The organism is Agrobacterium larrymoorei (assembly GCF_013322225.1).
Lineage (GTDB): Bacteria > Pseudomonadota > Alphaproteobacteria > Rhizobiales > Rhizobiaceae > Agrobacterium > Agrobacterium larrymoorei_A.
In genome coordinates, this window is the sequence record NZ_JAAMFB010000002.1 from 1 (window position 1) to 57,671 (window position 57,671).

Annotated in this window: 48 protein-coding genes, 1 other RNA gene and 1 pseudogene (1 of these 50 running past the window's edge); 18 read left to right on the plus strand and 32 right to left on the minus strand. The window is 57.3% G+C overall.

Annotated elements, in window-relative coordinates:
* From G6L28_RS00070 to rimP, 10 genes and pseudogenes are all read right to left on the minus strand, one after another.
* Positions 1-131: pseudogene (locus tag G6L28_RS00070) on the minus strand (IS481 family transposase); the annotation flags it as partial.
* 73 nt (positions 132-204) lie between these two features.
* On the minus strand, positions 205-1,224 hold the full coding sequence (locus tag G6L28_RS00075) for a class I SAM-dependent methyltransferase (protein ID WP_174061749.1): 1,020 nt from the start codon (positions 1,222-1,224) through the stop codon (positions 205-207).
* A gap of 126 nt (positions 1,225-1,350) precedes the next feature.
* Complete coding sequence (pnp, locus tag G6L28_RS00080; RefSeq protein ID WP_174061750.1) at positions 1,351-3,495, minus strand: polyribonucleotide nucleotidyltransferase; 2,145 nt, start codon at positions 3,493-3,495, stop codon at positions 1,351-1,353.
* A gap of 304 nt (positions 3,496-3,799) precedes the next feature.
* Entirely contained in the window at positions 3,800-4,069 is a 270-nt protein-coding gene (gene rpsO / locus G6L28_RS00085) for a 30S ribosomal protein S15 (RefSeq protein WP_113087282.1), read from the minus strand.
* Positions 4,070-4,228: 159 nt separating this feature from the next.
* Entirely contained in the window at positions 4,229-5,176 is a 948-nt protein-coding gene (truB, locus tag G6L28_RS00090; protein WP_174061751.1) for a tRNA pseudouridine(55) synthase TruB, read from the minus strand.
* A 3-nt stretch (positions 5,177-5,179) separates the two neighbouring features.
* Positions 5,180-5,596: a 30S ribosome-binding factor RbfA gene (gene rbfA / locus G6L28_RS00095; RefSeq protein ID WP_174061752.1), complete on the minus strand. Its 417-nt coding sequence runs from the start codon at positions 5,594-5,596 to the stop codon at positions 5,180-5,182.
* A gap of 73 nt (positions 5,597-5,669) precedes the next feature.
* Positions 5,670-8,399, minus strand: coding sequence for a translation initiation factor IF-2 (gene infB / locus G6L28_RS00100; RefSeq protein ID WP_174061753.1), 2,730 nt, complete (start codon positions 8,397-8,399; stop codon positions 5,670-5,672).
* 101 nt (positions 8,400-8,500) lie between these two features.
* Positions 8,501-9,196, minus strand: a complete 696-nt coding sequence (locus G6L28_RS00105) for an RNA-binding protein (protein WP_174061754.1) — start codon at positions 9,194-9,196, stop codon at positions 8,501-8,503.
* Positions 9,193-10,812: a transcription termination factor NusA gene (gene nusA / locus G6L28_RS00110; RefSeq protein WP_174061755.1), complete on the minus strand. Its 1,620-nt coding sequence runs from the start codon at positions 10,810-10,812 to the stop codon at positions 9,193-9,195. The genes G6L28_RS00105 and nusA overlap by 4 nt, the downstream gene beginning before the upstream one ends.
* Before the next feature lie 64 nt (positions 10,813-10,876).
* Positions 10,877-11,461 (minus strand): ribosome maturation factor RimP, encoded by a 585-nt coding sequence (rimP, locus tag G6L28_RS00115; RefSeq protein ID WP_174061756.1) that lies wholly within the window; start codon positions 11,459-11,461, stop codon positions 10,877-10,879.
* Between the two features lie 286 nt (positions 11,462-11,747).
* On the opposite strand from rimP, the gene G6L28_RS00120 reads away from it, so the two are divergent.
* Complete coding sequence (locus G6L28_RS00120) at positions 11,748-13,376, plus strand: MFS transporter (RefSeq protein ID WP_174061757.1); 1,629 nt, start codon at positions 11,748-11,750, stop codon at positions 13,374-13,376.
* A 9-nt stretch (positions 13,377-13,385) separates the two neighbouring features.
* Here the strand turns inward: G6L28_RS00120 and G6L28_RS00125 are convergent, their stop codons facing one another.
* Together G6L28_RS00125 and recR are read right to left on the minus strand one after the other, a co-directional pair.
* Positions 13,386-14,651, minus strand: coding sequence for a lytic murein transglycosylase (locus G6L28_RS00125; protein ID WP_174061758.1), 1,266 nt, complete (start codon positions 14,649-14,651; stop codon positions 13,386-13,388).
* An 81-nt stretch (positions 14,652-14,732) separates the two neighbouring features.
* On the minus strand, positions 14,733-15,338 hold the full coding sequence (recR, locus tag G6L28_RS00130; RefSeq protein WP_027674546.1) for a recombination mediator RecR: 606 nt from the start codon (positions 15,336-15,338) through the stop codon (positions 14,733-14,735).
* 57 nt (positions 15,339-15,395) lie between these two features.
* Between recR and G6L28_RS00135 the strand changes: the two genes are divergently transcribed.
* Positions 15,396-16,010, plus strand: coding sequence for an MOSC domain-containing protein (locus G6L28_RS00135; protein ID WP_174061759.1), 615 nt, complete (start codon positions 15,396-15,398; stop codon positions 16,008-16,010).
* A gap of 20 nt (positions 16,011-16,030) precedes the next feature.
* Here G6L28_RS00135 and G6L28_RS00140 read toward each other — a convergent pair whose 3' ends face one another.
* The 3 genes from G6L28_RS00140 to ffs all read right to left on the minus strand — a co-directional run bounded on the left by G6L28_RS00140 (position 16,031) and on the right by ffs (position 18,447).
* Complete coding sequence (locus tag G6L28_RS00140) at positions 16,031-16,354, minus strand: YbaB/EbfC family nucleoid-associated protein (protein ID WP_027674548.1); 324 nt, start codon at positions 16,352-16,354, stop codon at positions 16,031-16,033.
* A gap of 48 nt (positions 16,355-16,402) precedes the next feature.
* Complete coding sequence (locus G6L28_RS00145; RefSeq protein WP_174061760.1) at positions 16,403-18,271, minus strand: DNA polymerase III subunit gamma/tau; 1,869 nt, start codon at positions 18,269-18,271, stop codon at positions 16,403-16,405.
* A gap of 79 nt (positions 18,272-18,350) precedes the next feature.
* Positions 18,351-18,447, minus strand: an RNA gene (gene ffs, locus G6L28_RS00150) — signal recognition particle sRNA small type.
* Between the two features lie 143 nt (positions 18,448-18,590).
* Here ffs and G6L28_RS00155 point away from each other — a divergent pair.
* Both G6L28_RS00155 and nudC read left to right on the plus strand, forming a co-directional pair.
* Positions 18,591-18,995, plus strand: coding sequence for an HIT domain-containing protein (locus G6L28_RS00155; RefSeq protein ID WP_174061761.1), 405 nt, complete (start codon positions 18,591-18,593; stop codon positions 18,993-18,995).
* Entirely contained in the window at positions 18,995-19,963 is a 969-nt protein-coding gene (nudC, locus tag G6L28_RS00160) for an NAD(+) diphosphatase (RefSeq protein ID WP_174061762.1), read from the plus strand. Before G6L28_RS00155 ends, nudC begins: the two co-directional genes overlap by 1 nt.
* Before the next feature lie 121 nt (positions 19,964-20,084).
* Here nudC and G6L28_RS00165 read toward each other — a convergent pair whose 3' ends face one another.
* Both G6L28_RS00165 and G6L28_RS00170 read right to left on the minus strand, forming a co-directional pair.
* Positions 20,085-20,945, minus strand: a complete 861-nt coding sequence (locus G6L28_RS00165) for a prephenate dehydratase (RefSeq protein ID WP_202033472.1) — start codon at positions 20,943-20,945, stop codon at positions 20,085-20,087.
* 10 nt (positions 20,946-20,955) lie between these two features.
* Entirely contained in the window at positions 20,956-21,711 is a 756-nt protein-coding gene (locus G6L28_RS00170) for a 3-deoxy-manno-octulosonate cytidylyltransferase (protein WP_174061763.1), read from the minus strand.
* Between the two features lie 149 nt (positions 21,712-21,860).
* Between G6L28_RS00170 and G6L28_RS00175 the strand changes: the two genes are divergently transcribed.
* Positions 21,861-22,445, plus strand: a complete 585-nt coding sequence (locus tag G6L28_RS00175; RefSeq protein ID WP_174061764.1) for a c-type cytochrome — start codon at positions 21,861-21,863, stop codon at positions 22,443-22,445.
* Between the two features lie 63 nt (positions 22,446-22,508).
* Here G6L28_RS00175 and G6L28_RS00180 read toward each other — a convergent pair whose 3' ends face one another.
* Together G6L28_RS00180 and G6L28_RS00185 are read right to left on the minus strand one after the other, a co-directional pair.
* The gene (locus G6L28_RS00180; protein WP_174061765.1) at positions 22,509-24,821 is read right to left on the minus strand and encodes a transglycosylase domain-containing protein; all 2,313 of its coding nucleotides are present in this window, start codon (positions 24,819-24,821) and stop codon (positions 22,509-22,511) included.
* A 129-nt stretch (positions 24,822-24,950) separates the two neighbouring features.
* Positions 24,951-25,409 carry a YbaK/EbsC family protein gene (locus tag G6L28_RS00185; protein WP_174061766.1) on the minus strand — a complete coding sequence of 153 codons (459 nt, stop codon included), beginning with the start codon at positions 25,407-25,409 and terminating at the stop codon, positions 24,951-24,953.
* A gap of 484 nt (positions 25,410-25,893) precedes the next feature.
* Between G6L28_RS00185 and G6L28_RS00190 the strand changes: the two genes are divergently transcribed.
* Entirely contained in the window at positions 25,894-26,103 is a 210-nt protein-coding gene (locus tag G6L28_RS00190) for a cold-shock protein (protein WP_027674583.1), read from the plus strand.
* An 83-nt stretch (positions 26,104-26,186) separates the two neighbouring features.
* On the opposite strand, the gene G6L28_RS00195 is transcribed toward G6L28_RS00190, so the two are convergent.
* The 3 genes from G6L28_RS00195 to G6L28_RS00205 all read right to left on the minus strand — a co-directional run bounded on the left by G6L28_RS00195 (position 26,187) and on the right by G6L28_RS00205 (position 28,460).
* Positions 26,187-26,522 carry a hypothetical protein gene (locus tag G6L28_RS00195; protein WP_174061767.1) on the minus strand — a complete coding sequence of 112 codons (336 nt, stop codon included), beginning with the start codon at positions 26,520-26,522 and terminating at the stop codon, positions 26,187-26,189.
* Positions 26,522-27,910 (minus strand): M20/M25/M40 family metallo-hydrolase, encoded by a 1,389-nt coding sequence (locus G6L28_RS00200; RefSeq protein WP_174061768.1) that lies wholly within the window; start codon positions 27,908-27,910, stop codon positions 26,522-26,524. Before G6L28_RS00200 ends, G6L28_RS00195 begins: the two co-directional genes overlap by 1 nt.
* Before the next feature lie 106 nt (positions 27,911-28,016).
* Positions 28,017-28,460 carry a MarR family winged helix-turn-helix transcriptional regulator gene (locus G6L28_RS00205; protein ID WP_174061769.1) on the minus strand — a complete coding sequence of 148 codons (444 nt, stop codon included), beginning with the start codon at positions 28,458-28,460 and terminating at the stop codon, positions 28,017-28,019.
* Positions 28,461-28,850: 390 nt separating this feature from the next.
* Here G6L28_RS00205 and polA point away from each other — a divergent pair, with 390 nt between their 5' ends.
* The 10 genes from polA (at position 28,851) to G6L28_RS00255 (ending at position 40,616) form a co-directional block, all read left to right on the plus strand.
* Positions 28,851-31,841 (plus strand): DNA polymerase I, encoded by a 2,991-nt coding sequence (gene polA / locus G6L28_RS00210; protein ID WP_174061770.1) that lies wholly within the window; start codon positions 28,851-28,853, stop codon positions 31,839-31,841.
* A 67-nt stretch (positions 31,842-31,908) separates the two neighbouring features.
* A complete protein-coding gene (locus tag G6L28_RS00215; RefSeq protein ID WP_174061771.1) occupies positions 31,909-32,631 on the plus strand; it encodes a DUF1868 domain-containing protein in 723 nt (240 codons plus the stop codon).
* A 193-nt stretch (positions 32,632-32,824) separates the two neighbouring features.
* Entirely contained in the window at positions 32,825-33,010 is a 186-nt protein-coding gene (gene rpmF, locus G6L28_RS00220; RefSeq protein WP_003507205.1) for a 50S ribosomal protein L32, read from the plus strand.
* A 203-nt stretch (positions 33,011-33,213) separates the two neighbouring features.
* The gene (locus G6L28_RS00225) at positions 33,214-35,037 is read left to right on the plus strand and encodes an ATP-binding protein (protein WP_174061772.1); all 1,824 of its coding nucleotides are present in this window, start codon (positions 33,214-33,216) and stop codon (positions 35,035-35,037) included.
* Positions 35,034-36,386, plus strand: coding sequence for a sigma-54-dependent transcriptional regulator (locus G6L28_RS00230; protein ID WP_174061773.1), 1,353 nt, complete (start codon positions 35,034-35,036; stop codon positions 36,384-36,386). Before G6L28_RS00225 ends, G6L28_RS00230 begins: the two co-directional genes overlap by 4 nt.
* 220 nt (positions 36,387-36,606) lie before the next feature.
* The gene (locus G6L28_RS00235; RefSeq protein ID WP_174061774.1) at positions 36,607-37,590 is read left to right on the plus strand and encodes a tripartite tricarboxylate transporter substrate-binding protein; all 984 of its coding nucleotides are present in this window, start codon (positions 36,607-36,609) and stop codon (positions 37,588-37,590) included.
* Between the two features lie 159 nt (positions 37,591-37,749).
* Complete coding sequence (locus G6L28_RS00240) at positions 37,750-38,211, plus strand: tripartite tricarboxylate transporter TctB family protein (protein WP_174061775.1); 462 nt, start codon at positions 37,750-37,752, stop codon at positions 38,209-38,211.
* Between the two features lie 9 nt (positions 38,212-38,220).
* On the plus strand, positions 38,221-39,726 hold the full coding sequence (locus G6L28_RS00245) for a tripartite tricarboxylate transporter permease (RefSeq protein WP_174061776.1): 1,506 nt from the start codon (positions 38,221-38,223) through the stop codon (positions 39,724-39,726).
* Between the two features lie 110 nt (positions 39,727-39,836).
* Complete coding sequence (locus G6L28_RS00250) at positions 39,837-40,049, plus strand: SlyX family protein (RefSeq protein ID WP_174061777.1); 213 nt, start codon at positions 39,837-39,839, stop codon at positions 40,047-40,049.
* Between the two features lie 12 nt (positions 40,050-40,061).
* Positions 40,062-40,616 (plus strand): DUF924 family protein, encoded by a 555-nt coding sequence (locus G6L28_RS00255; protein WP_174061778.1) that lies wholly within the window; start codon positions 40,062-40,064, stop codon positions 40,614-40,616.
* A 64-nt stretch (positions 40,617-40,680) separates the two neighbouring features.
* On the opposite strand, the gene dnaJ is transcribed toward G6L28_RS00255, so the two are convergent.
* The 5 genes from dnaJ to G6L28_RS00280 form a co-directional block, all read right to left on the minus strand.
* Positions 40,681-41,811 (minus strand): molecular chaperone DnaJ, encoded by a 1,131-nt coding sequence (dnaJ, locus tag G6L28_RS00260; protein WP_174061779.1) that lies wholly within the window; start codon positions 41,809-41,811, stop codon positions 40,681-40,683.
* A 132-nt stretch (positions 41,812-41,943) separates the two neighbouring features.
* Positions 41,944-43,848: a molecular chaperone DnaK gene (dnaK, locus tag G6L28_RS00265; RefSeq protein WP_174061780.1), complete on the minus strand. Its 1,905-nt coding sequence runs from the start codon at positions 43,846-43,848 to the stop codon at positions 41,944-41,946.
* 265 nt (positions 43,849-44,113) lie between these two features.
* Positions 44,114-46,129 (minus strand): PAS domain-containing protein, encoded by a 2,016-nt coding sequence (locus tag G6L28_RS00270; RefSeq protein ID WP_337795624.1) that lies wholly within the window; start codon positions 46,127-46,129, stop codon positions 44,114-44,116.
* A 100-nt stretch (positions 46,130-46,229) separates the two neighbouring features.
* On the minus strand, positions 46,230-46,634 hold the full coding sequence (locus G6L28_RS00275; RefSeq protein ID WP_174061781.1) for a response regulator: 405 nt from the start codon (positions 46,632-46,634) through the stop codon (positions 46,230-46,232).
* Positions 46,635-46,638: 4 nt separating this feature from the next.
* Positions 46,639-47,754 carry a PAS domain-containing protein gene (locus tag G6L28_RS00280; RefSeq protein WP_174061782.1) on the minus strand — a complete coding sequence of 372 codons (1,116 nt, stop codon included), beginning with the start codon at positions 47,752-47,754 and terminating at the stop codon, positions 46,639-46,641.
* 209 nt (positions 47,755-47,963) lie between these two features.
* On the opposite strand from G6L28_RS00280, the gene G6L28_RS00285 reads away from it, so the two are divergent.
* Positions 47,964-50,084 carry a histidine kinase dimerization/phosphoacceptor domain -containing protein gene (locus G6L28_RS00285; RefSeq protein WP_234902416.1) on the plus strand — a complete coding sequence of 707 codons (2,121 nt, stop codon included), beginning with the start codon at positions 47,964-47,966 and terminating at the stop codon, positions 50,082-50,084.
* Positions 50,085-50,092: 8 nt separating this feature from the next.
* On the opposite strand, the gene G6L28_RS00290 is transcribed toward G6L28_RS00285, so the two are convergent.
* A complete protein-coding gene (locus G6L28_RS00290) occupies positions 50,093-53,227 on the minus strand; it encodes an efflux RND transporter permease subunit (RefSeq protein WP_174061784.1) in 3,135 nt (1,044 codons plus the stop codon).
* Positions 53,224-54,510, minus strand: coding sequence for an efflux RND transporter periplasmic adaptor subunit (locus G6L28_RS00295; RefSeq protein ID WP_174061785.1), 1,287 nt, complete (start codon positions 54,508-54,510; stop codon positions 53,224-53,226). The genes G6L28_RS00290 and G6L28_RS00295 overlap by 4 nt, the downstream gene beginning before the upstream one ends.
* A gap of 316 nt (positions 54,511-54,826) precedes the next feature.
* On the opposite strand from G6L28_RS00295, the gene G6L28_RS00300 reads away from it, so the two are divergent.
* A complete protein-coding gene (locus tag G6L28_RS00300) occupies positions 54,827-55,738 on the plus strand; it encodes a LysR substrate-binding domain-containing protein (RefSeq protein WP_174061786.1) in 912 nt (303 codons plus the stop codon).
* A 12-nt stretch (positions 55,739-55,750) separates the two neighbouring features.
* On the opposite strand, the gene G6L28_RS00305 is transcribed toward G6L28_RS00300, so the two are convergent.
* The 3 genes from G6L28_RS00305 to G6L28_RS00315 form a co-directional block, all read right to left on the minus strand.
* Positions 55,751-57,031, minus strand: a complete 1,281-nt coding sequence (locus tag G6L28_RS00305; protein WP_174061787.1) for a TRAP transporter large permease — start codon at positions 57,029-57,031, stop codon at positions 55,751-55,753.
* Between the two features lie 3 nt (positions 57,032-57,034).
* Positions 57,035-57,586: a TRAP transporter small permease gene (locus G6L28_RS00310; RefSeq protein WP_174061788.1), complete on the minus strand. Its 552-nt coding sequence runs from the start codon at positions 57,584-57,586 to the stop codon at positions 57,035-57,037.
* Positions 57,587-57,667: 81 nt separating this feature from the next.
* Positions 57,668-57,671 carry the final stretch of a DctP family TRAP transporter solute-binding subunit gene (locus tag G6L28_RS00315; RefSeq protein WP_174061789.1) on the minus strand. 992 nt of this gene lie beyond the right edge of the window, so only the last 4 of its 996 coding nucleotides appear in the window; its start codon lies beyond the right edge, outside the window; it ends in the stop codon at positions 57,668-57,670.

Sequence of the window (57,671 nt, forward strand, 5' to 3'; positions counted from 1 at the left end):
CGCCACTTGGCCACAGTCTTCTGATTGATCCCGTAGCGCTTTGACAGAGCCCTCAGGCTCTCTTGACTATTTTGTATTGCTCGACGGATTGCCTCCGTCGTCGTGGCGCTGCCGTGCAGAATTTGTCCCATAGTGCATCCCTCCAAGCTTGGGAAAATAATGCACCATCAAAGTCCGGGATCAAACACCTAATCTTTTTCAGGATTACTTCTGAGCGCTCAAAATCTTGAAGCGGGCATTGCGGCACACTTCCTCGCTCTTGCGGAACTCGGAGGCTAAAACGGGCTCATAGGGCAGGCCACGATTGGCCACCATCAGCAACTTGCCGCCGCTGCGAAGTGCGCCCGCAGCCGTCTTGATCATCGCCTGACCCAGAGCAGGCTCAGCTGCCTGACCACCCGCGTGGAACGGGGGATTCATGATGATGAGATCGTATTTTTCCTTCGGTGGCTCGGCAACGAGATCCTGCCAGAAGAAGCGAGCCGTCAGGCGAGGGCAGTTTTCCAGCAGATTGGTTTTCGCGATTTCCAGCGCATTCCAATCGGCTTCAAAAAGATCGATGCGGGCCGTGCGAGGTGACTTTTCTGCCAGCATGACAGAGAGATATCCCCAGCCAGCCCCGAAATCGGCGGCGTTGCCATCGAAATCCGTTGGCAGGCGGGAGACCAGCAATTCCGATCCATCATCTATCCGGTCATGCGAGAACATGCCGGGCATGGCCGTGAAGCGGTTTTCAATGGTGACGGGCTTCTGCTCAAGCTTTGAAATGGCCACAGAAGCATCCTCCGGCTTTCCGAACCACAAAGCGACACCATGATACTTCGGTGTAGACTCAGCCTCGATGCCGAGTTTCGCGAGCGTCTTGCGCAGGGTGACGATTCCGTCTTCTTTCGAACCGGCCGCGACGACGAGGCCACCCGTCTTCACGCGCTTCAAGGCTTCTGCCATCCGGTTCTCGTTTTCACCACGGTGCTTGCCGCAAAGAACAAAAGCTGCATCGTAGTCCTCGCCAGAAATCTCAGGCGTAACCTCGGCACCCGAAGCCTGAAGGGCTCGGTAGAGCGGGCGCAGGTTCTGAACCGCGACGATTTCAGCGCCCAGGCCTTCCAGCCGGGGCGCGCCTGCCTCTGCGCCCAGAAACAACACGCGCTCGCCAGCTTTCGGCGCTTCCAGCATGTCGGCAGCGAAGGGATGGAACAGGGTTTTGATAGCGTCTCGGCTCATAGGAGCATCCTTAAGAGCATTTCCAGCAAAAGTGTGAAGCGGTTTTGCGTCCGGATAATGCGTTAGAACAAATAGAAAAAAGGCGCGGGCAGAACCCGCGCCTCGATATGAGAAAGCGGTACTGCCTTATTCGGCAGCAGCGTCGCCTTCGCTCTTCTTTTCAGCAACAATTTCCTTGCCGGTTGTCTGGTCGACAACCTTCATGGAAAGGCGAACCTTGCCGCGCTCATCGAAGCCCATCAGCTTGACCCAAACCTTGTCGCCTTCCTTGACAACGTCGGAGGTCTTGGCAACGCGGTCGGATGCCAGCTGCGAGATGTGAACGAGGCCGTCACGCGCGCCGAAGAAGTTGACGAATGCGCCGAAATCAGCGGTCTTGACGACCGTGCCTTCGTAGATCACGCCGACTTCAGGCTCGGCAACGATGGAGTGAATCCACTTGCGGGCCGCTTCGATTTCCTTGCCGGAAGAGGAAGCGATCTTGACGGTGCCGTCGTCTTCGATGTTGATCTTCGCGCCGGTCTTTTCGACGATTTCGCGGATGACCTTACCGCCGGAGCCGATGACTTCACGGATCTTGTCGACCGGGATGTTCATGACTTCGATGCGAGGAGCGAATTCGCCGAGCTGCGAACGGCCTTCGGAAATCGCATTGGACATCTCGACGAGGATATGTGTGCGACCGCCCTTTGCCTGCTCCAGAGCAACCTTCATGATCTCTTCGGTGATACCGGCGATCTTGATGTCCATCTGCAGCGAAGTGATGCCGTCTGCCGTACCGGCGACCTTGAAGTCCATGTCGCCGAGGTGATCTTCGTCACCGAGGATGTCGGAGAGAACCGCAAAACGGTCACCTTCTAGGATCAGGCCCATGGCGATACCGGCAACCGGCTTTGCCAGAGGAACGCCTGCATCCATCAGAGCGAGCGAGGTGCCGCAAACAGTTGCCATGGAGGACGAACCGTTGGACTCGGTGATTTCCGATACGACGCGCAGCGTGTAAGGGAACTGCTCAGGCGTTGGCAGCATCGGGCGGATTGCGCGCCATGCTAGCTTGCCGTGGCCGATTTCACGACGGCCCGGGGAGCCCATGCGGCCTGTTTCACCAACCGAGTAGGGAGGGAAGTTGTAATGCAGCAGGAAGCGTTCCTTGTACATGCCGGTCAGGCTGTCGACATACTGCTCGTCTTCGCCGGTGCCAAGCGTGGCAACAACGATGGCCTGAGTTTCGCCGCGCGTGAAGAGCGCCGAACCATGTGTGCGTGGTAGAAGGCCGACTTCAGAAACGATCGGGCGTACCGTGGAGAGGTCGCGACCATCGATACGGCTCTTGGTGTCGAGAATGTTCCAGCGAACAATCTTCGCCTGAAGGTGCTTGAAGGTCGCGCCGATTTCTTCGGCAGTGTACTTGGCTTCACCTTCTTCCGGCAGGAAGTGGGCCTTCACCTTCGCCTTTACAGCGTCGACGGCGTTGTAGCGGGCAGCCTTTTCGGTGATCTTGTAGGCATCGCGCAGTTCTGCTTCGGCAAGGCCGAGCATTTCGGTTTCGAGAGCGGAGAAATCTTCCGGCTCGAATTCGCGTGGTTCCTTGGCGGCAACTTCAGCGAGCTTGATGATCGCGTCGATGACCGGCTGGAAGCCACGGTGACCGAACATGACGGCGCCGAGCATGATCTCTTCATTGAGTTCCTTGGCTTCGGACTCAACCATCAGAACGGCGTCCTGCGTACCGGCAACGACGAGGTCGAGAACAGACTCGTCCATCTCATCAAGATGCGGGTTCAAAACATATTCGCCGTTGATGTAACCGACGCGTGCGCCGCCGACTGGGCCCATGAAGGGAACACCCGAAAGCGTCAGTGCTGCGGAAGCGGCAACCATCGACAGAACGTCAGGGTTGTTTTCCAGATCGTGCTGAATGACGGTGACGACGACCTGCGTGTCGTTCTTGTAACCTTCAGGGAAAAGCGGGCGGATCGGGCGGTCGATCAGGCGCGAAACAAGGGTTTCGTTTTCGCTCGGACGGCCTTCGCGCTTGAAGTAGCCACCGGGGATCTTACCGGCTGCGTAGGTCTTTTCCTGATAGTTGACCGTCAGCGGGAAGAAGTCCTGTCCGGGCTTCGGAGACTTTGCGGAAACGACGGTCGCAAGAACCATCGTCTCGCCGTAGGTAGCGATGACGGCGCCATCAGCCTGGCGAGCGACCTTGCCCGTTTCCAGCTTTAGCGGGCGGCCTGCCCATTCGATTTCCACGGAGTGTTGATTGAACATATCTTGTCCTCAAATGTAGCCGTGGCTTTTCATTGGGAAAAACCAGCGGGCTGCAACGTATCACGGGCAAGACAGCAGGGCGCTTTAGGTCATATTCTTTTCAGAATACGGCAACGCTTGCTGCGCTGCAAAAGCATCCGGCAATCCTGCCCCATGACAGGTCATCGGTTGTTTCAGACGGTGCCGGCCCATCCGGTCCATCCAGTCTTACAGAGCCTGAACAGGCTATCATTACCGACATCTCTAGTTTGATGCCGAAAGAAAAACCGGCGAGAATTCGCAATCGAATCCCGCCGGAAATTTATTAGCGACGCACGCCGAGGCTGGTGATCAGCTTGGTGTAACGGCCTTCGTCCTTCTTCTTGAGGTAGTCAAGAAGCGAACGGCGGCTGGAAACCATGGTCAGAAGGCCACGACGGGAGTGGTTGTCCTTCTTGTGACCCTTGAAGTGTTCGGTCAGGTTATTGATCCGCTCGGTCAGAATTGCGACCTGTACTTCCGGAGAACCGGTGTCGCCTTCGACGGTTGCGTATTCCTTGATGAGGGCGGCTTTGCGCTCTGCAGTGATCGACATCGTGTGATCCTTTCTATTTTAAGGAAAATCGGACGCCATGCGCCGGGATGTCGTCCAGCGAAGGCCATGAATAGCGCAGGCAATGCCATAGCTGGCGCTGCCTATAAACCAATTGGGCTGCAAAAGAAAGGGGCGATTGCCATCGCCCATTTTGCAAGCTTAACCGAAGACCCGCTTCGGCCGGAATTCGCCTTCGCCAATCTCGCCAATCGCGATCAGCTTCCCGCGCGCCGTAGCATAGGCTTCGGCTTCCTGCGTCGGTGCGTCGCGACCGCGCAGCAAAATAGGATTGCCCATTTTGAGACGGTGTGCCTGGTCGTCATTGATGATCAGGTGCGGGAGCGAAGATAATGCTTCCGATGTGTCGATGAGATAGGCATCGAGTGCGGCGAGCCGCTCGTCCCTGTCCTCGATGGTTTCCAGTTCCGTCAGCTTCTCGAGCGGCACCATGACGTCTTCCGCAAATGGAGCAACCATGGAGCGGCGCAGCTCGGAGATAAATCCATAGCAACCCAGATCGCGACCCATGTCACGCGCAAGTGCCCGAACATAGGTGCCTTTGCCGCATTCCACTTCGAAATGTGCGGTGTTTTCATCTGGACAGGCCAGAAGCGTCAGGCGATGCACTTCCACTTCGCGGGCAGGGATTTCTACCGTTTCGCCTTCGCGCGCCAGATCATAAGCGCGCTCGCCTGCGATCTTGATGGCTGAAAACTGAGGTGGGATCTGCTGGATCGTGCCGGTGTATTTCCCGAGAAGATCGCGTATCGCCTGTTCGGTCGGGCGATTATCCGAAGAATGAACAACATCGCCTTCCATGTCGTCGGTTGTGCGCTCTTCGCCCCAACTTACCGCGAATTCATAGATTTTGCGGCCATCCATGACATAGGGAACGGTCTTCGTCGCATCGCCCAAGGCTATCGGTAGCATACCGGAAGCCAGTGGATCGAGCGTACCGGCATGACCAGCCTTCTGCGCATTGAACAGCCACTTGATCTTGGAAACGGCTTCCGTTGAACCGAAATCGAACGGTTTGTCGAGAATGAGCCAGCCAGAAATTGGACGGCCCTTGGGCTTACGATGCTGCTGTTTGCGTGGTTTGGACATGCTTCAATTCTGTTCGTCGTCTTTTTCGTTGGAAGGTCCGAGGTCGCGCTGCACTTCTGGAGAGCGCAGCAGCGCATCGATTTTCTTGTAATTGTCAAAGCTGGTGTCGTCGCGAAAACGCAGTTCCGGCACATATTTGAACTGCTGCAAATGCGGACCCAGCCTGCCGCGCAGGTATTTGGCGTGACGGTTGAGTGCGGCGATCGTATCGGTGTGATCTGCGACGCCGAGTGGCGTCACATAGGCGGTAGCGATCTTCAGATCAGGCGACATGCGGACTTCTGAAATGGAAATGATCGTCTTTTCGATCAGTTCGTCGCGCACTTCACCGCGCTGAAGGATCTGCGTGATTGCGGCGCGCACCTGTTCACCGACGCGCAGCATGCGTTGGGAGGGCGCTGATGATGTTGCTTTTACCATTTTATCTTTGCCTCAAACAAAGCGAGCGCCGGTGAAGCCGGCGCCCGACAGTTTAGTCTCGATGGCCAGACGCTTAGAGCGTACGCGTGATGTGTTCCACGCGGAAGCACTCGATGGTGTCGCCTGCGCGGATATCTTCGTAATTCTCGAATGCCATACCGCATTCCTGACCGACCGGTACTTCGTTGACTTCGTCCTTGAAGCGCTTGAGCGTCTTGAGCTTGCCTTCGTGGATGACGACATTGTCGCGAACCAGACGAACACCTGCACCACGTTCCACCTTGCCTTCGACGACACGGCAACCGGCAACCTTACCGACCTTGGTGATGTTGAAGACTTCGAGAATTTCGGCATTGCCGAGGAAGGTTTCGCGACGTTCCGGAGACAGAAGACCGGACATCGCCGCCTTCACGTCATCCACCAGATCGTAGATGATGTTGTAGTAGCGGATTTCGATACCACCGCGTTCAGACGCCGTGCGGGCCTGTGCGTTTGCACGGACGTTGAAGCCGATGATCGCGGCGTTGGATGCTTCTGCAAGAGAAATATCCGATTCCGTGATGGCGCCTGCGCCCGAATGGACGATGCGTGCGCGCACTTCGTCTGTGCCGAGCTTTTCGAGTGATGCGATGATCGCTTCGACGGAACCTTGCACGTCCGCCTTGATGACCAGCGGGAACTCCTTCATGCCGGAGGTCTGTAGCTGGCTCATCATCTGCTCGAGCGAACCGCGCTGGCCGGTCTGGCGGGCAACGGCCTTGTCGCGGGCAAGACGCTGACGATATTCGGAAATTTCACGCGCACGGCTTTCGCTTTCGACAACCGCGAAACGGTCACCGGCAGACGGCGTACCTGACAGGCCGAGGATTTCGACCGGCATGGCTGGGCCCGCTTCCTTGACGTGGTCGCCCTTGTCGTTGACCAGGGCGCGAACACGACCCCACTGGTCGCCAGCAACGATGATCTGACCCGGCTTCAGCGTACCCTTCTGAACGAGAACGGTAGCGACTGCACCGCGACCACGGTCGAGCTCGGCTTCGATGACCGTGCCTTCCGCCGTACGGCTTGGATCTGCCTTGAGGTCAAGGATTTCGGCCTGCAGCAGGATTGCTTCCAGCAGCTTGTCGAGACCCTGCTGCTTCTTGGCAGAGACTTCCACGTCCAGAACTTCACCGCCCATGGATTCCACGAAGACTTCGTGCTGGAGCAGCTGCTGGCGAACCTTTTCAGGGTTGGCTTCATGCTTGTCGATCTTGTTGATCGCCACGATGATCGGCACGTTGGCGGCCTTGGCGTGGTTGATCGATTCAATCGTCTGCGGCATCACGCTGTCGTCAGCCGCAACCACCAGAATGGCGATGTCGGTAGCCTGCGCACCGCGGGCACGCATGGCCGTGAAGGCGGCGTGGCCTGGAGTATCGATGAAGGTTATCTTCTGGCCATTCTGCTCGACCTGATAGGCACCGATATGCTGGGTAATGCCGCCGGCTTCACCCGCAACCACGTTTGCCTGACGGATGGCGTCGAGAAGCGAAGTCTTGCCGTGGTCGACGTGACCCATGATGGTGACGACAGGAGGACGCGACTGCATTTCACCAGCATCGTCGGCAACGTTGAAGATGCCCTCTTCGACGTCCGATTCAGAAACGCGTTTGACCGTGTGACCAAACTCGGTTGCGATGAGTTCGGCAAGGTCGGCGTCGATGACGTCACCCGGCTTCATCATCTGGCCTTCCTTCATCAGGTACTTGATGACGTCCACCGCACGTTCTGACATGCGCTGGGACAGTTCCTGAATGGTGATGGTTTCCGGCAGGATGACTTCACGCATAACCTTTTCACGCGTTTCCTGCATCTGGCTGCGGCGGAATTTCTCCTGGCGGCGACGCATTGAAGCGAGCGAACGGCCGCGCTGCGTACCATCCTCATCGAGGTTCGATGTGACCGTCAGTTTGCCACGGCGGCGTTCCTCTTCCGTCTTCAGACGGGCAGCAGGCTTGGCAGGCGCAGGTGCTGCGACCTTGCCACGAACAGGCGCGCCTGTGCGGCGTGCACCGCGATCATCATCGTCATCCTTATCGGTACGGCGAACGCCCGGAACGCCACGCCCCGGCATGTCTGGAGCCGGAGGAGCGGCTGCTGCAGGAGACGGACGCGGCGACTGCGGGCGTACATCACGGCGAACTGGCTGCGCGGAGGTGGTCGTTGCCGGGCGTTCCGCTGGCTGCGCTTCCGCCTTGGCAGGCGCTTCGCTTGCAGCTTTTGCTGCCGCAGCTTCTTCGGCGGCGCGACGTGCTGCCTCTTCCTTCTCGGCTGCGATCCGCTGTTCTTCTTCGACCTTGCGGCGGGCCTCATCTTCGGCGCGCTGCTTGGCCTCTACGATATCGCGAGCCTGAGCTTCAGCCAATGCGCGGCGGCGAGCATCCATTTCACCGGCAGAAAGGTCATGCAGAACGGCACCGCGTGGGCGCTCTGGCTGACGCTGCTGCGAAGATGGCTGCGAACGCTGCTGATTATTGTTCTGCTGATGAAGGCGGGGAGCAGGCTGCTGCGGACGCGGCGCGGCTGGAGCAGCAGCGGGTGCTGCCGGTCGGGGCTGCTGTGCAACAACAGGCGCTGGCGCCACGTGCTTCTCGTCTTCAGGACGTATGGGGCGTCGCTTGCGTGTCTCCACGACAACTGCGTTGGTGCGACCACGACCCATATCCTGACGCACAGTGCCCTGATTCAACCCGCCCGGCTTGAGGGTAAGGGTCTTCTTAGGCTGTGCGTTGAGTGTCTTGTCGTCGTTGTTATCGGTCATTCCGTTCCCGTTCCTTCAGACGAGAGCCGGATGACACCATCAAGCCCTGTCTTTCAATAGCTGCATCCGAACGCGGCGGCCGGTGTTGTCCGATAACCGCGTCATTGTGTTTCCGTCCGGGCAGCGCCAACTTCCGCTTCAGTTTTCTCGCCGTGGCGATACAGCTCAAGCATCTTTGCGCGCTTCACTACACCCTCACCCGCCTGTCCCGCAAGCGCGCAGGCATGGATAAAAGCATTCTGGCCCATCAGTTCGTCCATTTCCGCTCCGGTAAAGAGCTTGAAGGACGGTATTTCCTTATCGGCGCCCGTACCGAGCACCCAGGCCTTACGGGCCTGATCCAGTTTGCGGACGCCATCGGCTGCGGCATCGGTGGCGTGGAAGACGGCCAGCGCCTGTCCAGACCGGACAGCCGCGTCAACCTTCATCGCGCCGCTGACGAACTGACCCGCCTTGCGCGCCATGTTCATCATTCCTGTCACCTGCTGCACCATCAGCCGGTCCAGAATCTCGAGAAGATCAGGTCCTGCCTTGGCATCCCTTTTCAAGGCGCGCGCAAAGAGCTTCTTTGCGATTGCCTTTTCGACCACGGCGCGCTCTGGTGTTACCCAGCAGCCGCGCCCCGGCAATTGGCGTTTCAGGTCCGGAACGACAGAGCCGTCCGGGCCTGCGACGAAGCGGATCAGCTCATCCGGCGATCCGCTCTGCCGTGTCACAATGCACATACGCCCGTTGGCGTTGCCTTCTGCCAAATCCTCATCGGATTCGACCTCGGGCTCATGCGCCTGCGAAATCATTCCTGAACAGCGGTATCCGCCTCCTCGGTCGTGTCCGCATCTTCAATTGCCTGCTGTTCTGCCAGTTCTTCTTCGGTAATCCAGCCGGCCAGAAGACGAGCCCGGAGGACCATGTTTTCGGCTTCAACGCGCGATACGTCGAGCTTGGAGAAGATACCGTCGAACTTCTTCGTCTCGCCATCCTTACGCTCTGTCCAGCCAACGAGGTCGTCTGCCGCACAGCCTGCGAAGTCTTCAACCGACTTGATGCCGTCTTCACCAAGGGCGACCATCATCTGCGACGTCAGACCGTCGATCTGACGCAGTTCGTCGGCAACGCCGAGTTCGCGGCGCTTGGCATCCATTTCCGCTTCGACGCGGTCGAGATATTCCTTGGCGCGCGTCTGGATTTCGACAGCGGTATCTTCATCGAAGCCGTCGATAGACGAGATTTCGTCCAGCTCGACATAGGCGAGTTCCTCAACCTGTGCGAAGCCCTCGGATGCCAGAACCTGACCGACCATCTCGTCAACGTCCAGCGCATCCATGAACAGGTTGGTACGCTCGTTGAATTCCTTCTGACGACGCTCGGATTCTTCCTGCTCCGTCATGATGTCGATGTCCCAGCCGGTCAGCTGCGAAGCAAGACGCACGTTCTGACCGCGACGACCGATGGCAAGCGACAACTGTTCGTCCGGCACCACCACTTCGATACGTTCGGATTCTTCATCCAGAACGACCTTAGCCACTTCCGCTGGCTGAAGTGCGTTGACGATGAAGCTTGCAGGCTCCTGGCTCCACGGAATGATGTCGATCTTTTCGCCCTGAAGCTCACCGACAACGGCCTGAACGCGCGAACCGCGCATACCGACGCAGGCGCCGACCGGATCGATGGACGAGTCGTTCGAAATCACGGCGATCTTGGCGCGCGAACCCGGATCACGGGCAACCGACTTGATTTGAATGATGCCGTCGTAGATTTCCGGCACTTCCATGGTGAAGAGCTTGACCATGAACTGCGGATGGGTACGCGAGAGGAAAATCTGCGGGCCGCGCTGTTCACGACGAACGTCATAGACATAGGCGCGAACGCGGTCGCCGTAACGCAGGTTTTCACGTGGAATCATCTCGTCACGACGGATGATGCCTTCGCCACGACCGAGGTCCACGATGACGTTGCCATATTCGACGCGCTTGACCGTGCCGTTGATGATTTCGCCGATGCGATCCTTGAACTCGTCATACTGACGGTCACGCTCGGCTTCACGAACCTTCTGCACGATGACCTGCTTGGCGGACTGCGCAGCGATACGACCAAAATCCATCGGCGGCAGCGGGTCGGCAATGAAGTCGCCGATCTTGGCATCGACGTTGCGGTCGCGCGCCAGCTCAAGAGGAATTTGCGTGCCGTAATCTTCGGCCACATCCACCACTTCCAGAAGACGCTGAAGGCGAATTTCGCCGGTCTTGGAGTTGATGTCGGCGCGAATGTTTGTTTCGGAACCATAACGCGAGCGGGCGGCCTTCTGGATAGCATCGGCCATTGCGGCAAGCACGATCTCGCGGTCGATGACCTTTTCGCGCGCCACAGCATCGGCGATCTGCAGAAGCTCAAGCCGGTTAGCACTCACTGCCATTTTTCTGTCTCCATAAGTCGCATGTTTGCGTGGGTACAGCCCCGTGGGGCGTCTCTAATTCGAATTAGTCTTCGTCTGCTTCTTCGTTCTGGTTCGCAGCAGCGGCCTTGGCCTGCTTGTCTGCCCGCAGAGCGTCACGAATAAGATCATCCGTCAAAATCAGCTTCGCATCCGAAAGCGTATTGAACGGGATCGTCACGACCGGCTCTTCGCCATAGCCGATCTGGTCACGCTCGAGCTTGAAGCCATCCGCCTCGACTTCCGCGATCTTGCCGCGAAAACGCTTGCGATTGTCCACCAGAATGGACGTCTCGACCTTCACGAGATGTCCCTGCCAGCGCGCGAAATCGGACTTGCGCACCATGGGACGATCGATGCCGGGCGACGAGACTTCCAGATGATACGCTTTTTCGACCGGATCTTCCACATCGAGCACCGGGGAGATCGCCATCGAGACCGCTTCACAGTCTTGAACGGTCATGGTGCCGTCCTCGCGTTCGGCCATGATCTGCAATGTCGAGCCATTCTGGCTGGAAAGTCGAACTCTGACAAGCACGAAACCCATATCGGTCAACACCGGCTCGATGATTTCGGCGATCCGCTGGTCAATGCCTGTTTCGGTTATCAGTCTGGGTTCGGCTTCTGCCATATTGTTCTTCCGGTGTTGCTCAAGCGGAGCATTCGCTCAGTTTTTTAAGAACACGCCTAACGAAAAAGAGCGGAGCCTTGTGGGCCCCACTCTTCATCAGACGATCAAGAATTTGAATGGTCATATAGACCCATCATTGCCGAATTGCAAGGTTTCCCTCAAAAGCTGGCAATATAAGGTTCCTCTGCCACAAATTCGGTCACATGGCGTTTGATGGGTGGTGCAGTTCTTAGTGCCGTTTATAATAGACGAACCAGAAGAGCTGTTAAAATCAATTGGATCGCTCGTGCCTGACCGTACCCCGCCACTCGCCCCGCTTCGCCACCTGACCTATAGGCGCATCTGGTTCGCCAGCATCGCATCGAACTTCGGAGGTCTCATTCAGGCGGTGGGCGCAGCATGGATGATGACCTCTCTGTCGACTTCGGAGAACATGATCGCGTTGGTTCAGGCCTCGACCTCTCTTCCGATCATGCTGTTTTCGCTGATATCGGGTGCGCTAGCGGACAGCTTCGATCGCCGCCGTATCATGATCGCGGCACAGATTCTGATGCTGGCGTCTTCCGTGATGCTGACCTTCTTTGCCTGGGGCGGCTGGCTTACACCGTGGTTGCTTTTGTTCTTCACCTTCATGATCGGCTGTGGGACGGCGCTTAATAATCCATCCTGGCAGGCGTCTGTCGGCGAAATGGTGCCGCGGGACGATCTTCCCGCAGCCGTGACGCTGAACAGTGTCGGCTTCAACATTACCCGCAGTGTTGGTCCGGCAATCGGTGGCGTGATTGTTGCTGCCGCAGGGGCGGCTGCCGCATTTCTCGTGAACGTGTTCAGTTACTTCGCGCTGCTCTACGCGCTACTTCGCTGGCAACCACCGAAGAATGCATCGAGCTTGCCTCGCGAGCAGCTTCTGGCGGCTATCTCGTCGGGAATGCGTTATGTGGCGATGTCGCCGAATATCGGCAAGGTTCTGGTGCGGGGCTTTCTCTTTGGGCTATCCGCCAGCGCAATCCTCGCACTGATGCCGCTTGTTGCGCGCGATCTTGTCGAGGGCGGGCCGCTGACCTACGGCGTCATGCTCGGCGCTTTCGGCGTTGGCGCCATCGGCGGCGCGCTCGTCAGTGCGCGCCTGCGGGAAATGATAAGCAGCGAATGGATCGTTCGCGTCGCTTTCCTCGGCTTTGCCTTCAGCGCCGGTGTGACCGCCATCAGCACCAGCGCTATCATCACCAGCCTTGTTCTGACGATTTCCGGCGCAAGCTGGGTTCTGGCGCTCTCACTGTTCAACACCATCGTCCAGCTTTCGACACCGCGGTGGGTGGTGGGACGGGCGCTATCGCTCTACCAGACGCTGACCTTCGGCGGTATTGCTGTCGGTAGCTGGCTGTGGGGTGTGCTTGCAGAAGAAAACGGTCTCACCTACGCACTGCTCTGTTCCTGCGTGCTGATGCTGCTTGGCGTCGTCGTCGGCCTCAAGCTTACGATGCCTGCCTTTGCCTCATTAAACCTCGATCCGCTCAACCGTTTTGTGGAGCCGCATCTGAGGCTCGATATTACTCCGCGAAGCGGTCCCATCGCAATCATGGTGGACTATGAAATCGACGACGCCGACCTTCCGCAATTCATGACGATCATGGCGGAGCGGCGACGTATTCGCATCCGCGATGGCGCTCGCAACTGGAGTTTGATGCGCGATTTGGAAAACCCGGACATCTGGACGGAAATCTACCACGTGCCGACATGGGTCGAATATGTGAGGCATAACCATCGCCGCACACAGGCCGATGCAGAGAGCTGGGATCAGATACTGACGCTTCATAAGGGCAAGACGCGCCCGCGCGTCCACAGGATGATCGAGCGGCAGGCCATCCCGCCGCAAGACGATGTGTTCCACAAGGCGCATATCGATCATCACTGATCGATATTGTTACCTCAGTTTTCCTTTAAGGGTCGCATCTGGGAAACAGGTGGGTTGCAAGCCGTTCTTCGCCTGCCAGTCGCCGAGTGAACGACGGGTCTTGAAACCGGCCAGACCATCCGCTTTCCCGACATCGTAACCCTTGGCGACCAAAGCCTTCTGCATTGTCAGCACGTCGGAGCGCAACATGGAGCCGACATTGCCCCACTCGGCCTTGAAGGGACCCGCACCATAGGCAATGCGATCTGCGAGGTTGCCGATGAAGAGCGCGTAGAGGTCGGAGTTGTTGTATTCCTTGATGACATAGAAATTCGGCGTCACGACGAATTCCGGCCCATGGCGTCCAGCCGGGACCAGCATCATACCGTCGGCGCTCAAGTCATTGGCCGGAAAGCCCTTTCCGGAAATGCGGGTGATGCCCATGTTCGCCCAGTCCGCAACCGGCTTTGCCAGATCAGGCCCTTCCTGCGCGCAGGATACATTGTCTGGTATGGAAACCTCGAAGCCCCAGTCGCGGTCGCGCTGCCAGCCGCGTTTCGATAGATAGTTGGCGATGGATGCGAGCGCGTCAGGCACCGAATTCCAGATGTCGCGATGACCGTCACCATCGAAATCGACGGCGTATTTCAGGTAGCTGGAGGGCATGAATTGCGGTTGGCCGAGCGCGCCTGCCCATGATCCCATCATGCGCGAGGCTGGGACATCCCCGCTTTCGGCAATCTTCAATGCGTCGATCAGTTCTGCCCGGAACATCTCCTTGCGGGTAGAGGCGTAGGCCTTTGTTGCCAGAACGTCGATGACGGAATTCGGGAGTTTGGCGCGACCGAAGCCGGACTCACGGCCCCATATGGCAACGACGATATTGCCGGGCACGCCATAGGTCGCCTCGATGCGTTTGAGCGTCGCGGCGTGGGTGGCGGCCAGAGAACGGCCCGTTGCTGCCAGACCCTGCAGGCGCGCCTCGGAGAAGTAGGCACCGGGAGAGGAAAACTCCGCCTGGCTCTGCGCCTGCTCCTTCGGCGGCTTCTGGCCGGGGACGATGACATCAGGGAGTTTCCAGTTGATCGTCAGTCCCGTCAGCGCTGCTTCCAAGGTTTTCTGCGACACACCCGCCTTGCGCGCTTCCGGCCAGATTTCTTTTCTCAGCCAGGCATTGAATTCCGCATCGTATTTTGCTGCAGCAGCGCCGGTGGGTATGGATTGCGCCATTGCAGAACCGGATGACAAAAGCGAGATGGCGGCGGCAATTGCAAGGCCGATGGTGTGAGCGCTCATCCGGTCTCCTTCGATAATTTGACTCTTTGTTTACGCATTTTCCCAACGCAAAACCGCGTCACACTTTTGCTGGAAATGCTTCTAAATCGCCGTGCGTGCACGAAGTGCCGCCGTCAGCGTGCCTTCGTCCAGATAATCCAGTTCCCCACCCACCGGAACGCCATGTGCAAGGCGGGTGATCTTGACGCCAAGATCGGTCAGGCGGTCTGTGATGTAATGCGCCGTCGCCTGCCCCTCGACGGTGGCGTTGACGGCGATGATCAATTCCTTGATTCCGCCAGCTGTGACGCGCTCGATCAGGCCCTTGATGTTCAAATCCTCCGGCCCCACACCATCCAGCGGCGAGAGCGTGCCGCCTAAAACATGATAGGCCGTGTTCATTGCTCCCGCCCGCTCCAGCGCCCAGAGGTCCGAGACATCTTCGACGACGATGATGACGGACTGGTCACGGCGTTCATCCGAACACACGGTGCAGGGATCGATCGTATCGACATTGCCGCAGCAGGAGCAGATCTTTACCTTGTCATAGGCTTCGCCCATGGCGTGGCCGAGCGGCCCGAGCAGCTGTTCCTTCTTCTTGATGAGGTGAAGGGCCGCGCGGCGGGCCGAGCGGGGACCGAGCCCCGGCACCTTTGCCAGAAGCTGGATCAGTTTTTCGATTTCGGGACCGGTGACTCGTTTTGCCATGAAGCGTTTCTACTGCATTAATCGTTGAACGGGAATCACAAGCGCGAAAGGCGTGTCATGAAAATTCAGGCTGTTTGCCGGGCGGAGCCCAGATCGCTCCCCGTCAAGACATCGAAGACCGGTATATTCAAGCACGCCCTGCAAGGCCCCGTCATGGTGGATGGGGCTGGTATCGTAGGAGATGCCGTCTGTAACCGCAAACACCATGGCGGGCCGGATCAGGCCATCTATGTCATGGGTTCCGCCGATCTGGATTTCTGGTCGCGCGAACTTCGTCGTGAAATCGAGCCCGGATTTTTCGGCGAAAATCTGGTGATCGAGGGCATCGACAGCGGGGAACTTCATGTCGGCGACCGGCTGGAACTTAAGCAGGTCACACTTGAACTCACCGCAGCGCGCATACCCTGCGCCACGTTGAATGCCCGTATCGGTGATCCGCATTTTGCCCCACGGTTCCGGGAGGCCGGTCATCCCGGCTTTTACTGCCGGGTGCTGAAACCCGGCATGATAGAGGCTGGCGAAAGCGTGACCTTCATTCCCTATGAGGGGACGAAATTACCGATCCCTGTCATCCTGCGGCGCTTCCGGCCCAACCGCCTGTCTAAGGAAGAGCGCGTCGCGTTTCTCGACACACCCCTTGCCGCTCGCTTTCGCGCGATGATCGAGACTTAGCGCCGTTTCCAGGCAGCTTCTTAGAAAGGCAGCTTCATGCCGGGCGGCAGAGGAATGCCGGCGGTGATGCCTGCCATCTTTTCCTGCGCCTGCGCCTCACCCTTTTCCTTTGCATCCTTGTGAGCTGCAACGATCAGGTCTTCGAGAATTTCAACGTCGTCTTCCTTGAAGAGCGATGGGTCGACCTTCAGGCCACGCATTTCGCCCTTGCCGTTGAGTGTAACGGTGACGAGGCCGCCGCCGGAGGTGCCGTGGACTTCGAGGGCGGCAATTTCTTCCTGCACCTTCTCCATCTTGGCCTGCATTTCCTTGACCTTGCCCATCATGCCCATGATGTCGCGCATGGCTAAACTCCTGTCTTTTGTTGTCTTTGCAGATTTGGTCCGCTGCTTTTAAAATTCAATATCGTCGCCGGGAAGAATGTCGCCTTCACTGGATTCAGCAACGGACGGCGGGGCGATATCCTCGGCCTCGTCCTGAACCGGCGCGCGGATACGCACGTCGGTGATCTTGGCACCGGGAAACTGGGCCAGAATGGCGGCAACGTCCGGGTCCTGCCGGGCATCGACCAGACGCGCATCCCGCGCATTGCCTTCGGCCTCGACAAGGGTCGGTTCGCCCTGTTCCTTGCTGAGACTGACGATCCAGTGGATGCCGGTCCATTCCTTGAGCTTGACGCCAAGCTCGCCGGGAAGCGTTCCCGGTGCGCCGTCGCCAAGCCGCATATCGAGACGACCCGGCTCCAGCCGCACCATACGCACGAAGTTGCGAACCTTCGCCCGCATGACTGGATCGCGGTTCTTCTGGCAGAGATCGGCAATATCCTGCACCGATTTTACCGGCACCTTCGGTTCCGGTCGTTCTTCGGTCCGGGGTGCCGCAACCTGCATTTCCTGCGGGCGGCTATCCGGCACGGCGCGCAACATGGCTGTCGGCTGCGGAGAGGATTGCATCTGCGGTGAGGCTTGGGCCGAGGCTACGGCCTGAGTGGATGAGTACGCCCGCGCACCGCCACCATTTCCACCACTGCCAGAGGGACCGCCATTCGAGAAGCTGCCCTCGCTGTTCGAAAGCTCCGCCAGACGGCGCGCAGCATCTTCAGGTGCCGGAAGATTTGCGGCATGCGACAGGCGGATCAGCACCATTTCGGCAGCGCCTGCCGGGCGCGAGGCGTTTTCCGTTTCCGGTATTCCCTTCAGCAGCATCTGCCAGACGCGGGACAGGGTGGAAACAGCGATGCCGTCAGCAAATTCAGCGCCGCGCACGCGCTCCACTTCCGAAAGCGACGGGTCTTCCGCAGCATCCGGCACATATTTCATGCGTGTGACGAGGTGAGTGAAATCCGCCAGATCGTTGAGAATGACGACAGGGTTGGCACCTGCCTCATATTGCGCGGTGAACTCGGAAAGTGCCGCCGCCACATCGCCTTTGACGACATGTTGAAACAGATCGACGATGCGAGCCCGGTCCGCAAGACCCAGCATCCCGCGCACGGCTTCCGCCTCTACACGACCACCTCCATGGGCAATCGCCTGATCCAGTAGCGAGAGACCGTCACGAGCAGAACCTTCTGCCGCACGCGCGATCATCGCCAGTGCTTGAGGCTCGGCCTCGAAACCCTCCTTGGAGGAAATTGCGGTAAACAGACCGACCAGATCCGCAGCGCTGATGCGGCGCAGATCGAAGCGTTGGCAGCGCGAGAGAACCGTGATCGGAACCTTGCGAATTTCGGTCGTCGCGAAAATGAACTTCACATGTTCTGGCGGCTCTTCGAGCGTCTTCAACAGGCCGTTGAAAGCCTGCGTCGACAGCATGTGCACTTCGTCGATGATATAGACTTTGTAGCGCGCCGAAACCGGGCGGTAACGCACCTGCTCGATGATCTCGCGGATGTCATCGATACCCGTATGCGAGGCGGCATCCATCTCAATAACATCGACATGGCGACCTTCCATGATCGCCTGGCAATGTTCACCGGGAACGCGCAGGTCGATGGTCGGCTTGTCGAGCTCGGCCGTCTTGTAGTTCAGCGCACGCGCCAGAATGCGCGCCGTCGTCGTCTTGCCGACACCGCGAACGCCGGTGAGCATATAGGCCTGGGCGATACGACCGGTTTCGAACGCATTGGTCAGCGTGCGAACCATCGGTTCCTGCCCGACCATCAGATCGGAGAAATCCTTGGGGCGATATTTGCGTGCCAAGACCCGGTAACCGGTACCCTGCTCATTTGTCTGGGGCATGTTGGTTCCGGTGTCGCTCATCGCCTCGCCAGTTTTGAAGTTGGGCCCGCTTTCAGGCTGAACTGGCCCGGCGAAGCAGAGCGCGTCTAAAAAAGAAAAGGTGGGAGGCTGGCACGGCGACCCGTGCCTGGCTCGTTAGGGCTGCTTCCTTCCGGACCTGACCCGGTTGGCGAGTGGCTCGTCCACCACCAACCTCCCGGGGCCACATATCGGCAATATTAAAAGCAAATGCAAGCCAAGCCTTCAAAAAACTGCTATCGCTGTGAAAACAGTTTATAATTGCGCATGTGGCAGGAGCGAAAACGCTGACATTTCCACGCCGCATGCTTTGGAGGACACCTTGGACACATTCCGGCTGGACGACAGACTGGCCCGCGATAGCGCGCTGATCACCACTCTTGGTCTCTGCCAGCTGCGCATTCAGAACGACAGCCGCTGGCCCTGGCTTGTGCTCGTCCCGCAGCGCAACGATGTCAGCGAATTGTTCGACCTGACGCCTCTCGATCAGGCGGTGCTGACATTCGAAACCAATCTGGTTGCAGCAGCCCTGAAGGACATCACCGGCGCAACCAAGATCAATGTCGGCGCGCTGGGCAACATCGTTCCCCAGCTACACGTCCATATTATCGCACGCAGCGAAGGCGATCCTTTCTGGCCGGGGCCGATCTGGGGGCAGGGCACCGCTATTCCTTACGCCGAAGACGAGAAACAGACATTCATGAAGAAACTGGCTGGCGCGCTCTGATGATCTCAAAAAGCATTTTCGAAACCAACTCGCCACATCCCGAACCCTCGACCCTCACAGCATTCGCACAGAACGGCCTTAACCGTCTGGCGGAAAAACGCGATGAAAACTGCGTTGTCGATGCTTTGAAAGTCGAAGGAACGCATCTGCTTGCCTTTGCGGGTAACAAGCTTGTTCTGAAGCACGACGATCAGGTGCTAGACCCGCTCTTCTCCGCCTATGAACTGGCTGAGCTCGATCCGGATTTCGAACGGGCAATCCTGCTCGGCCACAAGGAAAACGGTGAGCCCCGCGTGGCTGTGCCGGTGGGTGTGGCCGAAGATGCTCTTGCCAGCCACTACAAGCCGGTGGATGCACGCTCGCTCTACCGCGATCAGTTGATTGGCGAGGAACTGCTCGGCGAAGTCGCGCAGGCCGTCAGCCTCGTCAACTGGAACTCCGACAACAGGTTCTGCGGTCGCTGCGGCGGTCACATGGAACTCCGTATCGGCGGCTACAAGCGCATCTGCGCAAGCTGCGGCCACACCATCTTTCCACGCACCGACCCCGTGGTCATCATGCTGACCATCGATCTTGAGCGCGAACTGTGCTTGCTTGGCCGCGGAGCCCATTTCGCGCCGGGCATGTATTCCTGCCTTGCCGGCTTCGTGGAGCCGGGCGAGACGATTGAGAATGCCGTGCGCCGCGAAACGCGGGAAGAGTCCAGCATAGAGATCGGTCGCGTCCGTTATCACGCATCACAGCCATGGCCCATGCCACATACGCTGATGATCGGGTGTTATTCGGAAGCACTGTCTTTCGATATCACGCGGGATGAGGGAGAGCTTGAGGACTGCCGTTGGTTCACGCGCGACGAGGTGGTGGACATGCTGAATGCAAGCGCCGCCAACGGCAAGTCGCCGCCGCCGCGCGGTGCGATCGCGCATAGGTTGATGCGGGACTGGATCGAGTGGGACGGCGTGAAGTAGGTTCGCCCCATCTTTGCTGTGTTACCGTTGGGCTTTTCCAAGGGTCTAACCACATTGACATTTGGAAGGCGTCAGATCCTCGGGTCAAGCCCGAGGATTACTTATGGAGTGAGTGCAACGCTCACACGTTATTCAGCTTCCCACGCATTGCGTGGCCGGTATAGACACCCAGAATTCTCACCTTCTCGGAGAAGAACTTCAACTCCTCCAGCGCGTGGCGAACCGGCTCGTCTTCCGGATGGCCCTCGATATCCGCATAGAACTGCGTCGCTACGAATTTGCCGCCGATCTGGTAGCTTTCGAGCTTGGTCATGTTGATGCCGTTGGTGGCGAAACCACCCATCGCTTTGTACAGGGCTGCGGGAATGTTGCGCACGTTGAAGACGAAGGTGGTAACAACCACCTCTTCCGGCGTCGTGCGCTTTGCCCAGAATTCATCGCGGGACAGTACGACGAAACGGGTGACGTTGTTTTCTGAATCCTCGACATTCTCTGCGAGAATATCGAGACCGTAAAGCGAGGCAGCAAGGCGCGGCGCAAGTGCCGCCATGCTGCGATCACCCAGTTCCGAAACCAGTTTCGCGGCCCCCGCCGTATCGCCTGCAACGACCGGCTTCCAGCCGTTGGAGCGGATGATTTTGCGGCACTGGCCAAGTGCGTGAATATGGCTGTGAACCGTCTTGATCTCGTCCTTCTGCACACCGGGCAGAACCATCAACTGAAAACGGATCGGCATGAAATATTCGCCGATGATGTGCAGCCGTGATTCAGGTAGCAGGTGGTGAATGTCAGCGACGCGTCCTGCCAGCGTGTTCTCGATCGGTATCATCGCCAAATCGGCATCGCCATTTTCAAGCGCATTGAAGGCGTCTTCAAATGTCGGGCAGGGCAGCGGGTCCATGGTCGGAAAAACATCCCGGCACGCCATGTCTGAATTTGCGCCGTAGTCGCCCTGAAAGGCAATGCGATTGCTGCTGGTCATGATTGTGCCGTCAGTTCTGTTTGCTGCTGAGAATTTTGCGCGCGGTTTCCAGCTGTGGCTGGGTGTCGACCCCAAGGGGAACGGAATTCACGATCTCCGCATCGATCCGCATGCCGGCTTCGAGTGCCCGCAACTGCTCGAGGCTCTCGCGCATCTCGAGCGGTGAGGGCTTGAGCGAGACGAATTTTTCAAGCGCGGCGCGACGATAGGTGTACAGGCCGATATGATGATAAAGCGGTCCGTTGCCATAGGGTGCCGTTGCGCGGGTGAAATAGAGTGCGCGCAGGCGCGTGTCGGAAAGCGGGCTGCCGACGATCTTGACGATGCTGGGATTGGTCTTTTCGTCCTCATCGGTGATCGGCACGGTCAGCGTAGCGATATCGACGGATGTATCTTCCACCGGACGAAGCGAAGCACGGATCGTTTCCGGCTCGATGGTCGGAAGATCGCCCTGGACGTTGATAATGAATTCGGCGCTGCCGCTCGGGTCAGCCTTCTGAAGCGCCTCATAGATACGATCCGAGCCTGACTGGTGATCCTTCCGGGTCATTGTCACGTCGAAGCCCGCGTTTTTGACGGCCTGAAAGACCTGCTCGTCATCGACGGCAACGATGATTCGTTCGGCACCTGCTTCGCGGGCGCGCATGGCAACCTGGACGATCATCGGTTTGCCGCCGATATCGGCCAGCGGCTTTCCGGGCAAACGGGTGGACGCCATCCGTGCTGGAATGAGCACGATGGCCTTTTCGAAATACCGATTATTCATTCGACACCCTTCAAATTCCGCCTGAAAAGTGGCAATACGTCACGGGGCGGGGAGCATATTCAAGTTGCGCAGGCTGTGCAAAAGCCATAGCTTTCAAGCAATTTCAAGATGTCCGTTTCGAGTAAACGGTTGTGAGGGAGCGCAAATCTATGAATTCTAAGGTGAACATGGCGGTCGGTGCCTTACTTGGCACGGTCTTCGTCCTCATGTCGGTGTCTATTGCGTCGGAAGGAATTTTCCACGCAAAAGCGCCTGAAAAGGAGGGCTTCGCCATCGTCGCGGAAACCACGAGCGAGAACGCAGGCGCGGAAGCTGCAGCTCCGGCCGTGCCGATTGCACAATTGCTGGCCAGCGCCGACGCCGCCAAGGGCGAAACCGTATTCAAGAAATGTGCCAGCTGTCACACCTCGGAGAGTGGAGGTCCCAACAAAGTCGGGCCCAATCTCTTCGATGTCGTGAACCGCCCCATCGCCAGCCACGCAGGCTTCAGCTATTCGGCAGGCATGAAGGACTTCTCCAAGGGCAGCAGCGAGAAGTGGGACTACGATCACCTCAGCTACTTCATAGAGGCCCCGAAGAAACATGTGCCGGGCACAGCCATGGGCTTTGCGGGTATCAAGAAAGATACCGAGCGCGCCGACCTGATTGCCTATTTGCGCACGCTATCGGCCAGCCCGGCCCCGCTGCCGGACCCGAACGCAGCCCCGGCACCAGCGCCTGCTGCAACGAACTGATAGAATGTGAAAAGACCCGGTTCTACCGGGCCTTTTGCTTTTGCCATTGATGGCTCCCCTGCCTCAATTCCCCATCAAGATATCGAACAATGTCGTTTGCCTCGGGGCCTCCTGCCGCTGGGGCGAGCCGCCAATATCCGCCGGAGGAACCGGACCGCCATATTGCTGCTGAGGGTAACCCTGTTGGGGAACGTCCGAGGGCGGGAACGGCGCTGTGCCAGCCGTCTGTTCACGGCTGACCGGCGCTGCGGGATAGTCCTGCGGCATGGGGGCATGACTGCCGCCAAGCGCGTTCGAAATGATATCGCCTATCGTCGCAGGCTGCTCTTGTGGGGCTGCTGCCATCGGCTGGCCGATCTCCGGCGCGCCGTAGGTGCCGAGACCGAAGAGCGGTGAAGGTGACAGACCCGTATGCGCAGCGGTCATGAACTCCTTCCAGGCCTTGGCCGGAAGTCCTCCGCCGGTCACTTTCTTCATCGACGTGCCGTCATCGTTGCCGAACCAGACGCCAGTCGTTAGCTGGCTGGTATAACCTACGAAAAGCGCATCACGGAACGACTGGGTGGTGCCGGATTTGCCCGCCGCCTGCCAACCTTTGAGCTTGGCTGCCTTGCCCGTACCTTCGTTGATGACGCCGGTCAGCATGCCGTTCATGGTGGCGGCAATACCTTCGTCAAGCACGCGCGGCGGATTGTCGTACTTGTTTTCGTAAAGCACTTTGCCGTCAGGGTCCGTGATGCGCTTGACGATGTGCGGGGTAGCCTTGAAACCGCCATTCATCATCGGCGCATAGGCCGACGTCAGTTCCAGCAACGATACTTCAGAGGTGCCGAGCGCGATGGAAGCATTGGCCTGAAGATCCGATTCGATACCCATGCGATGGGCAACCTGCGTTACCCGTGTCGGGCCCACCTCCATGACGAGTTGTGCGGCAATGGTGTTGAGCGAATTCGCAAGCGCCGTCGAAAGCGTGACCTCACCACGATATTTCTGATCGTAGTTTTCCGGCGTCCAGTTGCCTATCCTGACAGGTGCGTCGTTGCGGATCGAGTTCGGCGTCAGGCCTGCCTCGAGTGCCGATATGTAAACGAAGGGTTTGAAGGCAGAGCCGGGCTGCCGCTTGGCTTTCGAGGCGCGGTTGAACTGGCTTTCGGCATAATCGGCACCGCCCACTACCGCCCGGATTGCGCCCGCACCATCAATGGAAACGAGGGCAGCCTGCGATGCGCCCAGCTTGCGTCCCTCGCTCTTCAATACATCGGTCAGGGCCTTTTCAGCATCGCTTTCGAGATTGACATCGATGGTGGTGTCGACTGTCAAATCCTGTTTCACGTCGCCGATCAGGCCGCGCACCTCGTCCAGCACCATGTCTGCGGCATAATGCTCGGCGCCCGACCAGAAGCGTTTCGCCTTGGTGGGTGGCTGGGACATGGCGGTCTTGATTTCGTCCTCGGTGATGAAGCCTACATCCTGCATAGAGTGCAGAACCACCTGCGCCCGTTCTTCCGCCGCCTGCGGATCGCGCGCCGGGGAAAGGCGGGTAGGGGCTTTCAGCAGGCCCGCCAGGAGTGCGGCCTCGCCGAGATTGACGTCGCGGGCGGATTTGTTGAAATAGCGCCGTGACGCGGCTTCAACGCCATAGGCGTTCGACCCGAAATAGACCCGGTTCAGATACATCGCAAGTATCTGATCCTTGGTGTATTTCTGCTCCAGCCAGAAGGCGAGCAGTACTTCCTGTATCTTACGCTCGATGGTTCTGTCGTGAGAAAGGAACAGGTTCTTCGCAAGCTGCTGCGTCAGCGTCGAGCCGCCCTGAACGGTGCGTCCGCTGACGACATTGGTGACGATGGCGCGGGCAAGGCCCAGCGGATCGATGCCGAAATGCGAATAGAACCGCCGATCCTCGATGGCGATGACCGCCTGCGGAATATAGGGCGACATGTCTTCCAGAGACAATGCTTCGCCGCCTGTCGTACCGCGATTGGCAAGAACGGTACCATCCACAGCGACGATCTTGAGATTGGGCGGGCGCTCAGGAATAGACCATGTACTGGCGCTCGGCATACGGGCGCCATAATAGAGAACGATGCCCGCAACGCCGATACCACCCCAGATGCCAAGCACGATGCACCAGTAGATACATCTGCGAATGAGGCCGGTTATGCCGCCACCGCTTAAACGCTCGATGCGCTTCGTCTTTGCGCCTTTTGCATTTCGTTTCTTGGGCAGTGTATTGTCGGATGCGCCCGTTTTTCGGCCTGCCGAATTCGTGCCAGCAACGCGGTCGCTCGCATCAAGGCGCAGATCATCGCCGGAATCGTGGAAATCCCCGAAAGAAGGCTCGACTCTCTGGCGCGATTTTCCACTACCTGCCATGTGCTGGAACTGTCTCCATTCTTCTTGTCGCCACGCGGGAAACGGCTGATGCCTCGATCGTCCACGCCGATGAAGCTTAAATGCGGCGATTTAAGGTGGGGTTAAGCCGTATTGCGGATCAGGTTGCCGTTACTGGCAAACATCGACCCATTCGGCATCAGTCAATCGCACCATATGCTCTGGGGAAATGCGAACGGCCGCGTTTATTGCACCTGCGGCGGGCACCACCTCCGCGTATTGCTGAAGCGAAATGTCGCAATAGACCGGCAAAGGTGAAGGCAAGCCGAAGGGGCAGACGCCTCCCACAGGATGGCTCGTCACGTCAACGACATCATCCGCTGCCAGCATGCGCGGTTTAGCACCGAAACGATCCCTGAACTTGCGATTGTCCAGACGTTTCGTTCCGGCCGTTACTAAAAGCAGGATCGTATCACCCGCCTTCAGGCAGATCGTCTTAGCGATCTGACCTGGGTCGACGCCATGTGCTTCTGCCGCAAGAGCGACTGTCGCAGAACTTTCTTTCGTTTCCAGAACGTCTATCTCTGGAGCATGATTGGCAAAGAAAATACGAACGGATTCAAGACTCATGCGCAATCTTTAGGCTGTATGCGGTGCCGCGACAAGTCTCAACGAAATAGTTATGCATTTTATGCAATGCTGCGCTGCAATGTTCTGACTGTTATTCGTGCAGATTTGTTGTATCTTCAAATTATCGAAGCGACGCACTCCTCCTCCCAGCGTCGCCCGATTGGACTGGCAACACTCCTCCTCCCAGTTGTCCAGTCAGTTTTAAAGACCCGGCGCACCTCCTCCCGCGCCGGGTTTTTTATTTTCGGCCTCCGGTAGACGCGTCTAGAAAATATCGTCCGCAAAATTTGTCGTACCGCGTTTTATTTCAAAAACTTGACTTATCGGTTCTATCATCCTACTTGTCTCCGCATCGATATTTGTTTGACGACCAGAGCTTCGGCGTCCTTAATAGACGCACACGACGATCTTTCTTTCCTTCAAATTCGACCAAACCGCGCTGAATTTCAGCGCAAACGTAATTTGCCAACGGAAGGAAATCGTTATGGCGACTGGTACAGTAAAGTGGTTCAACGCAACCAAGGGCTACGGCTTCATTCAGCCGGACGACGGCGCACAGGACGTATTCGTTCACATCTCTGCCGTTGAGCGTGCAGGCATGAGCGGTCTCAAGGATGGTCAGAAGATCTCCTACGAACTGGTTCAGGACCGTCGTTCTGGCAAGATGTCTGCTGACAGCATCGTAGCTGCATAATGCACTGCTGGCGAGGCCAGCAGTCATCTTTCAAAAGGCCGGGACTTCGTCTCGGCCTTTTTTGATTTCGAGATCTTTTCAGTTTAATTGATAATCGGCCTTGCAAAAGACATGATGCACACCAATATACGGTCCATCAGTGTTTCGGCAGTTCCCGATGAGGCTTTAGATGAGCCGCCGTATTGCTCTCCCGTTAATGAAAAATTAACCAAGGCGAGCAATGATGAAAGGGAAGACATGAGCGACAGCGAAAGTTGGCGCCGTGCTGAGACACAAACCGTTTTAGCGCTTTGACCACGGATGTACTGGCACTGATAGCAAAAACGGTAATGAAAGGTCGGGCTTGCCCGGCCTTTTTGTTTTTTTGGCTTGTTTCTGTAGAAAATAGCGCCGCCAAAAGACGGCGCTATATCTTCCATTACGCGCTAAGGGACGACAGAATACGGACCCAGGAGCGGATGCCCTTGTGGAAAGACTGGAGATCGTACTTTTCGTTCGGGGAATGAATACGGTCATCGGTCAGGCCGAAGCCGATCATCAGCGAATCCATGTTGAGCATCTTCTGGAAATCTCCGACGATCGGGATCGAGCCGCCCATGCCGATAACGACCGCGGGCTTTTCCCATTCATCCGAAAGAGCCGTCTTTGCTTTGGTCAGTGCTGGAGAGTCGTAGGAAAGCTGGATCGCGGGCGAGCCTCCATGCTCGTGGAACTCCACTGAGCAATCACCCGGTATCTTGGATCGCACATAGGCTCGGAAGCTTTCACGGATTGCTGCGGGATTCTGATTGCCGACCAGTCGGAACGAAACCTTTGCGGATACCTTGGCCGCGATCACCGTCTTGAAGCCGTCGCCCGTGTAGCCGCCAACGATACCATTTACCTCTGCGGTCGGTCTTGCCCAGGTCAGTTCCAGGACAGAGCGACCCTTTTCACCGGCGGGGATGGACAGTCCGACTTCGCCGAGGAAGGCTTCGGCGCTGCGCCCAAGATTTTCCCAGGATGCCTTGATGTTGGCAGGCGTCTCCTCGACGCCATCGTAGAAGTTCGGCAAGGTCACGCGACCCGTTTCGTCATGTAGACCGGCAAGAATGCTGGTCAATATGTGGATCGGGTTTGCGGCCGCGCCGCCGAACAGGCCGGAGTGAAGGTCGCGGTCGGCAGCCGTAATCACGATCTCTTCGCCAACCAGGCCGCGAAGGGCGGCAGCAATGGCGGGTGTCTCGCGGTCCCACATGCTGGTGTCGCAGACCAGCGCGTAGTCCGCCTTCAATTCATCCGCATTTGCATCGAGGAACGGTTTGAGGGACGGCGAACCGGATTCTTCCTCGCCCTCGAAAAGAATGGTTATGCGGATCGGCAGCGAGCCGTTGACCGCCTTGTAGGCTCGGCAGGCTTCCACGAAGGTCATCAACTGACCCTTGTCATCGGCGGTACCACGACCCGTAATGACCTGTCGTCCTCCCCCGATATCCTTCAGGGCGGCATCGAATGGATCGTTTTCCCAAAGTTCCAGCGGGTCCACGGGCTGCACATCATAATGACCGTAGAACAGCACATGGGGCGCGTCCGGCTTTGCGCCATCGTGATGGGCGACGACCATGGGGTGGCCGGACGTCTCACGGATGCTTGCTTCAAAGCCGATGCCCGTCAGGTCACGCACCAGCCATTCCGCCGCCTTGCGGCATTCGGCCTTGTAAGCGGGGTCCGTCGAAATGGATTTGATGCGAACGAGTTCGAAAAGTCTTTCGAGGCTGGAAGGAAGTGTGTCGTCAACCGTCGAAAGAACGGAGGAAATGTCTGTCATTGCGCGATCCTGTCATGTCAAGATCGGCGGAAGATAGAGCAAACGAGGTGAGGTTTCGAGCCGTAATCTTTAGAAACTCGTCAGGCGCACATCATGCGTACGGGCTTTACGTCGTCGGTTCGGAGCCCTTGGCCGCTTCGATGGTACGGCTCATATATTCGATCAGCAAGTGTCGCTCGAACTTTAGCAATCCTTCCAGGATCGCCTCGTCCGTGGCTTTTGATGCTGCGATTGCCTTAGCTTCCAACTCGCGCCCGTTCTCGGTCAGGCTTATTATCTGCGCTCGCCTGTCCTTTGGGTGCGGGTTGCGTTCAATCAGCCCATCTCGTTCCATGCGGGAAAGCGTATTGGCAAGAGTAGCTTGTTCGATATCGACGCGATCGAGGAGCTGTCTTTGCGTTAGACCTTCCTCTTGCCAGAGTTCAAGTAGCACTGGAAACTGCCCAGGCGAAAAGCCGAGCGCCGTGGCGCGTTTGTTCAGCGCCCTTGAAAAGGTCTTGGCCAGTTGCGCCGCCAGATAGGTCGCTGAATCTTTTCTCGAAAATCGCATCGTCAGGGATCGCTCGGCAGAATTGTATATCATACGATCTACATCGTAAGTCTTTCGCGAAACATGCGTGCAAAGAAAAACCGCCATGGCCGGGAGGGGACGGCCATGGCGGTCATATTGAGGGACAAAGGCCCGGAGAGGGGGATAGGCCTTTGTCCGGTCTGACGCGGCGGGGGACGAGCCAGCTATCAGACTACGGCGTGATCAGTCGCCGTCCTCCTAGAAATGAGGCCGCAAATGCGGCTTTTCAAGGGAAGGTCGGATTACAAATTGGTAACGTTCCGGTGAAAAAGCCAAGCGTGCGGTAGAAAATAGATCACGGGGTTCACGAGTGCTGGTCGATCAAGTTTATCTGGACGTTATCTGCCCCCCGCGCTATCCATGCTTCCCATGAAAAAAGGCGATCATCTCTTCCTCGTGGACGGCTCCGGTTTCATTTTTCGGGCCTTTCATGCCATCCCTCCGCTCAACCGCAAATCGGACGGTTTGCCGGTCAATGCCGTCTCTGGTTTCTGCAATATGCTGTGGAAGCTCTTGAAGGATGCACGCAACACCGATGTCGGGGTGACGCCAACCCATTTCGCGGTGATTTTCGACTACTCCTCGAAAACCTTCCGCAACGAACTTTACGATCTTTACAAGGCCAATCGCTCGGCACCGCCGGAGGATCTGGTTCCGCAGTTTGGGCTGATCCGTCACGCCACCCGAGCTTTCAATCTGCCTTGCATCGAAACGGAAGGTTTCGAAGCTGACGACATCATCGCCACCTATGCCCGTCAGGCGGAAGCCATCGGCGCGGACGTGACGATCATCTCTTCCGACAAGGATCTGATGCAGCTCGTCACGCCGAACGTGCATATGTACGACGCGATGAAAGACAAGCAGATCGGCGTTCCCGATGTGGTCGAAAAATGGGGCGTGCCACCGGAAAAGATGATCGACCTTCAGGCGATGACGGGCGATTCGACCGATAATATTCCTGGTATCCCCGGTATCGGGCCGAAGACCGCAGCGCAGTTGCTGGAAGAATATGGCGATCTCGATACGCTGCTTTCGCGTGCCGGTGAAATCAAGCAGCAGAAGCGCCGCGAAAACATTATCGCCAATGCCGAGTTGGCTCGTCTTTCCCGCCAGCTTGTTGCGCTTCGGACAGATGTTCCGCTTGAGCTTGCGCTGGATGCACTGACGCTGGAAGTGCAGGATGGTCCAAAACTGATCGCCTTTCTTAAGGCGATGGAGTTCACCACCCTGACGCGCCGTGTTGCAGAGGCAACGGGCGCGGATGCTTCCGTTATCGATCCAGCCCATGTTCCCGTCGAGCGTGGTGCTGCGGCACACGGACCTGATCTGGATGCCGCCGCAGGCGCTCAAAACGATTCTGCGGTTGCGCTTGGCGAGCACTCGGTTTCCGATGTCGGTGCTGTTCTTTCCAAGGCAGAAGGCGATACGCCGAAAGAACTTGCATCCGCCCGCGAGGCGGCGTTCTCCGCTGCGAAGATCGACACGACAGCCTATCAGACGATCCGCACCATCGAAGAGCTGGATCGCTGGATCGCCATGGCCGGCGAAACAGGCGTTGTGGCTTTCGATACCGAAACCACATCGCTCGACCCGATGAATGCCGAACTCGTCGGCTTCTCACTCGCAATTGCCGATAACAGCAAGAACGCGAGCGGCACCGATATCATCGCGGCCTATGTGCCTCTTACCCACAAGACCGGTTCCGGTGGCGATCTGTTCAGCGATGGTATAAAGCTGGCACCAGACCAGATTCCTTACGATCTTGCGATCTCAAGGCTGAAAGCACTTCTGGAAGACCCCGCAATCCTAAAGGTCGCTCAGAACCTCAAATACGACTACCTGCTGGTGAAACGTCTCGGCATCGTTATGCAGAGCTATGACGATACGATGCTCCTCTCCTACGTTCTGGAAGCAGGCAAGGGTGCCCATGGCATGGACGCGCTTTCCGAGCGCTGGCTCGGCCACACGCCAATTCCTTACAAGGATGTCGCAGGCTCAGGCAAATCGGGCGTGACCTTCGATTTCGTCGATATCGACAAAGCGACTGCCTATGCTGCCGAAGACGCCGATGTCACGCTTCGCCTTTGGATGGTGTTGAAGCCTCGCCTCGTGGCGGACCGTTTAACCTCCGTCTATGAACGACTGGAACGCCCGCTCGTGCCGGTTCTGGCACACATGGAAGAGCGCGGCATTTCCGTCGATCGTCAAATCCTGTCGCGCCTTTCAGGTGAGCTTGCGCAGAAGGCCGCTGCCTTCGAAGAAGAGATCTACGAGCTTGCTGGTGAGAAATTCAACATCGGCTCACCCAAGCAGCTTGGCGATATCCTGTTCGGCAAGATGGGCCTGCCCGGTGGTTCCAAGACCAAGACCGGCCAATGGTCCACTTCCGCTTCGGTGCTGGAAGACCTTGCCGCCGAAGGCATGGAACTGCCGCGCAAGATCGTGGACTGGCGTCAGCTGACCAAACTTAAATCCACCTATACGGATGCGTTACCCGGCTATATCCACGCTGATACCAAGCGCGTCCACACCTCCTATTCGCTGGCATCCACCACGACGGGTCGCCTGTCCTCCTCCGAACCCAACCTCCAGAATATTCCGGTGCGTACGGCGGAAGGACGCAAGATCAGGACGGCCTTCATTTCCACACCCGGCAATAAGCTTCTGTCTGCCGACTACAGCCAGATCGAGCTTCGTGTGCTGGCGCATGTTGCCGATATCCCGCAGCTGAAAAACGCTTTTGAAAACGGCATCGACATTCATGCCATGACGGCGTCTGAAATGTTCGGCGTACCGGTGGAAGGCATGCCGTCCGACGTGCGGCGTCGCGCCAAGGCGATCAACTTCGGTATCATCTATGGCATCTCGTCTTTCGGCCTTGCCAATCAGCTCAGTATCGGGCGTTCGGAAGCGGGTGACTACATCAAGAAATATTTCGAGCGCTTCCCTGGCATCCGCGATTACATGGAGAGCACCAAGGCTTTCGCGCGCGAAAACGGCTATGTCGAAACCATCTTCGGACGCCGTGTGAATTACCCGGAAATCAAGTCGTCCAATCCATCGGTGCGCGCTTTCAACGAACGCGCCGCCATCAACGCGCCGATCCAGGGCTCTGCTGCCGATATTATCCGCCGCGCCATGATCCGCATGGAGCCCGCACTGGATGAGGCTAAGCTTTCCGCTCGCATGCTTTTACAGGTGCATGACGAACTTATCTTCGAGGTCGAGGAAAGCGAGATCGAAAAGACGCTTCCGGTCGTCGTGTCGGTCATGGAAAACGCCGCCATGCCTGCCATCGATATGAAGGTTCCCTTGCAGGTGGATGCACGCGCAGCAGACAATTGGGATGAGGCGCACTGACGCTTCAGATGTCATCCATCTGTTGCGCATGAGGAGTAGGTGAAGGCTTCTATCCGAGGAGCCTTCCATGCACGCCCCACTCGTTTCATCAAAACTCGCCAAATTTTCTACAGTAAACAACGATGCGCCGCCGCGCCATCTCGGCACGCGCTATTCTTTGGCTGGAGAGTTTTTAGCCGAGCCCGGCAACACTGTTGTCTGTCACCTCATCGAGGGATCGCGCACGCAGAACGCGATTGTCGACGTTCGGCAGCGCCTGATTGATATGCCCGAAGCAGCGACGCATCTGGCCTTTACACCGATTTCCAGCCTGCACATGACGGTGTTTCAGGGAATTATCGAGCACCGCCGCACATGGCCATTCTGGCCGAAAGAAATGCCTGAAGATACTGCAGTAGAAGACATGACGGCATATTATCGCAGGCGGTTAGAGAACTTCCCGAAGCTGCCGTCGTTCGACATGCAGGTCACAGCCGTCACGCCGCTGGGGCTTACCCTGGGCGGAGCGACGTCTGAAGACGACCGGATCGTTGCGGAATGGCGCAACGCTTTCGCTGAAGCTTTCGGTTATCGTCATCCTGATCAAGATACCTATGAATTTCACATCACCTTCGCCTATGTGCGCCGCTGGTTCGAGCCGGAATGCCTGCCGAACTGGCAGGCACTGCTCGACGATTGCCTGCGAGAACTGCGCACAGCGGCACCGGTTATCGAATTGCACCCGCCCGCATTCTGTGAATTCCGCGATATGAAGCATTTCGAGGAATTGATTGTGTTTGAGCCTCTCTGATAGTGATTCGCGAATGGCTCGGTGCTGCGCCGAGCTGGTGATTCGGCCTTTCTTGAAAAAATGCGCGTCAGGGCTGGTCAAAGCCCTGCGGGGCATGTATAAGCGCGCCAAATTTCCGATATCGAAACATGTGACATTCGGCCTTTGGTTCTGGCCGGTTCCTGTGTTTCGCCGCTCAAGTGGAGTTACACAAATGGCAGTACCTAAGAGAAAAACCAGCCCTTCCAAGCGTGGCATGCGTCGTTCGGCTGATGGCCTGAAGTCCGCAACCTACGTTGAAGACAAGAACTCCGGCGAACTGCGCCGTCCGCACCACATCGACCTGAAGACAGGCATGTACCGCGGTCGCCAGGTTTTGACGCCGAAGGAAAGCGCATAATCAGCGCTTCAATCGCAAGATACGAACGAGCCGGCCCTAGGGTCGGCTTTTTTGTTTTGATGGGGATGCTTGGAAATATGGAGTGCTGGACTTAGACTTCGGGAAGAGAGGAGCCTGCTTTCCGTCGTTTCGTCTACACAAGGCCGGAAAGGCAGGAGAGGGGAGATCGTCTTTTGAGGCGGTCGATAGGAGGATAAGCGTTAGTGAAATATCGCTGGTTCGGCATTGTCGTGCTTTGTATCGGCCTTGGCAGCTTGGCGCTGACAAAGGCAAGCGACCTTGTGGCCGAAAGCTATTTCAAGGAATCCGCAGACCAGGGCCAGACGACGCTTCGACTGGCCGTTTCCGCGCTTGGCGGACATCTCAACCGCTACGAACCTTTGCCAGCACTGATGGCCGATCATGACGACATCGAAGAACTCGTTGCCCACCCGAACGATCAGCTTCTCAGACAGCGCGCCAACGTCTATCTGAAATCCATCAACGATCTTCTGAAATCATCGGACATCTACATCATGACGCTGGACGGTGAGACGATTGCGGCCAGCAATTACGATGGACCGGCCAGTTTCGTCGGCCAGAATTTCAGCTATCGCCCCTATTTCCAGGATGCCGCTAAAGGCGTCCAGTCGCGGTTCTTCGCGCTGGGAACGACGTCACACAAGCGCGGCTATTATTTTGCCTCTCCGATCCTGTTCAATGATGTCATCAAGGGCGTCATCGTTTTCAAGGTGGATATCGAGGGCATCGAATCCTCCTTTGGTAATGGCGAAAATCGTATTTTTGTGACTGACCCGGAAGGCATCATCTTCATGACGGGCACCCCGGAATGGCTCTATTCCGCCATTCTGCCGTTGACTGCAGAGAGGATTGCCAAAACGGAAGCTTCGAGGCGTTACGCCGATGCCAGGCTTTCCGAATTGCCCGCCTCCAGGGGTTCGTTCCGTAACCACCAGCTGATGACGGTCCAGGAAGGGCAGCAGAGCAGGGAATATCTCGTGCTTTCACAGCCGATGCCGGATGCTGGATGGACGGTGAACGTGCTGATGGATACCAGTTCCATCCATAACCAGACAAAGACGACCATGATTGCAGTCGTCCTTTGCCTCTGCCTTGCGGGAGCAGTCACGGCCGCCATGTTACAACGCCGCCGCAGGCTTAGGGACCGTCTTGTGCATCAGGCAGAGGCGCAGGCCGAACTGGAGCGACGGGTTGAGGAGCGCACCGCCGATCTCGCCCGCGTCAACCGTGATATAAAGCGCGAAATCGCCGAGCGTCGGCAGACGGAAAAGCAGTTGCGAAAGACACAGAAGGATCTCATTCAGGCGGGCAAGCTTGCTGCGCTCGGTCAAATGTCTGCCGCGCTGTCGCACGAGTTCAACCAGCCTTTGGCTGCTGCCAAGACCTATGCCGAAAGCGCCTCGTTATTGATCGAGCGTGGCCGCGTGGATGAGGCAGGCTCCAACATCACGCGAATATCGGCTCTCATTGATCGAATGGCGGCGCTGAGCAGGCATCTTCGCAATTTCGCCCGCAAGCCCAATGAGCGGATCGGCGCCGTCGCCTTGGAGAGTGTGGTAGCCGATACGCTGGAGATCGTCAGCGCCCGCCTGAAGGCAGCAGATGCCCTATTGCATCTTGATCTCGGACCAGCCCCCCTCTTGGTGAAGGCGGGACCGGTGCGGCTTCAGCAGGTCCTTGTCAACGTGATCTCCAACGCCGCCGACGCGGTGGAAGGGCTGGAGAATAGACAGATCGATCTGACCGCAGTGCAAGAGGGAGACAAGATCGTTATTTCGGTTCGTGATCGCGGCCCCGGCGTGCCCCCTGCTATCATGGAACGTATCTTCGACCCGTTCTTTTCAACAAAAGGTGTCGGCAAGGGTCTGGGCCTTGGGCTTTCCATTTCCTACAACATCGTGAAAGATTTCGGTGGGCGCCTGAGCGTCATCAATCTTCCCGATGGTGGCGCCCGTTTTGATATAGAACTGGACGCGCAGGCGTCCATAGAGGTTGCCGCCGAATGAACATGTCCCGTGTACTGCTGATCGATGACGAGGAGGATTTGCGGCTTTCCACTGGTCAGGCGCTGGAGCTTGCCGGTCTGGAGGTCGTCATGGTCGACAATGCCGACCATGTCTTCGAATTGATCGGTTACAGTTTCGACGGCGTCATCGTCACCGATATTCGTATGCCGGGCATGGACGGAATGACGCTTCTGCAAAAGGTGAGGGAACTGGATGCGGAAATTCCCGTCATTCTCGTAACCGGCCATGGCGATGTACAATTGGCGGTGAGCGCAATGCGCAACGGGGCTTATGACTTCATCGAAAAGCCCTTCAATATGCAGTACCTCGCCGGCATCATCAAACGCGCTATCGATCGACGCTCGCTGGTGCTGGAAAACCGCCGTTTACGCGCGGTGGCTGGGAAGCGAGACGATCTCGAAACCCGTCTGCCGGGACGCACACAGATCATGGTGGATTTGCGATATCAAATCCGCGCAATCGGCGCTGCGGATGCGGATACGCTGATCATCGGCGACACGGGAGCAGGCAAGGAGGTCGTGGCACGTGCGCTGCACGATGTCAGCGCCCGCGCAGACCGGCCCTTCGTCGCCATCAATTGCGCCGCGCTGCCGCAACACCTCATTGAAAGCGAACTCTTCGGCCACGAGGCTGGCGCTTTTCCCGGCGCGCTGCGTTCGCGCTACGGGAAATTCGAGCACGCTCGCGGCGGCACGATCCTGCTGGACGAGATAGGCTCGATGCCGTTCGACATGCAAGGCAAGCTGTTGCGCGTGCTGCAGGAGCGAACCATAACGCGGCTCGGCTCCAACGAGACTGTCGAACTCGACGTTCGCTTTATAGCCACCAGCAAGGTTGATCTGGCAGAGGAGGCGCTGGCAGGCCGCTTTCGTCAGGATTTACTCTACCGCCTGAATGTCGCGACGGTTCATGTGCCATCGCTTGCCCAGCGCCGGGCCGATATTCCGCTCCTGTTTCTTCACCTTGTACGGGAAGGGGCAGCGCGCCATGGACGAGATGATATGGATGTGCCGTCCGAAGTGGTGTCCACCCTCGCAGGTAGAGATTGGCCGGGCAATGTGCGTGAATTGAGAAACGCAGCCGATCGATATGTGCTGGGGTTAGATGGATATTCAGGCGAAAGTACCCAGTCCCTTCAGGCGCACAGTCTCTCAGCCAAGGTCGCGGAGTTTGAAAAAAGTATCCTGGCAAGAACAATTGCAGCGCACAGAGGCAACCTTAAAGCCGTCTATGAAACGCTTGGAATATCCCGCAAGACACTCTACGAAAAAATGCAGAAATATGCCTTGAGCAAGCAGGATCTTATCGAAGAAGACATGGAAAACTGATTTCGCACCGAGCTTATTTGCTCCGTGGGTGGAAATCCACCCACGCATTACAGTGAATGTTTCGAAATCCACCCATTGCTGCGTTTGCACAGCCGCTTTTCTCACCAGCGGTTATCGAAAGCGTTGCGCTGCGAATAAAGGCGGCTGCAAATGGCATCACCCCGACCGGTCGCAGAGGAGCGATACGGTCGCTGAGGCCATAATTCATCGGGAGGAAAAGATGAAGCTTCTGAAAACCGTCACGGGTGCTGTAGCGCTCGCCGCCGTATCCCTTTTTGCGCTCAATGCCGGTGCGCAGACTTATCCTGATCGCAACATTACAATGGTCGTTCCGTTTGCGGCAGGCGGCCCGACCGATACGGTTGCCCGTCTCGTCGCCGAATCCATGGCGAAAGATCTGGGCAAGCAGATCATCGTGGAAAATGTCGGCGGTGCTGGCGGTACGCTCGGCGCTGGACGCGTCGCTTCTGCCGATCCGGACGGTTACACGATCCTTCTTCATCACATCGGCATGGCCACCAGCGCCACGCTTTACCGCAAGCTGGCCTACGATACGACCAACGCCTTCGAATATGTCGGCCTCGTTACCGAAGTGCCGATGACGATCCTGTCGCGCAAAAATCTCGAAACCACCGATCTCAAGGGCCTGATCGAATACGCCAAGGCAAACAGGGACACGGTAACCGTGGCCAATGCCGGTATCGGCGCTGCCTCGCATCTATGCGGCATGCTGTTCATGAGCGCGATCGAAACACCGCTGGTCACCGTGCCCTACAAGGGCACAGGTCCGGCCATGACCGACCTTCTCGGCGGTCAGGTCGATATCATGTGCGACCAGACGACCAACACCACCAAGCAGATCCAGGGCGGCACGGTCAAAGCCTATGCGGTAACGACACCGGAGCGTCTTAAGGTGCTGCCGGATGTTCCAACCGCTTCCGAAGCCGGTCTGCCGAACTTCGAAGTCGGTATCTGGCACGGCATCTATACACCGAAGGGTACGTCTGCGGAGGTCAATGAGCGGCTTTCCAAGGCTCTGCAAGTGGCCTTGAAGGACCAGAACGTCGCGGCTCGCTTTGCGGAGCTCGGAACCGTGCCTTCTCCGGAGGCCGATGGCACTCCAGCTGCTTTGAAGGCAAAGCTTGAAGGCGAAATTGCCCGCTGGAAGCCAGTGATCGAATCCGCAGGCCAGTACGCAGACTGAGCCACGGCTCGACCGGCGGCATCAGCACTGCCGCCGGTATCTCAGTCGATGGCGCAATGCCTTCGAACAAAGGCCTAGCGCTTTCACTTTAGAACAGACGCATCGTTTCTTGCGAAATCGTACTCGGTTTTGCAACGATGCGCATAGGCGGGGACAACCATGAAATCACTCTCCTTCGATGCTACAGAGGCTATCTGTGGTGCCATATTCATCTGCCTGGGTTGCTTTTTTGCGCTGCAATCCTACGGGCTCGAGCTGGGTACGGCATTCCGTATGGGGCCGGGATATTTTCCGCTCGTACTCTCCTTCATCCTCATCATGCTCGGAGCAGTCATTCTGCTGCGCGCCGGAAAGGTCAGGGGAGAGCCGCTCGGCCCGATTGCGTGGCGCGGCATCTTCTTCATTTTGCCTGCGCCGATCTTTTTCGGGTTCACAGTGCGCGGTTTGGGCTTTGTACCGGCGCTTTTCTTCAGCGCGCTGATCGCATCCTTCGCATCGCACAAGATGAGCCCTTTGATGGCAGTCATTCTGTCCGCCGGTATCACGGTCTTCTCCGTCGTCGTCTTCAACTATGGTCTCGGCCTGCCTTTCCAGCGCTTCGGCCCTTGGCTCAATTTCTGAGGTCGCGTCATGGAACTGTTCGATAATCTGGCGCTGGGTTTCTACACCGCCTCATCCATTCATAATCTGTTCTTCTGCCTGATCGGCGTTCTGCTCGGAACATTGATCGGCGTGTTGCCGGGTATTGGTGCCACAGCAACCATCGCCATGCTGCTGCCGATCACCTTCCAGCTGGAGCCGGTTTCCTCGCTCATCATGCTTGCCGGTATCTATTACGGTGCACAATATGGCGGCTCCACCACCGCGATCCTGATCAACATGCCGGGCGAATCGTCGTCCGCCGTCACCGCCATTGATGGTTACCAGATGGCACGCAAGGGCAAGGCGGGTGTGGCGCTGGCCACTGCTGCTATCGGTTCGTTCGTTGCTGGTACGGTCTCTACTTTCCTCGTCGCGATTTTCGCGCCGCCGCTGACGGCAATTGCGCTTGAGTTTGGTGCTGCCGAATATTTCTCCTTGATGGTTGTCGGCCTCGTGTCGTCCATTGCACTTGCGCATGGTTCCATCATCAAAGCTTTGGCCATGGTGGTTCTCGGTCTGTTGCTCGGTCTTGTCGGCACGGATATCTACAGCGGCACACCGCGCTTCACGTTGGGTATTCGCGAATATGCCGATGGCCTGAATTTCGTTGCGGTGGCCGTTGGTGTCTTCGGTATTGCGGAAATCCTTCGCAACCTCGAGGATGAGAAAGGCCGTTCCGTTTTGATGGCCAAGGTCTCGGGCCTTCTGCCCAGCAGGGAAGACTTCGCGCAGATGTTCGCGCCGGTTGTGCGTGGCACGATCATCGGTTCAGCCCTCGGTATTCTGCCGGGTGGCGGTGCCATCCTTGCGGCCTTCGCATCCTACACCGTTGAGAAGCGCGTTTCGAAGAACCCGGAAGAGTTCGGCCATGGCGCGATTGCAGGTGTGGCAGGCCCTGAATCAGCCAACAATGCCGGTGCACAGACATCCTTCATCCCGCTGCTGACGCTGGGCATCCCGGCCAATCCGGTGATGGCGCTGATGATCGGCGCGATGATTATTCAGGGTATCGTTCCCGGTCCGAATGTCGCGACGGAACAGCCAGCGCTGTTCTGGGGCATCATCGCTTCCATGTGGATCGGCAATCTGATGCTCGTGGTGTTGAACCTGCCGTTGATCGGGCTTTGGGTGAAGCTGTTGACCATACCCTATTACGTGCTTTTCCCGATTATCATGGCCTTCTGTGCCATCGGGGTCTACAGCGTCAACTCCAATGTCTTCGATCTTTACGCCGTCGCCTTCTTCGGCTTCATTGGCTACGTGCTGGTGAAACTCCGCTGCGAGCCCGCACCACTTCTGCTCGGCTTCGTTCTCGGCCCGCTGCTGGAAGAAAACCTGCGGCGTGCCATGATCCTTTCGCGTGGTGATCCGAGCACTTTCGTTACGCGCCCGATCAGCGCGACCCTGCTTATCATCGCTCTTCTCGTTCTCGTTGTCGTCTTCCTGCCAAGCGTCAAGAAAAAGCGCGAGGAGGTATTTCAAGACGAAGGCTGATAGGTTTGCAAATCCTGAAAATACCAAAGGCCGGACATCGTGTCCGGCCTTTGTCTTGTTTGCAGGGTATAAAGCTGTCAAAGCAGACCGACACATAAATGGAGGCATCCGTGCCGGAAAACACCGAAGCCCGCATCGTCGCGCTTGAAGAGACTATCGCGCATCAGACAAAGACCATCGAGGAGCTGTCCGATCAGCTGACAGAGCAGTGGAAAGTGGTGGAACAAACCCGTGCAAAGCTGGATAGGCTGACGGAGCGTTTCCTCAGTCTCGAAGAGCAGTCTCTGGAAGCCCCCGCCATTACAAGGCCACCGCATTACTGAGGAGCGCTGCTCATGGGTATTTCGTCACTCCCCGTCTCCGCCGCCGATGTCCTTGCCTTCTGGAAAGATGCCGGGTCTGAAAAATGGTTTGAGAAAGACGCTCATTTCGACGCATCCTTTCATGATCGATTTCGTGAACTGCACTTCATGGCAGCTCGCCGGGAGCTCGAGAACTGGTTGGAAAAGCCTGAAAGCACGCTTGCGCTGTTGCTGCTGCTCGACCAATTTCCACGCAACTGTTTTCGCGGCACGGCCCATATGTATGCGACCGACACGCTCGCGCTGCATTACGCGCGTGAAGCATTAAGCCGCGGGCATGATGCTGCCATCGATGAAGAGCTGCGAATCTTCATTTATCTTCCCCTCATGCACTCAGAAGAGATTGCGGATCAGGAACTATGCTGCAAGCTCTGCGAACCGCTTGGCGAGCGTTATCATCCCTTTGCCGTCGAGCATCGCGACATCGTTCAGCGCTTCGGCCGTTTTCCTCACCGCAATGAGATCCTGCTACGGGAAACGACGCAGGAGGAGCAGGCATTTCTGGATGAAGGCGGGTTTTCGGGCTGAGAAACAAAAACGCCGCCGTCTTGATAGGCGGCAGCGTTTTCACATTTGAATATTGCGATGGCGATCAGCCGTCGAAGAATTCCTTCATCCGGGCAAAGAAGCCGGTCGATTCCGGATTATTCTCCTTGGAGGAAATCTGCTCGAATTCCTGCAGAAGTTCGCGCTGACGCTTGGTCAGTTTCTGCGGCGTTTCGATCTGGATCTGGATGTAGAGATCGCCCGTCTGCGCTGAACGCAGGACTGGCATCCCCTTACCCTTGAGGCGGAACTGTTTGCCCGCCTGTGTGCCTTCCGGCACCGTCACACGGGACTTCGTTCCATCCAGTGTCGTTACATCGAATGTGCCGCCGAGTGCCGCCGTCGTCATCGAGATAGGCACAGCGCAGTAGAGATCGGCACCATCGCGCTGGAAGAATTCGTGCGGGCGCACCGACAGGAAGATGTAAAGATCGCCCGAAGGACCACCCCGCATTCCCGCTTCGCCTTCACCCTGAAGGCGGATACGTGTGCCGTCTTCGATACCAGCGGGGATGTTGACGGAGAGCGAACGCTCTTCGGTCACGCGGCCCTGACCGTGGCACTTGGTGCATGGATCAGTGATCGTCTGGCCGCGACCATGGCAGGTCGGGCAGGTGCGTTCGACCGAGAAGAAGCCTTGGGCTGCGCGCACACGTCCAGAACCCTGGCAGGTGCCACAGGTTTTCGGACTGGTGCCGGGCTTAGCGCCGGAACCGGTGCAGACATCGCAGGTTATGGATGTGGGAACCCTGATCTGCGCCGTTTTGCCAGCAAAAGCTTCCTCAAGCGAAATCTCCATATTGTAGCGAAGATCCGCACCGCGTTCGCGGCCACCAGAGGAGCGGCGTGCTCGACCGCCACCCATCATCTCGCCGAATATGTCTTCGAAAATGTCGGAGAAGCCGCCGCCAGCAAAGCCGCCGCCACCACCTGCTCCACCCATTCCGCCCTGTTCGAAGGCAGCATGGCCGAAACGATCATAGGCCGCCCGCTTCTGCGGGTCCTTGAGCGTCTCGTAAGCTTCGTTGATTTCCTTGAACTTTTTCTCGGACTCGGCATCGTCCGGATTCTTGTCCGGGTGATACTTCATCGCGAGTTTGCGGAAGGCGCTTTTCAGCTCTTTTTCGTCAGCGGTTTTGCTAACGCCAAGTGTTTCGTAAAAGTCTGCTTTCGCCATTAATTAACAAGCCCCGGAAATGGATTTCCGGCTGCCAGACAAAGATGATTTAAGATTGAAGAAACTTAAAATCATCAGAGACTTGGGCAGCCGGATATTAGTCAGTCATCGATCTGGCAAGAAGGCCGCAAATTAAGCGGACTTCTTGTCGTCCTTGATTTCCTCGTAGTCGGCATCGACCACGCCGTCATCCTTGCCACCTTCTGCACCCTCGCCGCCTTCTGCCTGCTGGGCTTCGTAGATGGCCTGACCAAGCTTCATGGAAACTTCCATGAGGGTCTGGGTCTTGGCCTGGATGTCATCGGCATCCGGCTCGGATGCTTCAACCGACGTCTTGAGGGCTGCAATGGCGTCTTCGATGGCCTTGCGGTCGGTTTCGGAAACCTTGTCGCCATATTCCTTCACCGACTTCTCAGTGGAGTGGATAAGACTTTCGGCCTGGTTCTTGGCTTCAACGCCAGCGCGACGCTTCTTGTCGGCCTCAGCATTGGCTTCAGCGTCCTTTACCATCTTTTCGATGTCGGCGTCGGACAGACCACCAGATGCCTGAATGCGGATCTGCTGTTCCTTGCCGGTGCCCTTGTCCTTGGCGGAAACCTGCACGATGCCATTGGCGTCGATATCGAAGGTGACCTCGATCTGCGGAACGCCGCGTGGTGCCGGTGGCAGACCGACGAGGTCGAACTGACCGAGCGACTTGTTGTCGGCAGCCATTTCGCGCTCACCCTGCGAAACGCGGATGGTCACGGCAGACTGGTTGTCTTCGGCGGTCGAGAAGGTCTGGCTCTTCTTCGTCGGGATCGTCGTGTTACGGTCGATCAGACGTGTGAAGACACCGCCCAGCGTTTCGATGCCGAGAGACAGTGGTGTGACGTCGAGAAGCAGAACGTCCTTGACGTCGCCCTGCAGAACGCCTGCCTGAATGGCAGCACCCATGGCAACCACCTCGTCAGGGTTTACTCCCTTATGTGGCTCCTTGCCGAACAGCTGCTTGACGACTTCCTGCACCTTCGGCATGCGGCTCATACCACCGACGAGAACGACTTCGTCGATCTCGGAAGCGGAAACGCCGGCATCCTTAAGCGCCGCCTTGCACGGTGCAACGGTACGCTGAACCAGGTCATCGACCAGGCTTTCGAACTTGGAGCGCGTCAGCTTAAGCGTCAGGTGCTTAGGACCGGTCGCATCCGCCGTGATGAAGGGCAGGTTGATTTCGGTCTGCTGCGAAGACGACAGCTCGATCTTTGCCTTTTCGGCAGCTTCCTTGAGGCGCTGCAGAGCTAGCTTGTCGCCCTTCAGGTCGATGCCCTGGTCCTTCTTGAATTCGCCAGCAAGGTATTCGACCAGACGCATGTCGAAGTCTTCACCGCCGAGGAAGGTGTCGCCGTTGGTGGATTTCACTTCGAAGACGCCGTCGCCGATTTCCAGAACGGAAATATCGAAGGTACCGCCGCCAAGGTCGTAGACAGCAATCGTCTTGCCGTCCTTCTTGTCGAGACCGTAAGCAAGTGCTGCAGCCGTCGGCTCGTTGATGATGCGCAGAACTTCGAGACCAGCGATGCGGCCTGCATCCTTGGTGGCCTGACGCTGGGCGTCGTTGAAGTATGCGGGAACGGTGATGACAGCCTTCTCGACTTTTTCGCCGAGGTAGGATTCAGCAGTTTCCTTCATCTTCTGAAGAATCATCGCGGAGATCTGCGACGGGGAGTAACCCTTGCCCTGAGCCTGAACCCATGCGTCGCCGTTATCGCCCTTGACGATCTCGAACGGAACGAGGCCCTTGTCCTTTTCAACGGTCGGGTCTTCGTAACGGCGGCCGATCAGGCGCTTGACTGCGAAGAGCGTGTTGGTTGGGTTGGTGACGGCCTGACGCTTTGCAGGCTGGCCGACCAGACGCTCGCCATCGTCGCTGAATGCGACCATGGAAGGGGTCGTGCGTGCGCCTTCCGCGTTTTCAATAACTTTAGTGTCCTTGCCGTCCATCACTGCAACGCAGGAGTTGGTCGTGCCAAGGTCGATACCGATTACTTTTGCCATTTTTCTTCTCTCCTTGAAGCGAGACGTCGGAACCCCGGGAGGCATTCCATTGACGTATCCTTGACTTGGATGGTCTTGCCGAATTGTCAGCATTTCTGCTGTGCTGCGGCGTATATAAGGAGCGATTTTTCTCGCTGCAAGGCAGATGACACGGGTGAAGGTAGCAAAAATAAAGATTTGCTACGCTTCTTAATCCTGATGCCGGAACTTCCTGCGATGTTTGGCCATACAGAAAAAATTTGCGTGGCGAGGAGCGGTTACACCGTTACTTTGCCTTGCCCACAAGGCTCTTCACCCGCTGGGCAAAAACGTCGAGCTGAAAGGGTTTGGTCATGACGTGCATGCCATGTTCGAGATGACCGTGGTTGAGGACCGCGTTTTCGGCGTATCCGGTAATGAATAGCACCTCCAGATCGGAGCGATTGACCCGGGCCGCATCCGCAAGCTGGCGCCCATTCATGCCGCCAGGTAGACCGACATCGGTGATCAACAGGCTGATTTGTCTCGCAGAATTGAGGATTTTCAGTGCCGATGCACCATCCTCCGCCTCAATCACGGCGTAACCAAGATCCTGAAGCTCTTCGACGGCGAGCATACGCACGAGCGGCTCATCATCCACCACGAGGATAGTCTCGCCACCATCGGCGCGAGGTGGCTCGACCGGGTGTTCTGTTTCCAGATCAGCGCTCTCTATGGAGCCGGAATAGCGGGGCAGGTAGATGCAGATCATCGTTCCCTTGCCCAGTTCGGAATAAATGCGCGCCGCGCCGCCCGATTGCCCGGCAAAACCATAGACCATGGAGAGGCCAAGGCCTGTTCCCTGGCCAATCGGCTTTGTCGTGTAAAAGGGGTCGAATGCACGCTCTATGACTTCAGGCGACATGCCTGTGCCGGTATCGGACACGCAGAGGGATACATATTGACCCGGCTCCAGGCCGCGCATGCGTGCGGAACGCTCGTCCATCCATCGGTTGCCGGTTTCTATGGTCAGCTTTCCACCGCCCGGCATGGCGTCTCGCGCGTTGATGCAGAGGTTGAGAAGGGCATTCTCAAGCTGGCTTGCATCCACGAATGTCGGCCAGACACCCGCCGCTCCCACGGTTTCGACCTTTATTTCCGGCCCAACGCTGCGGGTGATCAAATCCAGCATGCTTTCGACCAGAATGTTGATATTCAACGGCTTCGGGTCCAGTGTCTGGCGGCGCGAGAAGGCAAGAAGCCGCTGTGTCAGCGCTGAGGCACGTTTGGTCGCACCCATGGCGCCATTGATATAGCGGTCGAGTTCACTGATGCGACCCTGCGCAAGGCGCGTATTCATCATTTCCAGACTGCCGCTGATACCGGCGAGAATATTGTTGAAGTCATGGGCCAGTCCGCCCGTCAACTGCCCGACGGCTTCCATCTTCTGTGCCTGCCGCAGTGCTTCCTCAGCTGCCATAAGCTCCGTGGTGCGCGCCATAACCTGCTGTTCGAGTGTGGCATTGAGCGTCGCGAGCGCGTTCTCCGCGCGCTTTCGTGCAGTGATATCCTGAAACATAACGGCAACCTGCCGCTTGCTTTTCGGCTCTATGCGCACGGCGGCGAGTTCGAGGTATCGACCCGTCGCGACCAGTTCCTGCTGGAAGCGGATGGGTTGCCCGGTGCTCAACACGGCTCCATAGCGTGCTATCCAAGCGTCCGCTTCATCAGGTACCATTTCACGCAGCTTTTGCCCGACCACGTTCGGAATTCCGGCGTGACGGGCATAGGCATCGTTGGCCTGAATGTGGATATAGTCGCTATCGGGACCATGCGGCCCATCGAAAAACTCGATGATGCAGAAGCCTTCGTCGATGGCGTCGAAAAGGCCCTTGTAGAGCTCTTCGCTTTCGCGGCGTGCTTTTTCGGCGAGTGTGCGTTCGGTTACATCCGCACCCTCTACGAAAATGGCGCTGACCTCTCCGTCCGCACCGCGGATCGGCTGATAAACGAAATCGAGATATCTTTCATCCACTGGTCCGTTTGGGTCAGACTGGACGGCAAACAAAGCGCCGGAGGCGGAATAGGCGACGCCGCTTTCGTAAACGTCGTCCAGTATTTTCACGAACCCCTGGGCTTTCGCATCGGGCAAGGCTTCTGCAACTGTTTTGCCTACTATATCGTGACGTCCGACCAGGTTCATGTAGCTCGGATTTGCCAGCTCGAAACGGTGTTCACGCCCTCGCAACAACGCGATGAAAGTCGGCGCCTGCTCGAACAACTGTGTCAGGATAGGACCGATATTGCCGGTGCTGCTCGTCACGTTTTCCACCCCCAGGGTGCAGACATCACCGGTTTGAAATGGCGGTATGTCGTAAATTTATTTTATTGTTCATCACAGTGTTGGCTCTCGAGGCGTTCGATCAGACGCGCTCAGGCAAAATAAGGTTTGGTGGAACAGTTGCGCTGCGATCACCGCTCAGCTTGGCATGCAAATAGTCCAGAGCATTCTGCAAACCATTGACCGTATAAGGCTTCTCGATGGCACCAACGGCACCGGCGAAGTCATCGGGAATGCGTTTGATATTGCCACTGACGAAGACGTAAGGAATATTCTTTTCGGTCAGATAACGGCCCACATCGACGCCGGTCGGGCCGTCCACCAGATGGATATCGACAAAGGCGAAGTCCGGGCTTTCCCGATCCACCAGATCGCGCGCAGCCCAGCTTGCAGCGGCAATGCCAATGACGGAATGGCCTGCCGCTTCGATTTCGCTTTCGAGTTCCAGTGCGAGGAGGGCTTCGTCCTCCACGATCATTATGCGCAAGTCGTCATTCCTTTTCATTTTCCACCATCAGGGTAACGCTAACCGCCGTGCGTCTCCCGTCTCTTTCACGTTTGATATCGGCGTTGACCTGCCCGGCGCAGGTCTCAAGGAGCAACTGGCTGAACCTTTGTTCCTCCTCATCGGCCTTTACCGGATCTATCGTATCTTCAACCCGTATCAGAAAATGCCCGTTCAGCCGCTTGACGGTCACGTGAATATCGCCGCCGCCATCACCTAGCCCGCGTCGAACAGCATCTCCAACAAGTTCGTTTACGATCAAGGAAAGTGGAGACGCCTTGGCGGCCGGAACGTAAACCGGCGAAAGATCGAGCTGAACATTGATATCGCTTCGCTTCAACTGCCCGGTCAGGTTCACGACCAGATCCTCGGCGAAATCCGCAACGTCAAAACGCGCGATGTTTTCCAGCGTGAAAAGCTTGCGATGAACGGTGCTCAGCGCCTCGATCCGGTTAAGAACGGACTTCAGCGTCGCGCTGACCGTGTCGTTCTTGGTCATCCGGTCCTGCAGCTTCACAATTGAGGCGATGGTCATCAGGTTGTTCTTGACGCGGTGGTCGACCTCGTGAACCAGCAACGTCTTGGCTTCCAGCGCGTCGCTCAGATCTTTTGTGCGACGGGTGACTTCCTCCTCCGCCTGGTTGCGCGCCTCCGCGAGCTCCGCTTCCTTGGTCTTTATGCGTGTGAAATCCAGCTGAGAGGCAAAGAAATAAATCACCTTGCCATTGGCGTCCCGCACGGGGCTCACGAAGAGCGCGTTCCAGAACTGAGTGCCGTCCTTGCGATAGTTCAGAATATCGACCGCGACGGACCGTTCGGACGCAACTGCTTCGCTGATTTTTCGGACGGTCTCCCTATCGGTCGCCTCACCTTGCAGAAGTCTGCAATTGCTGCCGATGAGTTCGTCGTTGGAGTAACCCGTCAATTCGTTGAAAGCACGGTTGCAGAAGATAATAGGGTTATCTTCCTGATTCGGATCCGTAATAATCATCGGCATGCGCGTAGCTTTGAATGCTGCCGCAAACGGATCTTCCGAAACATGCTCGGCAAGAAGCTTCTCACCGGCCCTACGCGCCTCAGAGGGCAGTAAATATTCAACCATGAACTTTTCCGCATTCCATCGGTAGCGATAATTTGCATAGCGAGGAAATGTTCCGGAGCATATAAAATTTTTCCTGCACGAAATGATGGATACAAAAACAGAACTTAAAATTACCTTTCTTCGAAAATACTGATAAAAGATAACAATTACTGTACGCGTTCGGCGTGCGGGGCGTTCTGCAATGCAGGATGCCAGGATGGGAGAACCGCATGTTGCGAGACGAGAACACCCAGATCATTTCATGTGATCTGGAGCCCATCCATCGACCTGGGTCCATACAGCCTCATGGTGTCGTGCTCGTGGCCGACGCCCAAAGTCTGGAAATCGTCGGTGCCGCGGGAGATGTGGCAAGTCGTTTCGAGAAAAACTGGCGTGGTGAGAAGCTTGATGAGTTCCTGAAGCTCGACCTGACCCATGCGTTGGAAACAGCGCGGGTCGGCCAGCCGGCGGTGATGGGTCGCGTTTCTTCCAAGACTGGAGACTTGAACGCGGTCTGCGTCCCTTCTGGCACTTACCTCCTGGTGGAACTGGATGACGCAGAGGAGGACGCGGTTCTGAGCATTCCTTTCCTCTACGGATTGGAGGCAGCCGCTTCTTTGTTCGAGCGAGCCGGAACGCTTGCCGATCTCGGTGCCGAAGCTGCGAAAACCTTTCGTCAGCTGACCGGCTATGGCCGTGTGATGCTCTATCAATTTCTCGATGACGATGCGGGTGTCGTGACGGGCGAAAGTCTGGACGAAGACTCCGCCAGTTTCATGAACCATCATTTCCCTGCAACTGATATCCCGAGACAAGCCCGTGCGCTCTATGTTCGCAACAAGGTGCGCGTCATTCCGAATGTGAACTACACACCTCAGCCGATTCAGGGGGCGGCTGATTTTTCGGGTCTCGATCTCAGCGATTCGATGCTGCGCAGCGTGTCTCCTGTGCATCTTCAGTATTTAAGAAACATGGGTGTCGCAGCCTCCGCTTCCATCTCGATTGTCAAGGATGGCACGCTCTGGGGTCTGATAGCCTGCCATCACCATGAGCCCAAAACGATTCCGCTCAGCATCCGTCTTGCCTGTCAGGCGTTGGCTGGCGGCCTTACCCGACAGGTCAAGGCCAAGGAAGAGGCGGAATTCTATCGCGAGCGTATCCGGCTGCGTTCGCAGGAAGATGCCGTGATCTCGCAACTGGGTGGCGACAAGTCGCTGGGCGATTTCTTCCAGAATTCTGGGCGCGAGCTTGCCAAGTTGATGAATGCCGATGGTTTTGCCGCCGTGCAGGGCAAGGATCTGTTCACTTTTGGGCGTTGCCCGGACAATATCGATGTCCGTGAAATCGCAGAGTTCGTGCGTCGCCCCGCAGCGGTCCAGCCGCTTGCAACGGCGAGCCTTTCCCGTCTTTTTCCTGAGGCGAAGGCCTATGCGGATCGTGCCAGCGGGCTGCTCGCCGTTACCATGTCGACAGAAGTCCCAACGATCCTGCTTTGGGTCAGGGCCGAACATCTGGAAGTGGTGAAATGGGCTGGAAATCCACATAAGGATATTTCGGCGGATCCCGACGCAACCCTTAATCCAAGAACCTCATTCGAGGCATGGACGGAAAGCGTTCGCGAAAAGGCTAAACCGTGGAGCCACGCGGAAATCGATGCCGCCAGCCGCATCGTCCGGCTGATGCTGGACCATCGCAACAATCGTCGCACGCGCCAGCTCAACATGGAGCTGACAACGACGCTGAAGGAAAACGAAAGCCTGATGAAGCAGAAGGATTATCTGCTGAAAGAGGTGAACCACCGCGTTCAGAACAGCCTTCAGCTCGTGTCCGCGTTTCTTCGGATGCAGGCGCGCTCGGCTTCCGATGAGACCGTGACGACACAGCTTGAGGAAGCGCAGAAGCGCTTGAATGCCGTCGCGCTGGTTCACAGGCGGCTCTATCAGGATGACAGCGTCGAGATCATCGATCTTTCCCGCTATCTCGAGGATTTGGTTCGGGACATGCAGACGTCGATGGACCAGCGCTGGGTCGATCATATGACCATCGATCTCGCGCCGATCCTGATTTCGACGGATCGGGCCGTGAATGTCGGCTTGTTGCTGACCGAGCTTATCATCAACGCCCAGAAGTATGCTTATGACGGGGAGCCTGGCTCGCTGCTGATCAAGCTTGAACAGCATCGTTCCTCCTTCCGCCTCATCGTTGCCGACAAGGGACGCGGCAAGGGCGATGAGAACAAGAGCGGTTTCGGCTCACGCATGCTGGCCGCCATCGGCGACCGTCTGAAGGCTCATCTGGACGAAGAAAACAACGCTCCCGGTCTGCGCGTCGTCGTAACCGCCGCGATTTGACATCTCGGTCAGGCTGCAGCCTTCTTGTTGGGTGTTTCCAGCGTATCGGCATTGGTCGGGTGTTCTTCGGCGTGATGCTTATGGAACATCCGAGCAAGTCGTTTGCCTAGGTTGTCCATCTCAACGAAAATGACCGGCGTGATGAACAGCGTCAGGACCTGCGAAACCAGCAGACCGCCCACCACGGCGATGCCGAGTGGTTGACGGAGCTCCGAACTCGCACCGGAGCCGAGCGCAATCGGCAGGGCACCCAGAAGCGCGCAGAAAGTGGTCATCATGATCGGGCGGAAACGGCGCACGCAGGCCTCGTGAATGGCTTCGATAGCGGTTTCTCCCTTTGACCGGATGGTTTCGACCGCCACATCGATCATCATGATCGCGTTCTTCTTGACGATGCCGATCAGCATCAACAAGCCGATCAGGGCGATGATCGAGAAATCCATGCCCATGACCTCCAACGCCAGCAATGCGCCGAGCGCCGCCGCTGGCAGGCCGGAGAGGATGGTCAGCGGATGGATGAAGCTTTCATAAAGTACGCCCAGCACCACATAGATCGTCAAGACAGCAGCAAGGATCAGAAGGCCGGTGTTGCCTTGCGACTGCTGGAAGATTGCCGCCGTGCCGCCATAGGAGGTGAAGACGTCCGGCGGAAGCCCGACCTCAGCCTTGATTGCATCGATCCGTTCCACAGCCTGACTGAGGGATACACCATCCGGCAGGTTGAACGAGATGGTCGTGGACACCAGCTGGCCGGTCTGGTTGATTGTTACCGGGGCAGGGGTGCGCTCGACACTCGCAAAGTTCGATAGCGGGACGAGCGTATTGGTCTTCGTCGACAGGATGTTTATGTCTCGCAGGAAATCGTCCGTCCATGGTTTCGACCGGTCGAATTCCACAATGACGTTATAGCTGTTGCCGGTAGACTGAATTTGCGCCGCATCGTAACCGCCGAAGGACATTTCCAACGTCTTGCGAAGCTGGTCGTTGGTAATGCCGAAGGCGGCGGCTTTTTCCGAATCGACGGCAATTTTGGCCGCTATCGCGCCATTCTGCGCATCCGACGTGACCGAGGTAAATGTGTGATCCTTGCGAAGTGCATCCATCAGCGTGGCCGACCATTGGCTGGTGGCGTCTGAATTCAGCCCCTGAACGACCAGCTGATATTGCGACGCAGAGCTTCGACCACCAAACCTCAAACTCTGCTGTGGTGTGATATAGGTTCGGATGCCCGCAACCTTCGATGCGGCCCTGTTCAACTCGTTCAGCACCTGAGAAAGGGCAGGGCGCTCTTCCTTCGGCTTCAACTCCACGAACATCGAGCCGTTATTCAGTGGGCTGCGCGAATTGCCGCCGACGATGGAGGTGACGTGCAGCACCGCGGGATTTGCGCGGATCGCCGCCGCCACCTGGGACTGAAGATCGCTCATAGCCGTATAGGAAATGTCTTCGCGGGCGCGGGTGGAAACGGAAAGGCGTCCGATATCCTCCTGGGGGAAAAAGCTGGACGGCAGTATCTTGAAGAGCAGCACGGAAGCCGCGACTGATCCCACAAAGCAGATGAGCACAAAGCCGCGATGGTGCAGGCACCAGCCCACGGCGCGGTCATAACCACCCAGGATTCGGTCGAATCCGGCGTTGAACCAGCGAATAATGGCTGGAGGACGCGACGAATGAGATGACAGGCGCGAGGCCAGCATCGGTGTCACCGTCAGCGAAACAAGCGCGGATGCCATGATCGCAAGGGTTACGACCATGCCGAATTCATTGAACAGCCGTCCAACCACGCCACCCATCAACAGAATGGGAATGAAAACGGCGACCAATGATACGGACATGGACAGAATGGTGGCGCTGACTTCGGAGGCACCCTGAATGGCTGCCTCGCGCATCGGCAGCCCTTCCTCATGCAGGCGCAGAATATTCTCCAGCATGACGATGGCATCGTCGACCACCAGACCGACGGAAAGCGTCAAACCCAGCAGGGATATGTTGTCGATGCTGTAGCCGAGATAATACATCGCGCCGAAAGCGGCGATAAGCGACAGAGGCACGGCCAGCCCGGGAATGATCGTTGCCGTCAGATGCCCTGTGAAGAGGTAGATGACGAGAACCACAAGTCCAATCGTCAGGAACAGCGTGAATTTTACGTCCGACACAGCATCCTTGATGGCACTCGAGGCATCGTTCATGACGTGGATGTTGATGGATTGCGGCAACTGTTCGCGCAGCGAAGGCAGCTTGTCCTTTATGGCGTCGACCACCTCGACGGTGTTTGCATCCGGTTGGCGTTGGACGGCGAGTATGATTGCCGATTCGCCATCGAACCAACTGCCGGAATCCGGGTTGTCGACGCTATCCTGAACATTCGCCACGTCGCCCAGATGGACAGGCGCACCATTCTTGGTGGCGATTACCAGCGAGCGAAACTCATCCGCATTGGTGCGTTGCGTATCGGCATCGATGGTCAGCCGCTGGTTCTGGTTCTGCAACGCGCCGACGGGCACCTGATTGTTCGCCTGAGTGATGGCCGTCGTTACCGTATCGACGCCGATCTGCCGCGCCTGAAGCAGCGACGGATCGAGCCCTATCCGCACCGCATAGGTCTTGGCGCCATAGACGCTGACCTGAACTACGCCGGAGATGGTGGAGAGCAGCGGCGAGATGATGTTCTCTGCAATATCATCCACCTTGCTGGCAGGCATTTCCTTGCTGTTGACGGCCAGAAGCAGGACCGGCGCATCCGCGGGGTTGGTCTTGCGATAGCTCGGCGTGGTCGTCATGTTGGTCGGCAATTGCCGTTGCGCCCGCGAAATCGCCGCCTGCACATCCGCTGCCGCCGCATCGATGTCGCGGTTGAGATCGAACTGGATAACGATGGAGGTATTGCCGAGCGTATTGGTAGCACTGATTTCGCTGATGCCGGGGATCGTCTCGAACTGCTTGACCAGCGGCGTGGTCACGGATGTCGCCATGGTTTCCGGCGATGCACCGGAGAGCGACGCCGAGACGTTGATCGTCGGGAAATCGACTTTCGGCAGCGCTGCGACCGGTAGCAGCCTATAACCCGCCAGACCGGCGAGCACGATGCCAAGCGCCAGAAGAATGGTTGCAACGGGACGGTTGATGCAGAAGCGAGCGATCATGGCGTCGTGGTCTCCATCTTCGCATTATTCTCTGCGACCGTATTGCTTTCCCCACCCGAAACCGGCTTGGCGACCACCGTCTGCCCGTCCGTCAACTCGGATTGACCTTCAACGACCACATGCTCGCCACCGCTCAGGCCCTGCGCAATCGCGGTTCTGTCGCCATTGGAGCGGTCGACGACCACCGTCGTCACATGCACTTTCTGACCGTCATCGACCGTATAGACGAATGGTCCATCGGGTCCGGCGCGCAACGCAACGGTCGGCACGACGATCATGTCGTCATTTGCCTGGAAATGAACGGTCACATTGGCCGATTGCCCCGGCCAGACCAGCCCTTTGTCGTTCTGGAATTCAGCCTTGGCGAGCACTGTGCCGGAGGCCTGGTCGACATTGTTGTCGAAGAAGCTGAGCTTGCCCGTCACCTGCACGCTCCCGGTTGCGGCGGGATCGATATCGACGGCGGCCTGCGACTTCAGTCCATCATGCAATTGTGGAAGATAATGCTGTGGCAGCCGGAACTCGAGCGAAATCGGATCGTACCGGGTAATGGTGACGATGGTGACGCCCGCACTCAGATAAGCGCCGGGACTGACCATCACATCGCCAAGACGGCCATTGTAGGGCGCGCGAATTTCCATATCCTGCAAAGCGGCCTGATCGGACTGGAGCGTCGCCTTGTCGGCATCGATCTTCGCCGAAGCCGAATCTCGCGCCGCACGGCTCTGCTCGAACGTCTGCTGTGATTCTGCGTTCTGTCTCGTTAGGTTGGAGGCGCGGTCGAACGCGGCCTGCGCCTGCGCAAGCGTGGCCTGATCGGCGGCGATATTCGCGGTATCCTTTGCGACGGCGGCGACGGCATAACGATCATCCATTTTCAAAATGAGATCGCCAGCTTTGACTTCCTGCCCATCTTGCGCTGCAACCGACGTGACGACGCCCTGCTGGCGCGGGGCGATATTGGTCATGTCCGCCGCTACCGCCCAGCCCGTTGCCATTACGTCCATCGGCAATTGCGCACGCTCTACGACCATGGTGGAGACCGTCGGCGGCCCGCCATTTCTGCGTCCGCCACCTTGGCCACGCCGCTGGTTCTGGCCACCATCGCCTTGGCCTGAAGCTTTCGTGTCGTCAGTATGACCTGCATTTAAGCTGTTGGCGGTTTGAGGCTGACCGGTTTTTGCGAAATAGGGAATGTCTTTCACATAAGGTATGTCATCGCGAAAAGGCCAAGCTGCAGCAGCAATGACGGCGACACTGGCGAGTATCCAAAATTTTTTCATGGCAAAGTTCCGGCGAGAGCAGGAAAACCGCGACGCGCCATCGCACGCTGGACGTCTTCCCTAAAATAGGAAACGCCTATCTCACGACAAAATCACCTTAAGTTTTGGTAATACTTCGATTGCGTATAGTCGCGTGCGGTGGCGATCATCTTGTCGATAACGGTTTTTACCCGACGCTCTGCACGTCAATAACTTGTAACATCTCAATCGCAAAGTTTTCGAGTTAGTGTCCTTGATCGTTTGTACTGTTGGCTTTCGTGCCATCTTGGTCTTGTGTTACGCTCGCTCACAATATCGCTTTCCCTTGAGAGTCCGCATGCCCTTGCCGGTCAAAGCAATTCTGGTTTTCCATACCGCCGCCCGGGCGGGCAGCATTTCCCGCGCAGCAGAGGAATTGAAGGTGACGTCCTCGGCGGTCAGCCAGCAAATCCAGTTATTGGAAGGGCAGCTTGGCGTTAGCCTGCTAACCAAAGCGGGACGTGGTATCGCTTTGACAGAAGCCGGGGAACGCTATTTTTCCATGATCGCAGATCAGTTCGAGCGAATTGAAGAGGCTACCGGAACAATCCGCGGCTTTCGCTCGATCACGACATTGACCGTTCGGGCCACCCCGACTTTTTCCAATAAATGGTTATTGCCGCGTTTGGGAAACCTCCTTGATCAGCACCCTGATTTGGAGCTTCGTCTGGACGGCACCAATGAGCCGACAGATTTCAATCAGGAAGCGGTCGATCTCGAAATTCGGCACGGAGATGGCCGGTGGCCGGGGTTGTTTGTCGAGGGTGTCACGGAGGAGCAATTTTATCCTGTCTGTTCTCCAGAATACGCGACCGTCGGCAGCTTGACCCCGGCAGATTTGATGAAACACAGGCTGATCCATTCAGCCAAGTCGCAGGCACAGTGGAATAGCTGGTTCCCCCAGGCAGGCGTGCCCGCTGATGAGCGCTGGCGTCGCATATTGTTTGACCGCAGCCACATGGCAATCGACGCCGCCGTGGGTGGGATGGGTATAGCCCTGGAAAGTACATTGATGATGGGAGACGAGCTTAAAAGCGGACGGCTCGTCTGCCCCGTCATTTCGCCACCCGACGTTCGCATCGTTACCCAGTGGATCGTATGCCCAAGGGACCATCTGCGCCAGAAGAAAGTGCGGCTGTTTCTTGACTGGTTGCGAGCCGAACGAGATGCCTGGCAATCGGCAAATCTCCCCGGCTCACAGTCTGTTTGACGATTTCGTATATCAGTACATGCCCAGCAAGCGGATCGGACCCAGTGTCAGGATGGGAAACAGGACCAGGGCAAAAATGGCGAGTGTCAGTACCGCCATCGGCGCAAGCGATCCCCGGATCACATCCTCCACCTTCATATTTGCCACCTGCGCAGCCGCAAACAGGCAAACTCCGACGGGAGGAGTGACCAACCCGAGCGTAAGCGTCATTACCGTGACGATAAGGAAGTGGATCGGGTCGATACCGATGGCCTGTACGGGAGGCATCAGCACCGGAATGAGAATGAACATGGCGGGAATAGCCTCCATGAAGATGCCGATGATCAGGAGAAACGCGAAGATCACCAGCATTCCGGACAATGGGCCGAGGTCCATCGCTTTCAAAGCATAAGCCACTTTGTCAGGCAGACCGTCATAGGTGAAAATCCATGCGGCAATCTGTGATGTCGCAGCAATGAACAGGATTGTACCGGAAATCCGCGCAGTCGATATAAGAATTTCCGGCAACTCGCGTACTGGCAGCGTACGGTAGACGAGTACGCCAAGCACGCCGACATAAACGACTGCAATTCCCGCAGCTTCCGTCGGTGTGAAAAGACCGCTGGCAATGCCGATGATCAGGATCAACGGTGTCAACATCGGAAGAATGGCGCGAAGCCCGGTCACAACCACCATGCGAAGATTGAATGGCGAGGGCGGATTGTAGCCGTAGTACACCGAGTAGAAATGGTTGAAGACCATGAAGGCGAAGGCAATAAAAAGACCAGGGACCAGCCCTGCGACCAGCAGTGTGCCGATGGAGACGTTTGCGATCGAGCCAGCGATAACGACCAGAATGGACGGAGGAATGATCGAGGAAAGCGTGGCAGTGCAAAGGGTCATCCCTACCGCATAGCCTTTCGGAAAGCCGTGTCGCTCCATCGCCTTGATTTCGATGGCGCCGACCGATGCGATATCGGCGACTGACGAGCCTGAGACGCCGGAAAAAATCACCGAAGAAATGACGTTGACGTGGCCAAGACCGCCCGGCAGCCACCCCACCATGGCTTCCGCAAAATCGAAAATGCGCTCCGCAACCCTGCCACGTTCCATGACGGTGCCCACCAGAATGAACAGCGGCACGGCTACCAGCAGAAACGAATTCATAGACGAAAACATCGTGTGCGATAGAAGATCCATCGGCATCGATGTAAAAAGCCACAATGTGGCGACGCTGGCGAGAGCAAGTGCAACCGCCAATGGGATGCCCAGCATGCTGAGGCCAAAAAAGGAAATAAGGAGAAAGATCGACATCTTTTAATGTCCTGACGTCATGGATACATCGGCGTGGGCGATCTCACCTGCCGGAATTCCGAGTTCTGGAAGAGCGATGAGGTCCCGGCGGCTGCGCAGAGAATCCAGCACGGCCAGTATGGCGATCACCGCAGAGACCGGCATCACCATGCCTATTACCCACATCGGGATAGGCAAAGTTGCAGCCGTCTCATTCATCATGATCTGCTGGTTGACCAGAGTGAGGCCTGTCCAGCCCATCAGTCCGAAGAAGAACACGGACGAAATAACGTAAATCGGTACCGCGAGATGCTGAAACAGCCTGCGACCCATGACCAGAAACACCACAACGCGGGCACTTTCCACGGTGCGGAAGCCAGCCGAAAGGCCAAGAAATACCATCCAGATAAAGAGAAAACGCGTGGCTTCCTCAGTCCAGGGTAATGGATGGCCAGAGAGCCGACCGATGACCTGGAGTAGAACCACGAGCAGCACGCCTGCGCAGGCTATGCCTGCGGCAACATCGGCGATGACTGTCACGACTTTACCCAACAACGAGCCAAACGAAGCGCGCATTGCTATCGTCCTTCGATAAGAGTGCATCAAAGCGGGAGACTGGCTGGCACTTTACGCAGAGTGAAAAGTACCAGCACAACGTCAG

Coding starts and splice junctions, on each gene's coding strand:
- G6L28_RS00075 (WP_174061749.1), bottom strand. CDS start 1,224: ATGAGCCGAGACGCTATCAAAACCCTGTTCCATCCCTTCGCTGCCGAC.
- pnp (WP_174061750.1), bottom strand. CDS start 3,495: ATGTTCAATCAACACTCCGTGGAAATCGAATGGGCAGGCCGCCCGCTA.
- rpsO (WP_113087282.1), bottom strand. CDS start 4,069: ATGTCGATCACTGCAGAGCGCAAAGCCGCCCTCATCAAGGAATACGCA.
- truB (WP_174061751.1), bottom strand. CDS start 5,176: ATGTCCAAACCACGCAAACAGCAGCATCGTAAGCCCAAGGGCCGTCCA.
- rbfA (WP_174061752.1), bottom strand. CDS start 5,596: ATGGTAAAAGCAACATCATCAGCGCCCTCCCAACGCATGCTGCGCGTC.
- infB (WP_174061753.1), bottom strand. CDS start 8,399: ATGACCGATAACAACGACGACAAGACACTCAACGCACAGCCTAAGAAG.
- G6L28_RS00105 (WP_174061754.1), bottom strand. CDS start 9,196: ATGATTTCGCAGGCGCATGAGCCCGAGGTCGAATCCGATGAGGATTTG.
- nusA (WP_174061755.1), bottom strand. CDS start 10,812: ATGGCAGTGAGTGCTAACCGGCTTGAGCTTCTGCAGATCGCCGATGCT.
- rimP (WP_174061756.1), bottom strand. CDS start 11,461: ATGGCAGAAGCCGAACCCAGACTGATAACCGAAACAGGCATTGACCAG.
- G6L28_RS00125 (WP_174061758.1), bottom strand. CDS start 14,651: ATGAGCGCTCACACCATCGGCCTTGCAATTGCCGCCGCCATCTCGCTT.
- recR (WP_027674546.1), bottom strand. CDS start 15,338: ATGGCAAAACGAGTCACCGGTCCCGAAATCGAAAAACTGATCCAGCTT.
- G6L28_RS00135 (WP_174061759.1), top strand. CDS start 15,396: ATGAAAATTCAGGCTGTTTGCCGGGCGGAGCCCAGATCGCTCCCCGTC.
- G6L28_RS00140 (WP_027674548.1), bottom strand. CDS start 16,354: ATGCGCGACATCATGGGCATGATGGGCAAGGTCAAGGAAATGCAGGCC.
- G6L28_RS00145 (WP_174061760.1), bottom strand. CDS start 18,271: ATGAGCGACACCGGAACCAACATGCCCCAGACAAATGAGCAGGGTACC.
- nudC (WP_174061762.1), top strand. CDS start 18,995: ATGATCTCAAAAAGCATTTTCGAAACCAACTCGCCACATCCCGAACCC.
- G6L28_RS00165 (WP_202033472.1), bottom strand. CDS start 20,945: ATGACCAGCAGCAATCGCATTGCCTTTCAGGGCGACTACGGCGCAAAT.
- G6L28_RS00170 (WP_174061763.1), bottom strand. CDS start 21,711: ATGAATAATCGGTATTTCGAAAAGGCCATCGTGCTCATTCCAGCACGG.
- G6L28_RS00175 (WP_174061764.1), top strand. CDS start 21,861: ATGAATTCTAAGGTGAACATGGCGGTCGGTGCCTTACTTGGCACGGTC.
- G6L28_RS00180 (WP_174061765.1), bottom strand. CDS start 24,821: ATGGCAGGTAGTGGAAAATCGCGCCAGAGAGTCGAGCCTTCTTTCGGG.
- G6L28_RS00185 (WP_174061766.1), bottom strand. CDS start 25,409: ATGAGTCTTGAATCCGTTCGTATTTTCTTTGCCAATCATGCTCCAGAG.
- G6L28_RS00190 (WP_027674583.1), top strand. CDS start 25,894: ATGGCGACTGGTACAGTAAAGTGGTTCAACGCAACCAAGGGCTACGGC.
- G6L28_RS00195 (WP_174061767.1), bottom strand. CDS start 26,522: ATGGAAGATATAGCGCCGTCTTTTGGCGGCGCTATTTTCTACAGAAAC.
- G6L28_RS00200 (WP_174061768.1), bottom strand. CDS start 27,910: ATGACAGACATTTCCTCCGTTCTTTCGACGGTTGACGACACACTTCCT.
- G6L28_RS00205 (WP_174061769.1), bottom strand. CDS start 28,460: ATGCGATTTTCGAGAAAAGATTCAGCGACCTATCTGGCGGCGCAACTG.
- polA (WP_174061770.1), top strand. CDS start 28,851: ATGAAAAAAGGCGATCATCTCTTCCTCGTGGACGGCTCCGGTTTCATT.
- G6L28_RS00215 (WP_174061771.1), top strand. CDS start 31,909: ATGCACGCCCCACTCGTTTCATCAAAACTCGCCAAATTTTCTACAGTA.
- rpmF (WP_003507205.1), top strand. CDS start 32,825: ATGGCAGTACCTAAGAGAAAAACCAGCCCTTCCAAGCGTGGCATGCGT.
- G6L28_RS00230 (WP_174061773.1), top strand. CDS start 35,034: ATGAACATGTCCCGTGTACTGCTGATCGATGACGAGGAGGATTTGCGG.
- G6L28_RS00235 (WP_174061774.1), top strand. CDS start 36,607: ATGAAGCTTCTGAAAACCGTCACGGGTGCTGTAGCGCTCGCCGCCGTA.
- G6L28_RS00240 (WP_174061775.1), top strand. CDS start 37,750: ATGAAATCACTCTCCTTCGATGCTACAGAGGCTATCTGTGGTGCCATA.
- G6L28_RS00245 (WP_174061776.1), top strand. CDS start 38,221: ATGGAACTGTTCGATAATCTGGCGCTGGGTTTCTACACCGCCTCATCC.
- G6L28_RS00255 (WP_174061778.1), top strand. CDS start 40,062: ATGGGTATTTCGTCACTCCCCGTCTCCGCCGCCGATGTCCTTGCCTTC.
- dnaJ (WP_174061779.1), bottom strand. CDS start 41,811: ATGGCGAAAGCAGACTTTTACGAAACACTTGGCGTTAGCAAAACCGCT.
- dnaK (WP_174061780.1), bottom strand. CDS start 43,848: ATGGCAAAAGTAATCGGTATCGACCTTGGCACGACCAACTCCTGCGTT.
- G6L28_RS00280 (WP_174061782.1), bottom strand. CDS start 47,754: ATGGTTGAATATTTACTGCCCTCTGAGGCGCGTAGGGCCGGTGAGAAG.
- G6L28_RS00285 (WP_234902416.1), top strand. CDS start 47,964: ATGTTGCGAGACGAGAACACCCAGATCATTTCATGTGATCTGGAGCCC.
- G6L28_RS00290 (WP_174061784.1), bottom strand. CDS start 53,227: ATGATCGCTCGCTTCTGCATCAACCGTCCCGTTGCAACCATTCTTCTG.
- G6L28_RS00295 (WP_174061785.1), bottom strand. CDS start 54,510: ATGAAAAAATTTTGGATACTCGCCAGTGTCGCCGTCATTGCTGCTGCA.
- G6L28_RS00300 (WP_174061786.1), top strand. CDS start 54,827: ATGCCCTTGCCGGTCAAAGCAATTCTGGTTTTCCATACCGCCGCCCGG.
- G6L28_RS00305 (WP_174061787.1), bottom strand. CDS start 57,031: ATGTCGATCTTTCTCCTTATTTCCTTTTTTGGCCTCAGCATGCTGGGC.
- G6L28_RS00310 (WP_174061788.1), bottom strand. CDS start 57,586: ATGCGCGCTTCGTTTGGCTCGTTGTTGGGTAAAGTCGTGACAGTCATC.